This window comes from Methylocystis heyeri (assembly GCF_004802635.2).
GTDB lineage: Bacteria > Pseudomonadota > Alphaproteobacteria > Rhizobiales > Beijerinckiaceae > Methylocystis > Methylocystis heyeri.
This window is the reverse complement of record NZ_CP046052.1, coordinates 172,351-230,021: the sequence shown is the minus strand read 5'-3', so window position 1 is coordinate 230,021 and position 57,671 is coordinate 172,351. Positions and strand designations below refer to the sequence as shown.

General features: G+C 63.4%; 48 protein-coding genes and 1 pseudogene (2 of these 49 only partly in view). 22 read left to right on the top strand and 27 right to left on the bottom strand.

Annotated features, from left to right (window positions below):
* From H2LOC_RS00945 to H2LOC_RS00935, 3 genes are all read left to right on the top strand, one after another.
* Positions 1-1,234: the 3' portion of a sensor domain-containing diguanylate cyclase gene (locus tag H2LOC_RS00945; RefSeq protein ID WP_162009672.1), read on the top strand. The gene continues 23 nt to the left of window position 1, outside the view; the window shows 1,234 of its 1,257 coding nt (coding positions 24-1,257); the start codon falls outside the window, past its left edge; it ends in the stop codon at positions 1,232-1,234.
* Between the two features lie 37 nt (positions 1,235-1,271).
* On the top strand, positions 1,272-1,859 hold the full coding sequence (locus H2LOC_RS00940; RefSeq protein WP_136494682.1) for a transglutaminase-like domain-containing protein: 588 nt from the start codon (positions 1,272-1,274) through the stop codon (positions 1,857-1,859).
* A 259-nt stretch (positions 1,860-2,118) separates the two neighbouring features.
* Complete coding sequence (locus tag H2LOC_RS00935; RefSeq protein ID WP_136494681.1) at positions 2,119-2,562, top strand: hypothetical protein; 444 nt, start codon at positions 2,119-2,121, stop codon at positions 2,560-2,562.
* A gap of 76 nt (positions 2,563-2,638) precedes the next feature.
* On the opposite strand, the gene H2LOC_RS00930 is transcribed toward H2LOC_RS00935, so the two are convergent.
* The 22 genes and pseudogenes from H2LOC_RS00930 to H2LOC_RS00825 all read right to left on the bottom strand — a co-directional run bounded on the left by H2LOC_RS00930 (position 2,639) and on the right by H2LOC_RS00825 (position 26,753).
* Entirely contained in the window at positions 2,639-6,373 is a 3,735-nt protein-coding gene (locus tag H2LOC_RS00930) for a chemotaxis protein CheB (RefSeq protein ID WP_136494680.1), read from the bottom strand.
* A 251-nt stretch (positions 6,374-6,624) separates the two neighbouring features.
* Positions 6,625-7,178: pseudogene (locus H2LOC_RS00925) on the bottom strand (chemotaxis protein CheB).
* A 200-nt stretch (positions 7,179-7,378) separates the two neighbouring features.
* Complete coding sequence (gene hypC, locus H2LOC_RS00920) at positions 7,379-7,675, bottom strand: HypC/HybG/HupF family hydrogenase formation chaperone (protein WP_136494679.1); 297 nt, start codon at positions 7,673-7,675, stop codon at positions 7,379-7,381.
* Between the two features lie 235 nt (positions 7,676-7,910).
* A complete protein-coding gene (locus H2LOC_RS00915) occupies positions 7,911-8,501 on the bottom strand; it encodes a HyaD/HybD family hydrogenase maturation endopeptidase (protein ID WP_136494678.1) in 591 nt (196 codons plus the stop codon).
* Positions 8,502-8,504: 3 nt separating this feature from the next.
* On the bottom strand, positions 8,505-9,227 hold the full coding sequence (cybH, locus tag H2LOC_RS00910; RefSeq protein WP_136494677.1) for a Ni/Fe-hydrogenase, b-type cytochrome subunit: 723 nt from the start codon (positions 9,225-9,227) through the stop codon (positions 8,505-8,507).
* 15 nt (positions 9,228-9,242) lie between these two features.
* Complete coding sequence (locus tag H2LOC_RS00905; protein ID WP_136494676.1) at positions 9,243-11,081, bottom strand: nickel-dependent hydrogenase large subunit; 1,839 nt, start codon at positions 11,079-11,081, stop codon at positions 9,243-9,245.
* A gap of 40 nt (positions 11,082-11,121) precedes the next feature.
* Positions 11,122-12,198 carry a hydrogenase small subunit gene (locus H2LOC_RS00900; protein WP_136494675.1) on the bottom strand — a complete coding sequence of 359 codons (1,077 nt, stop codon included), beginning with the start codon at positions 12,196-12,198 and terminating at the stop codon, positions 11,122-11,124.
* Positions 12,199-12,419: 221 nt separating this feature from the next.
* A complete protein-coding gene (locus H2LOC_RS00895) occupies positions 12,420-13,871 on the bottom strand; it encodes a nickel-dependent hydrogenase large subunit (protein WP_136494674.1) in 1,452 nt (483 codons plus the stop codon).
* Positions 13,868-14,875: an NADH-quinone oxidoreductase subunit B family protein gene (locus H2LOC_RS00890; RefSeq protein ID WP_136494673.1), complete on the bottom strand. Its 1,008-nt coding sequence runs from the start codon at positions 14,873-14,875 to the stop codon at positions 13,868-13,870. Before H2LOC_RS00890 ends, H2LOC_RS00895 begins: the two co-directional genes overlap by 4 nt.
* Positions 14,872-16,251 carry a PAS domain-containing sensor histidine kinase gene (locus H2LOC_RS00885; RefSeq protein ID WP_246206927.1) on the bottom strand — a complete coding sequence of 460 codons (1,380 nt, stop codon included), beginning with the start codon at positions 16,249-16,251 and terminating at the stop codon, positions 14,872-14,874. Before H2LOC_RS00885 ends, H2LOC_RS00890 begins: the two co-directional genes overlap by 4 nt.
* On the bottom strand, positions 16,238-17,683 hold the full coding sequence (locus H2LOC_RS00880) for a sigma-54-dependent transcriptional regulator (RefSeq protein ID WP_136496935.1): 1,446 nt from the start codon (positions 17,681-17,683) through the stop codon (positions 16,238-16,240). Before H2LOC_RS00880 ends, H2LOC_RS00885 begins: the two co-directional genes overlap by 14 nt.
* Before the next feature lie 43 nt (positions 17,684-17,726).
* Positions 17,727-18,776, bottom strand: a complete 1,050-nt coding sequence (gene hypE / locus H2LOC_RS00875) for a hydrogenase expression/formation protein HypE (RefSeq protein WP_154331532.1) — start codon at positions 18,774-18,776, stop codon at positions 17,727-17,729.
* Positions 18,773-19,918, bottom strand: coding sequence for a hydrogenase formation protein HypD (hypD, locus tag H2LOC_RS00870; protein ID WP_136494672.1), 1,146 nt, complete (start codon positions 19,916-19,918; stop codon positions 18,773-18,775). Before hypD ends, hypE begins: the two co-directional genes overlap by 4 nt.
* Positions 19,915-20,145, bottom strand: coding sequence for a HypC/HybG/HupF family hydrogenase formation chaperone (locus tag H2LOC_RS00865; RefSeq protein WP_136494671.1), 231 nt, complete (start codon positions 20,143-20,145; stop codon positions 19,915-19,917). Before H2LOC_RS00865 ends, hypD begins: the two co-directional genes overlap by 4 nt.
* A complete protein-coding gene (gene hypF / locus H2LOC_RS00860; RefSeq protein WP_136494670.1) occupies positions 20,136-22,421 on the bottom strand; it encodes a carbamoyltransferase HypF in 2,286 nt (761 codons plus the stop codon). Before hypF ends, H2LOC_RS00865 begins: the two co-directional genes overlap by 10 nt.
* A gap of 6 nt (positions 22,422-22,427) precedes the next feature.
* Positions 22,428-23,345: a hydrogenase nickel incorporation protein HypB gene (gene hypB, locus H2LOC_RS00855; RefSeq protein ID WP_136494669.1), complete on the bottom strand. Its 918-nt coding sequence runs from the start codon at positions 23,343-23,345 to the stop codon at positions 22,428-22,430.
* Positions 23,345-23,686, bottom strand: a complete 342-nt coding sequence (hypA, locus tag H2LOC_RS00850) for a hydrogenase maturation nickel metallochaperone HypA (protein WP_136494668.1) — start codon at positions 23,684-23,686, stop codon at positions 23,345-23,347. Before hypA ends, hypB begins: the two co-directional genes overlap by 1 nt.
* The gene (locus H2LOC_RS00845; RefSeq protein ID WP_136494667.1) at positions 23,679-24,761 is read right to left on the bottom strand and encodes a nickel-dependent hydrogenase large subunit; all 1,083 of its coding nucleotides are present in this window, start codon (positions 24,759-24,761) and stop codon (positions 23,679-23,681) included. Before H2LOC_RS00845 ends, hypA begins: the two co-directional genes overlap by 8 nt.
* Positions 24,758-25,258, bottom strand: coding sequence for a [NiFe]-hydrogenase assembly chaperone HybE (gene hybE / locus H2LOC_RS00840; RefSeq protein ID WP_136494666.1), 501 nt, complete (start codon positions 25,256-25,258; stop codon positions 24,758-24,760). The genes H2LOC_RS00845 and hybE overlap by 4 nt, the downstream gene beginning before the upstream one ends.
* Positions 25,242-25,460: a rubredoxin gene (locus H2LOC_RS00835; protein WP_136494665.1), complete on the bottom strand. Its 219-nt coding sequence runs from the start codon at positions 25,458-25,460 to the stop codon at positions 25,242-25,244. Before H2LOC_RS00835 ends, hybE begins: the two co-directional genes overlap by 17 nt.
* Positions 25,457-26,311 carry a hydrogenase expression/formation protein gene (locus H2LOC_RS00830; protein ID WP_136494664.1) on the bottom strand — a complete coding sequence of 285 codons (855 nt, stop codon included), beginning with the start codon at positions 26,309-26,311 and terminating at the stop codon, positions 25,457-25,459. Before H2LOC_RS00830 ends, H2LOC_RS00835 begins: the two co-directional genes overlap by 4 nt.
* Before the next feature lie 4 nt (positions 26,312-26,315).
* Positions 26,316-26,753: a thioredoxin domain-containing protein gene (locus H2LOC_RS00825; protein ID WP_136494663.1), complete on the bottom strand. Its 438-nt coding sequence runs from the start codon at positions 26,751-26,753 to the stop codon at positions 26,316-26,318.
* A 455-nt stretch (positions 26,754-27,208) separates the two neighbouring features.
* On the opposite strand from H2LOC_RS00825, the gene H2LOC_RS00820 reads away from it, so the two are divergent.
* The gene (locus tag H2LOC_RS00820; protein ID WP_136494662.1) at positions 27,209-27,649 is read left to right on the top strand and encodes a hypothetical protein; all 441 of its coding nucleotides are present in this window, start codon (positions 27,209-27,211) and stop codon (positions 27,647-27,649) included.
* Positions 27,650-27,960: 311 nt separating this feature from the next.
* Here the strand turns inward: H2LOC_RS00820 and H2LOC_RS00815 are convergent, their stop codons facing one another.
* On the bottom strand, positions 27,961-29,595 hold the full coding sequence (locus H2LOC_RS00815; protein WP_136494661.1) for an alpha-keto acid decarboxylase family protein: 1,635 nt from the start codon (positions 29,593-29,595) through the stop codon (positions 27,961-27,963).
* Positions 29,596-29,885: 290 nt separating this feature from the next.
* Here H2LOC_RS00815 and H2LOC_RS00810 point away from each other — a divergent pair, with 290 nt between their 5' ends.
* Positions 29,886-30,185: a hypothetical protein gene (locus tag H2LOC_RS00810; RefSeq protein ID WP_136494660.1), complete on the top strand. Its 300-nt coding sequence runs from the start codon at positions 29,886-29,888 to the stop codon at positions 30,183-30,185.
* Positions 30,186-30,301: 116 nt separating this feature from the next.
* Here the strand turns inward: H2LOC_RS00810 and soxR are convergent, their stop codons facing one another.
* Positions 30,302-30,793 carry a redox-sensitive transcriptional activator SoxR gene (gene soxR / locus H2LOC_RS00805; protein WP_246206926.1) on the bottom strand — a complete coding sequence of 164 codons (492 nt, stop codon included), beginning with the start codon at positions 30,791-30,793 and terminating at the stop codon, positions 30,302-30,304.
* Between the two features lie 132 nt (positions 30,794-30,925).
* Here soxR and H2LOC_RS00800 point away from each other — a divergent pair, with 132 nt between their 5' ends.
* The 8 genes from H2LOC_RS00800 (at position 30,926) to H2LOC_RS00765 (ending at position 41,025) form a co-directional block, all read left to right on the top strand.
* Positions 30,926-31,654: an SDR family oxidoreductase gene (locus H2LOC_RS00800; protein WP_136494659.1), complete on the top strand. Its 729-nt coding sequence runs from the start codon at positions 30,926-30,928 to the stop codon at positions 31,652-31,654.
* Positions 31,655-31,852: 198 nt separating this feature from the next.
* Positions 31,853-32,260, top strand: a complete 408-nt coding sequence (locus tag H2LOC_RS00795) for a VOC family protein (protein WP_136494658.1) — start codon at positions 31,853-31,855, stop codon at positions 32,258-32,260.
* A 263-nt stretch (positions 32,261-32,523) separates the two neighbouring features.
* Complete coding sequence (locus H2LOC_RS00790) at positions 32,524-33,537, top strand: LLM class flavin-dependent oxidoreductase (RefSeq protein ID WP_136494657.1); 1,014 nt, start codon at positions 32,524-32,526, stop codon at positions 33,535-33,537.
* Positions 33,538-33,539: 2 nt separating this feature from the next.
* On the top strand, positions 33,540-34,562 hold the full coding sequence (locus H2LOC_RS00785; protein ID WP_136496932.1) for an ABC transporter substrate-binding protein: 1,023 nt from the start codon (positions 33,540-33,542) through the stop codon (positions 34,560-34,562).
* 43 nt (positions 34,563-34,605) lie between these two features.
* Positions 34,606-35,571 carry a FecCD family ABC transporter permease gene (locus tag H2LOC_RS00780; RefSeq protein WP_136496931.1) on the top strand — a complete coding sequence of 322 codons (966 nt, stop codon included), beginning with the start codon at positions 34,606-34,608 and terminating at the stop codon, positions 35,569-35,571.
* On the top strand, positions 35,568-36,365 hold the full coding sequence (locus tag H2LOC_RS00775; protein ID WP_136494656.1) for an ABC transporter ATP-binding protein: 798 nt from the start codon (positions 35,568-35,570) through the stop codon (positions 36,363-36,365). The genes H2LOC_RS00780 and H2LOC_RS00775 overlap by 4 nt, the downstream gene beginning before the upstream one ends.
* Before the next feature lie 202 nt (positions 36,366-36,567).
* Complete coding sequence (locus H2LOC_RS00770; protein WP_136494655.1) at positions 36,568-39,579, top strand: TonB-dependent receptor plug domain-containing protein; 3,012 nt, start codon at positions 36,568-36,570, stop codon at positions 39,577-39,579.
* 108 nt (positions 39,580-39,687) lie between these two features.
* Positions 39,688-41,025, top strand: coding sequence for a leucine-rich repeat-containing protein kinase family protein (locus H2LOC_RS00765; RefSeq protein WP_136494654.1), 1,338 nt, complete (start codon positions 39,688-39,690; stop codon positions 41,023-41,025).
* A gap of 330 nt (positions 41,026-41,355) precedes the next feature.
* On the opposite strand, the gene H2LOC_RS00760 is transcribed toward H2LOC_RS00765, so the two are convergent.
* From H2LOC_RS00760 to H2LOC_RS00750, 3 genes are all read right to left on the bottom strand, one after another.
* The gene (locus H2LOC_RS00760) at positions 41,356-41,739 is read right to left on the bottom strand and encodes a DUF2946 family protein (protein WP_136494653.1); all 384 of its coding nucleotides are present in this window, start codon (positions 41,737-41,739) and stop codon (positions 41,356-41,358) included.
* A 48-nt stretch (positions 41,740-41,787) separates the two neighbouring features.
* Entirely contained in the window at positions 41,788-43,026 is a 1,239-nt protein-coding gene (locus H2LOC_RS00755) for a sensor histidine kinase (protein ID WP_246206925.1), read from the bottom strand.
* A 161-nt stretch (positions 43,027-43,187) separates the two neighbouring features.
* Complete coding sequence (locus H2LOC_RS00750; RefSeq protein WP_136494651.1) at positions 43,188-43,865, bottom strand: response regulator transcription factor; 678 nt, start codon at positions 43,863-43,865, stop codon at positions 43,188-43,190.
* A 242-nt stretch (positions 43,866-44,107) separates the two neighbouring features.
* Between H2LOC_RS00750 and H2LOC_RS00745 the strand changes: the two genes are divergently transcribed.
* The 9 genes from H2LOC_RS00745 to H2LOC_RS00705 form a co-directional block, all read left to right on the top strand.
* A complete protein-coding gene (locus tag H2LOC_RS00745) occupies positions 44,108-44,548 on the top strand; it encodes a hypothetical protein (RefSeq protein ID WP_136494650.1) in 441 nt (146 codons plus the stop codon).
* 79 nt (positions 44,549-44,627) lie between these two features.
* Complete coding sequence (locus tag H2LOC_RS00740) at positions 44,628-46,907, top strand: TonB-dependent siderophore receptor (protein WP_136494649.1); 2,280 nt, start codon at positions 44,628-44,630, stop codon at positions 46,905-46,907.
* A gap of 60 nt (positions 46,908-46,967) precedes the next feature.
* Positions 46,968-48,236, top strand: a complete 1,269-nt coding sequence (locus H2LOC_RS00735) for a PepSY-associated TM helix domain-containing protein (protein WP_136494648.1) — start codon at positions 46,968-46,970, stop codon at positions 48,234-48,236.
* 114 nt (positions 48,237-48,350) lie between these two features.
* Complete coding sequence (locus tag H2LOC_RS00730; RefSeq protein WP_136494647.1) at positions 48,351-51,575, top strand: heavy metal translocating P-type ATPase; 3,225 nt, start codon at positions 48,351-48,353, stop codon at positions 51,573-51,575.
* A gap of 87 nt (positions 51,576-51,662) precedes the next feature.
* Positions 51,663-52,106 carry a hypothetical protein gene (locus H2LOC_RS00725; RefSeq protein ID WP_136494646.1) on the top strand — a complete coding sequence of 148 codons (444 nt, stop codon included), beginning with the start codon at positions 51,663-51,665 and terminating at the stop codon, positions 52,104-52,106.
* 139 nt (positions 52,107-52,245) lie between these two features.
* The gene (locus tag H2LOC_RS00720) at positions 52,246-52,740 is read left to right on the top strand and encodes an RNA polymerase sigma factor (RefSeq protein ID WP_202620508.1); all 495 of its coding nucleotides are present in this window, start codon (positions 52,246-52,248) and stop codon (positions 52,738-52,740) included.
* A gap of 172 nt (positions 52,741-52,912) precedes the next feature.
* The gene (locus H2LOC_RS00715; protein ID WP_136494645.1) at positions 52,913-53,869 is read left to right on the top strand and encodes a FecR family protein; all 957 of its coding nucleotides are present in this window, start codon (positions 52,913-52,915) and stop codon (positions 53,867-53,869) included.
* 105 nt (positions 53,870-53,974) lie between these two features.
* Positions 53,975-56,638 carry a TonB-dependent receptor gene (locus H2LOC_RS00710; protein ID WP_246206924.1) on the top strand — a complete coding sequence of 888 codons (2,664 nt, stop codon included), beginning with the start codon at positions 53,975-53,977 and terminating at the stop codon, positions 56,636-56,638.
* 323 nt (positions 56,639-56,961) lie between these two features.
* Positions 56,962-57,671, top strand: the 5' portion of a protein-coding gene (locus H2LOC_RS00705) for an efflux RND transporter periplasmic adaptor subunit (protein ID WP_136494643.1). The gene runs 559 nt beyond the window's last position; the window shows 710 of its 1,269 coding nt (coding positions 1-710); its start codon is at positions 56,962-56,964; its stop codon lies off the right edge, out of view.

Here is a 57,671-nt window from a genome sequence, read left to right as displayed (position 1 = left end):
GGATCAGCCGGAAGACGCGGATCGCGAGGACTCCGTTGAGAAATACGCAAGATGGATCAGGGAATTGCGGAACGGAAGGCCTGTCCCTTCCCTGCCCTTGGACGGAGCCGATCCGCTCGCGAAACTCGGCTGCGAACTCCAGCTCCTCGCCGATATGCTCGGCCGCCGCGAACGTGAGACGCGCCAGCTTTTCAATCTGGTGCAACTCGTCGAACAGGGCGTCCTGATCGAGGACGTGCTCAATCGAATATTCGACGGATTCGCCGGAGTCATCCCCTATGACCGCATTGGATGCGCGTTCCTTTCGGCCGACGGTCAGACGCTCACCTCGCATTGGGCGCGTTCCAACCTGGGCCCGGTCGTCGTCGGGACGGGCTTCGCCTGCCCCATGAAGAACAGCAGCCTGGAAAATATGCTGAAAACCGGCGAGCCGCGCATAATAAACGATCTCGAGGCCTATCTGGGCTCAAAGCCCAAATCCGCCTCCACGCGCCAGATCGTCGCCGAGGGCGGTCGCTCCAACCTGACCTGCCCGCTCCTCGTCGAGGGACGCCCGATCGGGTTTCTTTTCTTCACCAGCGGACAGAAGAACACCTATCAGGACGTCCATCAGGCTGTTTTTCGGCAGATCGCCAGTCAGGTCTCCATCGTCATCGAGAAAAGCCGCATCTACGAACAGGTGCTCGACCGCAATGTCGAGCTGGTGCGGGAAAGCCAAAAGCTCGAGCAGGCGGCGAGCCATGACGCGCTGACGGGAGTGCTCAATCGCGGCGCCATCTGGACGACGCTGGAACACGCGCTCCAGGAGGTCGGCAAAAGCGGCAGAACGACCGGAGTGATCATGGCGGACATCGATCACTTCAAGGCGATCAACGACACGCTGGGGCACACCGCCGGCGACGCCGCGCTGAAGGAGTTCACCCGCCGCCTGACCGGCGTTCTGCGGGAAGAGGACCAGCTCGGACGCTATGGCGGCGAGGAGTTCCTGATCGTGATGAAAAACGTGACGCCGGACGGGCTGAACAAGGCGGCGGAACGCTTCCGTCAGGCCATTTGCGAATCCGCCTTCGATCTCGGCGGGGCGCCGCGCACGGTTTCCGCCAGTTTCGGCGCAGCGACCGCCGGGGGCCAAAGGCGGTTTCCCATCGATCTGATCGAGGCTGCGGACGAGGCCCTCTATCGCGCCAAGGGAAACGGCCGAAACCAGGTCGTCACGGCCGATGCGGACCCTTGAAAACCATCGCTCGAACGGCGCGCGACGGGCTCATCTCATGCAAAACCTGTTTCTTTCCCAAAGCCGATATATCGACTTCGACCATCCCGCGGTGGCGGAGACGGCCGCGCGCCTCGCCGAAGGCGTCGGCGACGAAACCGCGTTGGTTCGCCGGGCTTTCGCCTTCGTGCGAGACGAGATCGCCCATAGCTGGGATGTCAGGCGCGAGGGACGCCCCACCTGCAAGGCCTCGGAAGTTCTTCTCGAGCGCACGGGCTTCTGTTACGCCAAGAGCCATCTTCTCGCCGCGCTGCTGCGTGCCAACCGGATTCCGGCGGGCCTGTGCTACCAATGGCTCTGCATGGGGGATGCCGGCCCGCCCTATTGCCTTCACGGGCTGAACGCCGCCTTTCTCAAAAACCATGGCTGGGTGAGGCTCGACGCCAGGGGAAACAAGCCGGGGATCGACGCGCGTTTCGATCCCCCGCGCGAGCGTCTCGCCTATTCGCTCAACGATCCGGGCGAGCGGGATCTGCCCGGCGTATGGGCGGCGCCCCTCGCCGATGTCCTAAGCGTGCTCGAAAGCGCCGAAAGCGATGAAGCCGTTTACCGCAATCTGCCGGACGTCCGGCTTCGCCCCTTGTAGCTACGCCGACGTCATGATCTAAAGTTGAGAAACCACGGGCGCGCCGGTCGTCGAGCCGAAACATCAGGATCTAGAGCGCATTCCGCAAAATTTGGCAGACTTTTGCGACAAGAATGCACTCCAACATATTGATTTTGCGCGATTTCTTATCGCTCGAACGATTCCATTCGAGCGGAAGGCGCGCCAGGGAGTCCGGAGCCGGCGCTTTTCGAGCGCATGCCGAGCCGGGCTGCAAGGAACCATCTGCAAGGGGGGCGTTATGATCTTCAAGCGTATCGCAATGGCCGTCGCGGCCTGTTTTCTGCTCGCTCAACCGGCGCTGGCCCAGGAGCGTCCCAATAGCGCCCCGTCGGGCCGCGTCTCCATCAAGCAGTTGCAGGTCGCCTTCATCGGTTCGGGAGCGCTCGGCGGCGGGAGCCTGAGCTACCGCGGCAAGACCTATCCGATTACGGTCGGAGGCCTCGGCGTCGGGGGCATCGGAGCCTCGGAGCTCAAGGCTTCGGGCGAAGTCTACGGCCTCCAGCGCCTCGAAGATTTCCCGGGAGCCTATATCCAGATCCGCAGGGGATGGGCGCTCGGAGACAATGGCAAAGGTGCGCTTTGGCTCCAGAACGACAAGGGGGTCGTCATGCGCCTGAAGACGCAGCGTCGCGGCCTGGCCCTGTCTCTGGGCGCGGACGGCGTGGTGATCGGCTTGAAGTGACCAACTGCCTCCGCCGCGGTTCGGGCCGCACAGGCTCGCGCCCGAACACGCTGCGGAGAAGCCCCTCGGCCCTTCGTCAATCGGGAGCAGCCTCTTTCACCAGGGGGAGCCGAACGGTGAATTTGCTTCCCTTGCCGAGGCCGTCGCTGGAGGCCGCGATCGTTCCCTTGTGAAGGGCGACGAGACTGCGGGCGAGCGCCAGTCCCACGCCTATCCCGGACTGCTTCGCGGCTTCTTCCTGCGGGAGATGAACGAAGAGGTCGAATATCCGCGGCAGCGTTTCGGCCGGGATGCCGACGCCGTTGTCGCAGACGCTCGCCACCGCGAAATCGCCGTCCACGCCGGTCGAAACCTCGATTTTCCCGCCTTTCGGCGTGTATTTGGCGGCGTTGTCGAGAAGATTGCCGAAGACCTGGGCCAGGCGGACAGGATCGCCGGTGACCGACAGCTTCATCGGAAAAAACGAAGTCTGGAGCTTGTGGCCATTGGTTTTTACCAGCGGTTCGCAGGTCTCGAGCGCGTGGCGCACGACCTCGTTGAGGTCGACGGTCTGCAGCCGCAGTTCGACCGTCCCGCGCGTGATGCGCGAGATATCCAGCAGGTCGCCGGCGAGGCGCGTGAGATGCTGGATCTGCCTCTCGATGATCTCGCGCGCCCGCTTGGCGTCCCCTTCCATGGAGCCGATCCGTTTCAGCACCGCGAGGGAGCTGCCGATCGACGCCAGCGGATTGCGCAATTCATGCGCGACGATCGCCAGAAATTCGTTCTTGCGCTGGTTGGCGTTCCGCAGCGCCTGCTGCAATTGATACACATGGATGGAATCGGCGGCCTGCCGCGCGCAAATGTCGATCAGGCGCAAGTCGCGTTTCGACAGCTCATGCGGCGCCCGGAAATGCGCGGATATCATGCCGACCAGCTTGCCGCCGGTCGCGACCAGCGGCGTGGACACCACCGCCCGATAGCCCGCAACCCGCGCTTCTTCACGCATGGCCGCGACGGCGGGCTCCTTTTCTATGTCGGAGACGATAACCTGATGCAAGGCGCGCAAGGCGAGGCCGCAGACGGAGCCCGACGCGGCGTCGACCGTCGCGAAATACTGCAGGAACCGTTCTTCGAACCCGCGCTGCACCAGGATCTGCAGCTTTTTGGTCTTCTCGTCGTATAATTGGATGACGCCGAAATCGGAGTCGATGAGCGCGATGAGCGCGTCCAGCACGGCGGCGAGCGGCCCGCTCAGCTCTTCGCTTTCGGCGATCTTGGTGCTCAAGAGCTGGAGGCGCTGCATCGTCTGCAGTTCCTTGCTCAGCCCTTGCTCGGCGGTCTTGCGGTTGGTGATGTCGGTGAGCGACATGACGACGCCCTCGATGCGGCCGTCCATCGTCTTATAAGGGCGCAGCCCCATGGAGAGCCAGCGGCCGCTGTTGGTCGAAAGCTCGCGCTCGATCGGCAGCAAGGTCTTGAGCACCGAGGCGACGTCCGCCTCCAGATCGGCATAGGCCAGCCGGTTGGTGAAATCGGTTATGACGCGGCCAATGTCGGCGGTGGTGATGTTGAAATAATTGGTGACCGCCGGGGTGAATAATTTGATTTTCAGGTCTGCATCCAGAAACAACGTGCCGATTTCGTTCGTCGCCATCAGGTTTTGCAGGTCGTTATGCGCGGAGGAGATCGTCTCCAGCTTGCTCTTGAGCTCGCTGTTGACGGTCTGAAGCTCCTCGTTCATCGACTGAAGCTCTTCCTTGCTGGTCTCGAGCTCCTCGGCGGTGGAGCGATACTCTTCGTTGATCGACTGCAGTTCTTCGTTTACCGCGCGCAACTCCTGCGTCGCCAGCTCATGCTCCTTGCTGCTGGCGCTGACGCGCTCCTGGGCGACGGCAAGCTCCTTGCGCAAGCGCGCCACCTCCTCCTGGTTTATGTCCTCGTCCCTGGGCGGCTCGCCGGCCGCCGGCGTCTTGCCTGCGTCGAGGAAGAGAACGATCGCCTGCGCCAGGCCTTCGCCTTCCTTCGCCGCCACTGGCGAGACATTCAAGGACACCAGCCTGCGGCCTCCGTTGAAGCCCACGGGAATAGGCATGGTCAGGGTGGATTCGCCGGTATCGAAGGCGCGCTGCAAGGCGAGCTTCAGATCCACGCGCAGTTCCGGCCGCACCTGGGAGGTCAGTTCGGGGCTGTATGGTCCTTCCGTCGGCCTGAAGAAGAACCCTGCGTTAGGGGAGAGATGGAGGATACGGTGTGCGCTATCCACAAGGACGCTGGGCGGCGCGTGGTGCTCAAGCGCCAAAGAATGCGCATGGCCGACTGCGACGACCTGTCCGGACGAAACGACGCCCTTGGGAACAAATTGCTGAAACCGGTGGTCCGTCATGAGCTCAGGCAGAAGCGGCGGAACCTTGTCCGCCTGAAAGACAGGCGCGAAAATCCGGGCCTCGCGATCGAGCGGCCGGAAAAAAGAGGTAGCGTCGACCGCTTCAGCCGATCCGAGAAAAAGAAAGCCGCCCGGCTTGAGGGCATAATGGAACAGGCTGCATAATTGTCGCTGAAGCTCGCGCTGCAGATAGATCAGCAGATTGCGGCAGGAAATCAGATCGAGCCTGATGAAAGGCGGGTCCTTCAGCGCGCTGTGCAGCGAAAAGAGCACGAGGTCGCGGAGTTCTTTCCTCACCCGGTAATTCACGCCGTCCTCGATGAAGAAGCGGCGCAGCCGCTCTTCCGTCAGGTCGGATTCGATCGCCTTCGGATAGCGCCCCTCGCGCGCCGTGGCGAGCGCGGCCTCGTCGATGTCGCTGGCGAAAATCTGAATGGAGGGATGCACGCCGCGCCGGCTCGCCTCCTCCAGAAGCAGCATCCCAATGCTATAGGCCTCTTCGCCGCTCGCGCACCCCACCACCCAGACGCGGATCGGCGCGTCTCCGTTGAGCTGATCGAAAAGCGGCGAAATCGCCTTCTCGGCGAGCGCGGCGAATGCGGCCTTGTCCCGAAAAAACGACGTGACCGAGATCAGCAGATCGCTGAAGAGTTCCTTCGCCTCGTCTGCATTGGCCTGGAGAAAACGAGTATAGGCGCCGAGGTTTATCTGCTGTGTCACCTGCATACGCCTCGAAAGGCGGCGCAGGATGGTCGGGCGCTTGTAATTGGAAAAGTCATGCCCCGTGCGCCGCCGAAGATGAGCGATGATCTGGCGTAGCTCTCGTTCCGTTTCCTCTCCTTCCATGCTGCGCATGGCTTCCTTGCTGCGCGCAACGTCGGCGATGTGCTTCACCAGACTCTCGATCGGAGCAACGAAATCGACGGCGCCCGTCTCGATGGCGCTCTGCGGCATCATGGGATATTCGGCTTCTTCAGGGTCTTGAACAAAAATAACCCCTCCGGCCTCCTTTATGGCTCGGACGCCCAGCGCTCCGTCGGAACCGGAGCCGCTGAGCACGACAGCCACGCCTTCGCCCCTCGCGGTAGCGATTGAACGGAAGAATACGTCTATCGGAGAACGCCGGCCGCGCGGTTCGGTGAAAGGCCGCACCGCAAGATCATCGCCTTGGATCACCAGCTCGCGGTTTGGCGAAATGATGTAGATGCGATTGGGCTGAAGACGAATCTGATTTGTGACGGTTTCCACCGGCATCCGGGTGCGCGTCGCCAGAATTTCCCCCAGCGCGCTGGGCTGATCCGGGGCCAGATGCACGATGACGACATAGGCGAGGCCAAGATCGTCCTCGATCCTGGAAAAGAAACTCTGAAGCGCGGCGACGCTTCCCGCCGAGCCCCCGAGCGCGCATACCGGGGTATGGAAAGCGTGATCGGCGGGATCGGTCAAAACGGCGCTCCTGGGGCGATGGCGGGGCGAAATGTCGAACTGGCTTTCACCCCCAATATAAGTACTTCGCCGAAAAAGGGAAAATTCAACTGGGTAGCACAAGGACCTTCCCTTCGGGCCGGTCGTCCGAGACCTGGGGCGACCCCAAGGGGCGCATTTAGCTCCAATCTAAAGTTTGGACTGCAGCACGTTCTCGGGCGTCGGATCGGGGAGATAACACAATGGCTATTCTGGTTTTTCCGCCGTCCCCGTTACGGCCCGCACAATTCCATGATTTTTACGATTTGTTCTAGTGACAGGCAGAAGTCCGGCGTGTCCGTGATCAGCGCCGTCAGAGGCATCGACGGATCGAGGGCTTCCTCCGGCGTCTGGACGATGGTTCGCCCGCCGTGGGCTTTGATGGATTTCAGGCCCTCGGCGCCATCCTTGTCGCCCCCGCTGAGAACCACGCCGATGACCCGCTCCCCATAAGCCTCGGCGGCGGAGATGAACAGCGGATCGGCGGCCGGCCTGGTGTAGTGGACCTTGGGTCCGGGGTGCAGATGAACCCGCCCGGGCTCGATAACCATGTGACGATCCGGCGGAGCTACATAGACGTGATTTGGCGAGATGGCTTCGCCGTCTTCGGCGAAAGACACTTCGAGCCCGCTCGACCGGGAAAGGATGGTCGCCAGATCGCTGGGGTGTTTCCGATGTGAAGGACGATGAATACGGAGGCTCCGCAGTCGCGAGAAATAGCCGCGACGAGGCTTTTCAGCGGATCGAAGCCGCCCGACGAAGCTGCAATGACGATGATGGGGCCCATCAGGGATCAACCAGCATGGCCCCCGGAAGTTCCGGACAGGACACGCCCAAGCCTGCGACAATCCGAGGCTGGTCGATCAGGCCCCATCACGGCCACGAGCGAAGCGGAAGGCGATCCTCAACCCCCAACACCCAGGATCGCCGCGTCGCGGGTCTCCTCGCGAGGACGACGCGATGCCGTTCATTCGCGCGGGAGCGCCTTCAGTTTCGCTTCAGATGGTCCGGCAACTGCGGCTCGCGATCGATGAGATCCGCGAAATGCCTCTCGAAGCCCTGCCCGCCCATGGCGGCGCCGAGGCCCGCAAGCGCCGAGCTTATCAGCGCCGCCTCATGATCGTCGAGCACCCGGACGGCGCTGCCCAGATGCACGAGCACATGCGCACCGGGCGGCTGCGGGCCGACCAGCAGCGTCGAAACCCTCAGCCTCTCTCCCTCGCTCTCGCACAGGGCCGAAAACTCGTCGCTCTCGAGCACCTTCATCGGGACGCCGATGCACATTTATTGGATGACCCCCAAATAGCAAAGGCGTCTAGCTCAGGCAGACGGCGCTCTTAACCCTCCCCTAGAGGGGGAGGGTCGCCGCGAAGCGGCGGGGTGGGGTGGCTTTCTGTTGCAATTGCTGCATTTATCCCCCACCCGTCGCGCTACGCGCTACGCCCTCCCCGCAAGGGGGAGGGATGGGGAGCACCACGTTCCCAGGTTCTTCCCTTCATAGCGCCCTACGCCCGTTTCATCAGCCTCTTCGTTCGATAGCGGCGTCGCTGTCCAGGCTGCGTTCATATCCCAGCCGATCGATGTCGTGGCGGAGCAGCCCCTCCCGCGGCGAGAGAGGCTGGACCCTCGGCGCACAGGCGAAACCCCACTCGTTCAGCAAACCGCTCGCCGCCTCGACCGCGAGGTCGATGGCGCCGCGCACCGGCGCCGTCAACGGACCGCCCCAGTTTTCGAGGTCGAGCGGCTGGCAGCCGATCAGCGCCAGACGCTGCGGATAATCGCCAAGCAGATCGGCGGCGCTCAGCACTTCCTGGAAGCCCGTCTGATGCAGGCTCATTTTCTTCGAGCCGGTAAATTTGGGAACTTCCTCGTCACGCACGATTTTCAGCGTGCCCGGCGTCAGGCCGTAGTCGATGGCGTCGAAAACGATGAGGTCGTCCGCCTCGCGCACGAACTGCACGAGATAGAGCCCCTGCGTGCCTCCGTCGAGCACCGTGACATCGCCCGTTACGTCGTAGCGGCGGTGGAACTCCTCCACCGCACGCACGCCGAAGCCTTCGTCGCCCCAGAGAATATTGCCGATCCCGAGGATGAGCGAGCGACGCGCCACTAGTCAGTTCCCGCCTTTGAAGTGGCGTTCGCCAGAGATCATCGAGGAGATGATGCTCTGGCGCGACATGATGTCCTCGCGCACCGCAGCGTAGATATGGACGATCACGAAAGTGACGATCACCCACATTCCGAGGTGGTGCCAGGTGTGGACGTCCTGCGAATTCGGCCAGATCGAGAACACCCAGCCGAACAATTTGTACTGCCAGCTGTCGCGGCCCTCGCCCTCGGAATACAGGGCGAAGCCCGTCACGATCATGAACAGGCCGGCGACGGTGAACATGGAGAACATCGCAGTCTGGGCCAGCGGATTGTGGCCGACATATTTCAGCGGCTGTTTTTCCAGGAAGGCGTACCACCGGATTTCATGGGCCAGTTCGCTCCAGAACGATGCGCGCCAAACGGGCACGAAGAAGATTTGCTTGGCGTGTTCGTTTCCGACAAAAGCCCAGTAGAGGCGCAGCAAAAAGCCGACCGCCATGATCTGGCCTGCGCTGAAATGAGCGAAGCGGATGTAGCCCATTATGAAATGCTGGGAAGCTTCGCCCGTCACCGTCGGCGGGGGCGAAGCAATCAGATAGCCGGTCACCGCGAGCACGACGATAGCCAGGGCGTTGATCCAATGCCACAGGCGCACGGGCGCTTCATAGACATAGACGGTCGGACGAGCGATGGTCTTCTCGCCATGCGGATCGGCGACCTCGACAATGCGTGAAATGTCGGTCATGACGCCCTCCCTCCCCTAGCGCACCTGCACTCGCGTCATTTCCTGTCCATCCTCGCTCATGACATGGGTCGAGCAGGCGAGACAGGGATCGAACGAATGCAGGGTCCGCAGGATTTCGAGCGGCTGGGCGGGATCGACCATCGGCGTATCCATCAGCGAAGCCTCGAAGGCGCCGATGTTGCCGGCCGGATCGCGCGGCGAGCCGTTCCAGGTCGTCGGCACGACGCACTGGTAATTGTCGATCTTGCCGTCCTTGATCTTGATCCAGTGGGCCAGCGCGCCGCGAGGCGCCTCGGTGAAGCCGACGCCCTTGGTCTCCTTGGGCCAGTGCTGCGGCTCCCATTTGTCGACATTCGCGGTCGACAGGTCGCCGGCCTTGATGTTGGCCATCAGCTTTTCGAAGAAATGGCGCTCCTGATAGGCGGCCCATTGCGCCTCGAGCGCGCGGGCGGCGGTGCGGCCGAGGGTCGAGAACAGCGCCGACACCGGCAAGCCGAGGTCGTGCAGAACCTTTTCGACCGGCTCCTTGAACTCCGGCTTGCCCTGCGCATAGCCGATGACCCAGCGGGCGAGCGGGCCGACTTCCATCGCATGGCCGCGCCAGCGCGGCGCCTTGATCCAGGAATATTTGCCGCTTTCGTCGAGCTCGACGATGTTGGTCTTGGTGCCTTTGGCGTTGGGCCCCAGCTCGAAATGCGGATCGGTGACGCCGTCCCAGGGATGCAGCCCCTTGGTCTCGTCGCCGTATTTGTACCAGGAGTGGGTGACGAATTCCTGGATCTCGTGAGAATCGCGGTGATCGACGGGATGAACCTCGCTGAGGTTTCCGTTGATGATGGCTCCGCGCGGCAGAAGCAGGCTCTTGTCGCTATAGTCGTTGGCGCGCTCGGGCACGTCGCCATAGGACAGCACCGATTTGCCGGAAAGGCCGCCGCCGTAGAGCCAGTCCTTGTAGAAGGACCCTATCGCCATCACGTCGGGAATATAGACCTTGTCTATGAACTCGATGGTCTGGTCGATGATGCTCTTGACCAGATTGAGCCGCTCGATGTTGATCGCGCCGACCGCGCCGGTCCCGTCGATGTTGATCGCGCAGGGCACGCCGCCGACCAGCCAGTTGGGATGGGGATTCTTGCCGCCGAAGATCGTGTGGATCTTCACGATCTCCTTCTGGAAGTCGAGCGCCTCCAGATAATGCGCGACCGCCATCAGATTGGCTTCCGGCGGCAGTCTATAGGCCTTGCTGCCCCAATAGCCGTTCTTGAAGGGACCGAGCTGGCCCGATTCGACGAATTTCTTCAGGCGGGTCTGCAGGTCCTTGAAATAGCCGGGCGACGACAGCGGCCAGCTGGAAATGGACTGCGCCAGCGCCGAGGTCTCCTTGGGATCGGCGGAAAGCGCCGAGACCACATCCACCCAGTCCAGCGCGTGCAGATGATAGAAATGCACGAGATGGTCGTGCGTCTGCAGCGTGAGCTGCATGATGTTGCGGATGGAGTTGGCGTTGTCCGGGATCGTGATGCCCAGCGCGTCTTCCACTGCGCGCACCGAAGTGAGCGCATGCGTGCCGGTGCAGACGCCGCATATCCGTTCCGTGAAGGCCCAGGCGTCGCGCGGGTCGCGATTCTTGAGGATGACTTCGATGCCACGCCACATGGTCCCGGTCGAAACCGCGTTGCGGATGACATTGTCGGAATCGACGTTCACCTCGACGCGCAAGTGACCTTCGATGCGCGTTACGGGGTCCACCACGATGCGCTTGCCGCTGTTGTCGAGCTTGAAGCCGTTGGGCGTCTGGACGCCCGCGCCGGCGGCCGGAGCCGCTTGATCCTGTGAAGTGCTCTGCTGCGTCATTTTCATTGTCCTGAATGGGCGGCGTCAGGCCGAGCGATTGTCAGTGATCCTGGTCTTTCGACATGATGCGCTTGACTGCGGTCGCTGCGGCATGGGCCGCGACCGCGACGCCGACGGCGCCCGCGGCGGCCATGCCGATTTCGTCTGCGGTCTTCTCGACGCCGAACTGATGGATATTGGTCAGCCGCTCATAGAACGGCCCCTTGTCCCAGAAGCCCTCTTCCGAACAACCGATGCAGCCATGACCCGACTGGATCGGGAATGATACGCCGCCGTTCCAGCGAACAGTGGAGCAGGCGTTATAGGTGGTCGGGCCCTTGCAGCCCATTTTGTAGAGGCAATGGCCCTTGCGCGCGCTCTCGTCGTCCCATTGCTCGACGAACTGGCCGGCGTCGAAATGCGGGCGGCGATAGCATTTGTCGTGTATGCGCTGGGAGTAGAACATCTTCGGCCGGCCCTGCCGGTCGAGTTCCGGCAAGCGGCCGAAAGTGGTGATATAGGTGACGACGCCGGTCATGACCTCGGCGATCGGGGGGCAGCCCGGCACCTTGATGATCGGCTTGTCGTAAATCACCTTGTCGATCGGCGTGGCCCGGGTCGGATTGGGCTTGGCCGCCTGCACGCAGCCCCAGGACGCGCAAGCGCCCCAGGCGATGACGGCCATGGCGTCCTCGGCCATCCATTTGAGCTTTTCGACGAAGGGCCTGCCGCCGTCGATGCAGAACATGCCGTCTTCGTTGAGCGGCGGATTGCCCTCGACCGCGAGAATGTATTTGCCCTTATATTTCTGCTTGGTCTCTTCCAGGATGGCTTCGGCCTGATGCCCGGCCGCCGCCATGATGGTGTCGTCGTAATCGAGCGAGATCATCGACAGCACGACGTCTTTGACCAGCGGATGCGCCGAGCGGATGAAGCTTTCCGAGCAGCAGGTGCATTCCAGCCCATGCATCCAGATGACCGGCGTGCGCTCATTGGTCTCCAGCGCATTTGCAATTCGGGCGGCGCCCGTGGAGCCGAGACCCAGACTGGCGGCCGTGAGGCTGCAGAATTTCGTAAAGCTCCGACGCGTCACGCCCTGACGGCGAATGACGTCGTAAAAGGTTTCGACAGCGGCCATTACCCGCTCCTCCTGATGGCTTCCCCAACGGCGGGCCGCGGTCTGCGCCGCGCGCCTCATATCGTTGAGGCTCGAATAGCAAGGCTTGGGCCAGCTCAGCCGATTCTAAGAAAAGCCAAGGAAAATTAACTTGTTTCGCCAGCGCCGCGCGGCTGCGGCCGGCTCCGGCCCGGCTAGGTCGTTTTCAGGCCGTGGAAATAGCGTTGCCACACCGACCGGTTTCAATGAGCCGTACAGACCATGCAGGGATCGAAAGACCTCACGATATGCTGGACAGAGGCGGCGCGGGCGCCGAACCCCTGGAGCGGGGCGCCCTCGAGAGCCTGCTCCAGGGGCCCGGGAACCCCCTGCTCATCCCGGGGCGAGAAATTCCAGCCCGTGGGCGCGATGATCTGATAGCGGCGGATCTTGCTCCGGGAAACGCTCATCCAGTGGCCGAGCGATCCGCGCGCCGCTTCGATGAGCCCCACGCCCTGCCCTTCGTCGCGCAGCGGAGCCGAGGCGCAAAAGGGCTGATCGAGGGACAGGGACCTCGCCCATTCCTCCGCCGCGCGCGTCACGATCGCAATCTCCATCGAACGGGCGACTATGCGCGCGGCGACATTGGAGCCCTGCGACCGCGCCAGCAGGACGCGCGTCAAGGCGTGTCCGTGGACGGCGAGGCGGGCGATCGCCCCGACCTCGGCCGGACGCCCCCCGAGGCGCGGCGCCTTGGCGAAGGAATAGGCCTCCGCCTTCGCGATATCGGGCTCCGTTCTCGCGAGCATGGGATCCTCGGGGCCCTCACGCATGAAAGCGTGCGAAACATCTTCGCGGATCGCGGCGGGATCAAACGGCTCGGGCGACCCCGAGACGGGATCGAACAGGCCTGCGCCAAGCAGAGAACCCTGCGCCCCGCGATAGGCGCCATAGCTCATCAGCACATTGGCGGCGCGCCCCAGATTCTCGAGATCGAGAGCGCGCGCAATGCGCCAGAAAGCGGCGAAATCGCCGCCCGCCCCAGGCCCTTCGGCGTAGCTGTCCAGATCCTCGACCGTTCCCATTTCCAAAACCGATTCGAGGGGCGCCGCGAAGAAGACTTCCTCCAGAAAGCGGCGAAAGTCGCGCAGTATGGCTATGAGCCGGATCTTCTGGCCGAGATCGACGCTGCATGTGGTTCCGCCCGGCTGAAAGGCCAGACTATGGGGCCATTTGCCGGCGAGCAGGCCCATGATTTCGAGGAGACGCCGACGCGCCGGCAGAACTTCGTTTGCGGCCGAACCTTCTACCGCCTTGAAGCGGCGCTCCGCCGCCCCATGCCAACCCGCCGGCGCATATTGTGCGCGAGCGAAGTCCGGCATGAAGAAAATATAGAAATGCGTCAGATGATCGGCGAGGTTCTCGGCGGCATGGGCTAGATTGGCCGCGACCACGCCATTATGCGCGGGCTCCGCCTGATGCAGCGCGCGCAGCGCCGCCGCTGCGGCCATCGATTGCGACACCGAACAGATGCCGCATATGCGAGGCGCGACGGCGAGCGCGTCCATGGCGGGGCGGCCCGGCAGGATCTGTTCGAATCCGCGATAAAGCGTCGTTGCAACCCTGGCCGCGACAACGGCGTCGTCCTGGATGTCGAGCGACAATTCGAGATCGCCCTCGACGCGGTTGAACGGGCCGACGAGAAGACGGCTCATTCTACCGGCTTTCTTTCAGAGCGCGGCATTGCGACGATGTGATCGGCCGTCGCATTTTCGCGCACGCGCGGCGGGGTGGCCGATTTAGACAGCGCCGCCAGAACCATGAACCACGCTTTCGGCATGTCGGCGGGAAGCCCGACCGGAACGCCGCCGATCTTGGGCGTATTGTGGAAATCGCGAATATCCTCGAAATTGGGCGAGGTGCAGGCGATGCAGGCGTAGCCGCCCCTGGTGCAGGAGCCGGAACCGCTCCAGCCGCGCTGGTTGCAGTCGCCCGCCGCCTGCGTCGCCTTGCAGCCCAGATGCTCCATCAGGCAGCCGCGCTGGGAAGGTTCTTCGGCGCTGGCCTTGAATTCATAAAATTCGTTGCGGCTGCAGCCATGATGCGCGAGGTGGCCGAAAATGAATTTCGGCCTCCCCAGCGCATCGAGATCGTCGGCCGCGAGCGCCCCGAGCGCGAGCGCCGAGAGCGTCTCCATTATCCAGCCCGAGTGAGGCGCGCAGCCGGCGATGTTGACGACCGGCAGACCGAGGCGCGAACGATAATCCGCGCCGAGAGCGCCCCCCGCGTCGCTTTCACGAAACTGCAGGCCCGCCGCGTCGGTGGGATCGGGATCGGCGGCGGCCATGCCTCCGAAGGCGGCGCAGGAACCGATCGCGACGCAGTAATCCGCCCTGGCGGCGAGGCTCTGCGTCCAGTCGAGCATCGAGCGGCCGGTCCCCGCGAGGCGGTTGAAAAGCCCCGTCCCGTCCGGCCCGCGCAGCACCGCGCCCTCGATGCACAGCGCGTGAAGCGGCGTCTCTCCGCTTTCGATCCGCTCCAGCGCGAGCCGCGCCTCTTCGCCGGTCTCTTCGCTGACGCTCGGATGCCAAAGCAGCCGGAAACCGGCGGATTCGAGTTCGCGGAACCAGCCCTTTTCGCCATATTCCAGGGTCGACATGGTGCAACCGCCGCAACTGCCGGCCTGGAGCCAGAGGATGTTGAAAGGGTTCGGGCTCATATCCGCTCCTGGGCTCCGCCCGGCGTGCGGGCGCCGTCGATCGGCAGGCGCACCGTGAGCACGGCTCCGCCGCCGGCGCGATTGGCGGCGACGATGGACCCGCCGTGTTCCTTTATGATCGAATAGCTGACCCAGAGCCCGAGTCCCGTTCCCTCGCCTACGCTTTTCGTCGTGAAAAAGGGCTCGAAAATCTTGTCTGCGACGCCTTCGGCGAAGCCGTGCCCGTTGTCTTCCACGACGATCTCCGCCTCGCCGCCCAAATTCCGGATCGCGACGCGTATCCTCGGCTCGGCGACGCTCTCGGCGGCGTCGAACGCATTGACGATCAGATTGACCAGAACCTGATGCATCTGCCCTTCATGCGCTTCGGCGACGACGCCGGGCTCGCAATCGAACAGGATATCGGCGCGCCTGTGCTTGCTGCGCGAGGCCCAGTTCGCCGCCGTGCGGGCCATGCGCTCGAGATCGATCCGCTGGATCTCGGCCGGGCGGCTGAACGAGAGGCGCCGCAGGTTTCTGACGATCTCGCTGATGCGGACCGCCCCCTCCATCATTCCTTCCGTCAGCGATGGCAGATCGGCCAGAATGGCGTCGATCCGGTGCGCCCGCCAAGCCTCGCTTTGGCGGGTTTTCTCTCCGGTCTGCGCAAAATAATCCGAAAGCGAACGCCGGTATTTCTCCAGCGCATGCACATTGCCGTAAATGAAGCTGATCGGGTTGTTCAGCTCATGGGCGACGCCGGCGACGAGACGCCCTATGCTCGCCATCTTCTCCTGTTCGATGAGGGTGCGCTGGGCCTGCTGCAATTCGATGTGCGCATTGTGCAGCGCTTCATATGCGCGCCTCAGTTCGCCTATCGGCCGGCCGGTCAGCACCGCTCCGACCCGGCGGCCGGCATGGTCGAAACGGGCCGAGCAATTCACCGCCATCAGTCTGGCCACGCCGTCGACGCAAAGAAAGCGCAGCTCGCATTCGGTCACGTTTCCTTCGCCGCCGTGGGCGATCCTGCGCAAAACGGAGCGGTCCTCGGCAAGGATGTAATCCGCCAGCGACGCCCCGCGCAGACTGTCTTCGTCGAGGCCGATCAAACGCTGGAACGCGGGGTTGACCTGGACGATCAGGCCTTTTTCATCGGAAACCACCAGAATGTCCGAGACGCAGGCGATCACGCTGGAAATGAACTGCTGCGCTTCTTCGAGCTCGGCGTTCTTGGATTCGAGGTCGGCTTCGTAACGAATGAGATCGGAATAGACTTCGTCGACCTTGCGAACGACCTCCGGCCATATGTTCTCGGTCTGCGCGTCGTCGGGGAGCCCGAGGCTCCCGGAAAGAAGCTCGAGCATATTGCCGGGTCTCGAACTCCTATTCGTCATCATCGCGTAGATCCCGCTCGATCTTGTAGCGCTCGATCTTGTTGCGCAGCCCGACGCGGGACAGCCCCAACTCCTCTGCGGCGCGGCTGATGTTGCCCTCGAACCGTCGCAACGCGTCTTCGATCATCTCGCGCTCCAGCGCCTCCACCCGCGCCTTCAGCGTGTTTCCTGCGGTGACGTTCTGGACCGGGCGCCGGGGCGCCAGGACGCGAGCGGACAGCAGCCTCGCCGGCAAAGGCTCGTCGGTGTCGGAAAGCGCCACCATGCGCTGGATTTCATTGTGCAGTTCCCGCACGTTTCCCGGCCAGTCATATTTGAGCAGCCCGTCGATCGCCTCCCGTGAAAAACCTTTGATATTGCGCCTGAAGTTGCGGTTGACCTCGACAAGAATGCAGTTCGCGATCAATTCTATGTCGCGCGGCCGCTCGCACAGCGGCGGCAGATGAATGGGAAAGGCGGCGACGCGGTAATAGAGATCGCCGCGGAAACGCCCTGCGGCGACTTCCTCCTCCAGGCTGCGGTTGGTTGCGGCGATCAGGCGAACATTGACTTTCCGCGATCTGAGGGCGCCGAGCGGGCGGATCTCGCCCTCCTGCAGCACGCGCAGCAGGCGCACCTGGAAGGCGGCCGAAGTCTCGCCGATCTCGTCGAGAAAGATCGAGCCTCCGTTGGCGAGTTCGAAGAGGCCGATGCGATCCTGATAGGCGCCGGTGTAAGCGCCCTTCTTGCAGCCGAACAGCTCGCTTTCGAGCAGTTCGTCCGGCAGCGCCCCGCAGTTCTGCACCACGAAAGGCCTGCCCGCGCGCTCCGAACCATAATGTATCGCGCGCGCCAGAAGCTCTTTGCCGGTGCCGGAGGCGCCGGTGATAAGCACCGAAATGTCATATTCCGTCGCCCTGCGCGCCAGCGCGACGACAGAGGCGACGGGACTGTCGGGACGGTGGATGATGCGGCCGAATTCGAAGAGCCGCTGCTCCTTGCGCCGGCGCGTCTCGATTTTCTCGGCGAGCACCTCGGAGGCGGGCTTGTTTTCCGCTCCTGCGCCCCCGACCTCTTTTTGATAGCGGTAGAGCTGCGCCGCCGCGCGCACGCTCGAAATCAGCTTTTCCGGCTGCCAGGGCTTGGTGATGTATTGATATATGCCGGCTTCGTTGACGCCGGCGATGATATCCTCCGAATCCGCATAGCCGGAGATGATCATGCGGATGGAATCGGGCCAGGTCATGCGCGCGCGCTTCAGAAAATCGACGCCGCTCTCGCCGGCCATTCTGTGATCGCACAGGATGACCTGGACCAGTTCGCCCTGGAGCACGCCTTCGGCCTCTTTGGCGCTGGCGACGCAGATGACGTCGAATTCGTCGCACAGCACGCGCTGCAAGGTCTCGCGCGAGCGAAGCTCGTCGTCTATGACGAGAACGGTCGCGGAAACGCTCACGACGTCATCGGACCGAAAAGCGTTCGCTTCGCTGCGCATGGCTTCAGCAAATCCTCGGGAGTTGCTCTCCCGAAAGCCAATCGACGATGCGCCCGCCGCCAAAGCCGGTTTTCATCTCGACGAAATTGTTTTCATCCTCGACCACATGCCCGATCATCGACGCGTTTTTTCCCAGAGGATGGGCGCGCATGGCCGCGAGCAGCGTTTCCGCGGCCTGCGCTTCGCAGATTGCGACCAGCTTGCCCTCATTGGCGACATAGAGCGGATCGAGCCCCAGAAATTCGCAGGCCGCAGCGACCTGAGGCTTTACCGGAATGAGAGCCTCCTCGATCGCAAAGCCGACATCCGACTGAAGCGCGATCTCGTTGAGCGCGGCGGCGAGACCGCCCCGCGTCGGATCGCGCATGACCCTCAAGGAGCCTCCCGCCGCGGCGATCATATCGGCGACGAGGCCGTGCAGCGGCGCGGAGTCGGAAAGGATCTCCACGTCGAACTGAAGATTCTCCCGGCGCGACATGATGGCGACGCCGTGATCGCCCATGGAGCCAGAGACCAGCACCGCGTCGCCCGGCCGTGCCTTGTCGCTCGAAAGCGAAATTTCTTCGGGGAGCACGCCTACTCCCGCAGTGGAAATGAAAACCCCGTCGGCCTTGCCGCGCTCGACCACTTTGGTGTCGCCGGTGACGATGGGAACGCCAGCGGCGCGCGAGGCTTCGCCCATGCTTTGCGCGATGCGCTCGAGGTCCGCAAAGGGAAAGCCTTCCTCGATGATGAAGCTCGCGGAAAGATATTTGGGCGTCGCGCCGCCCATCGCAATGTCGTTGATGGTGCCGTGGACGGATAGAGAACCGATGTCCCCTCCCGGGAAAAACAGCGGCGAAACCACATAGCCGTCCGTGGTCATCACGAGCCGGCCCGGCAATGCGTCGAGCGAAGCCTGATCGTTGTTGCTGCGCAGCCAGTCGTTGTCGAAGGCGGCGTGAAAAATATCATTGATGAGCTGGGCCATGGCGCGCCCGCCCGAGCCGTGGGAAAGCTCCACTCTTCCGTTTTTGATATCGAGCTTTCGGCGAATGGGTTTTGCGCGATTCACTGTAATACGCCCTCTTTTTGAGTCCGCGCGCGGTCCCTGAACCGCCCATAGGCGTAATGCGCAGCGCAAGAGCCTTCCGACGACACCATGCAGGACCCCATCGGCGTTTCTGGCGTGCAGAGAGTTCCGAACAGCTTGCAGTCCATGGGACGCTTGGCGCCGCGCAGAATGGCGCCGCACTCACAGGCGGGGTTGTCGGCCGCCGCTTTGGTCTCTATTTCGAAGCGCCGCTCGGCGTCGAAAGCGGCGAAGGCGTCCCTCAGCCGCAAGGCGCTTTTTGCTACCGCGCCGAGGCCGCGCCACTCGAAACTGTCGCGCAGTTCGAAAACCTCGGCGATCGCTTCCAGCGCTCTTGCGTTGCCTTGCGGCACGACCGCGCGGGCGTATTGGTTTTCGATTTCGCAGCGGTTCTGATTGAGCTGGTGCACCAGCATCAGGATCGACTGCATCACATCGAGCGGCTCGAAGCCCGAGATCACCACCGGCTTATGATATTCCGTCGCCACGAACTCATAGGGCCTGGAGCCGATCACCGTGCTCACATGCGCAGGCCCCACAATCCCGTCGAGCGGCGGAACGCCCTCTTCTTCTCCCGCCAGAATGGCGCGCATGGCGACAGGCGTCAGCACGTGATTGCAGAAGACGCTGAAATTGGCGCAGCCCTCGGCTTTCGCCTGCCTGACGGCGAGAGCGGTGGGCGGCGTAGTGGTTTCGAAGCCGATGGCGAAGAACACCACCTCCCGCCGGGGCTCGCTGCGGGCGATGCGCAGCGCGTCCAGCGTCGAATAGACCATGCGAATGTCGGCGCCGGCGGCTCTCGCCTTGAGCAGGCTGGCCCCGTTGGAGGCCGGCACGCGCATCAGGTCGGCGTAGGTGCAGAGCGTCACGTCAGGCCTCGCGGCAAGCCTGATGGCGTCGTCGATGCGGCCCACGGGGAGAACGCAAACGGGGCATCCTGGACCGTGGATCATCCTCACATTGGCCGGGAGCATGTCCTCGACCCCATAACGGGAAATGGCGTGGGTGTGACCGCCGCAAAACTCCATGAAACGGTATGTCCTGCCCGCTTCCGCCTCGGCCGCGATCGCGGCGGCGAGCCCCTTTGCGAGGGCCGGATCGCGGTATTCGTCCACATATTTCATGAGGCGTTCCCTACCAGTGCGGCCTCGCGCAACAGGGACAGCGTCAGCTCCGCTTCTTCCGGGTCGATCCTGGAAAGAGCGTAGCCGACGTGAACCACCACGAAATCGCCCAGGCTCAAATCTTCGACCAGCGCAACATTGATCACTTTCGATACGCCGTCCATATCGATGCGGGCCATATCGTCTCCGAGAAGCTCGGTCACCTTTGCAGGGATCGCTAGACACATAAGGCAAGTTCCTCGGCTGTGCGTGATTGAACGAAGCTGCGCGCGACAACGGCCTGACCGAAGGAAATTCCGCCGTCGTTGGGAGGCAGCCGGCGCGCCAGCAAAACCCGCAAACCCGCAGCCTGCAGCCGCCGGGTCAACCCTTCGGCGAGAATTCGGTTCATCAGGCAACCGCCGCCGAGCGCCACAATATCGAGCCTTTGCGCCTCGGCCGCCCGCAGGATGAAGGCGGCGCAGCCTTCGACGATGGTCCCGTGGAAAAGCTCGCTCCCTTCCTGCGGCGTAAACTTCCGATCGGCGAGCGCGGCGAGAAGCGGTCCGAAATCGAGTTCGACCTCGGTCATTTCAAATCCGCCTTCCATCGCGCAGGGGACGGCGGCCAACGCCTCCATCTCCATTGCGGCCTGGGCCTCGTAACGCTGACCGGATGAAAAGCCGAGCAGCGCCGCAGCGGCGTCGAAAAGCCGCCCCATGCTGCTGGTGACCGGCGGCGCGTAGCCTTTCTCGATAAGGCCCTTCATCTCGATTGCGCGCGGCTCCCCGGCGAAAAGCCGCTCCGCCGCGTCCAGCCGGCCGAGCTTCGCCAGGGCCCCGACGCCCATGCGCCAGGGCTCGCGCGCGGCATGGTCGCCGCCCGGCGCCGGCAGAGGCGAGAGGCCGCCGAGACGCCGCCATGTTGCGCCCTCAAAGCGCATCAGTTCGCCTCCCCACGATTGGCCCGCATCCCCGAAACCATGCCCGTCGAGCGCGAGGCCGAGCGCCGGCCCCTCGATGCGGTGTTCCGCCAGCACGCCGGCGAGATGGGCGCAGTGGTGCTGCACGCGAATGAGCGGCGCGCCCTGCCCTTCCGCCCAGCGGGTCGAATAATAATCGGGATGAAGGTCGCAGGCCACATATTCGGGCGCAACGTCCAGCAGATCGAGCAGTTTTGCCGCTGTTTCGCGGTAAAAGCGGGTCGTCGCGGCGCCCGAGAGATCGCCGATATGCTGCGATACGAAAGCCTCGCGCCCGCGCGTGACGGTCAGGGTCGCCTTGAGATGCGCGCCGGCGGCGATGACGCAAGGTCCGTCCGAGGCGAGCTCGATCGGCTCGGGCGCGAAGCCCCTGGCGCGGCGCAGGAACGCAGGCGCGCCGCCGACCAAGCTCAAAACCGAGTCGTCGACCCGTGTCACGATCTCTCGGTCATGGGTGACGATCAGGTCGGCGATGGAGGCGAGCTGCGCCTGCGCTTCGTCGTTGTCCTTCACCAAGGGATCGCCGCCGAGATTCGCGCTCGTCGCCACCAGGATCAGCTCCTGCGGACTGTCCCTCCAGGCCTGGTCCTTCGGCGCTCCCGCCGCCTCGTGAAAAATCAGATGATGCAGAGGCGTGTAAGGGAGCATGACGCCGATGCGCCCAAGCCCCGGCGCGACCGCACGAGGCAGCGCGCCCGCGCTTTCCATCAGCACGATCGGGCGCGTCACGCTCTGGAGCAGGTCGAGCTCCTGCGGCGCAGCGCGCGCTGCCTTCCCGACAGAAGCCGGATTGGCGACCATGACGGCGAACGGTTTGGCGTCGCGTTGCTTGCGCCGACGCAATTCCTCCACCGCGCCGGCGTTGCGCGCGTCGCACATCAGATGGAAACCGCCGACGCCCTTCACCGCAACGATCAAGCCCGAGATCAAGGCTGCGGCGATTTCTTTCGGCGCATGCGAGAGCCGCGGGCCACAGGTCGGGCAGGCGATTGGCTCGGCGTGAAAGCGCCGATTGCGCGGGTCGCGATAATCGCGCGCGCACTCCGGGCACATCGCGAAGGGGGCCATGGAAGTCTGCGCGCGATCATAAGGCAGGCGCCGGCTCAGGGCGTAGCGCGGCCCGCAATGGGTGCAGGTGACGAAAGGATACAGGTAAAACCGACTGGCGGGATCGAACAGCTCGTCGAGGCAACTTCGGCAGACGGCCGCGTCTGGCGTAATCCGGGTTTGGCTCTTTCCGGCGACAGATTCGAGAATGAGAAAACCGAAATCCTCGCCGAGCGGCAATTCCTCGACCTCGATCGCGTCTATCCGCGCCAGAGGCGGCGCATCGCGAGAAAGCCGTTCGAGAAAGCGCTGAACGTCGCCGCCCTGCGCTTCGAGCAGGACCCCGGACGCGTCGTTCCTGACGAAGCCGCTCAAATCCATCCGCGTAGCCAGGCCGTAGACGAAGGGCCTGAATCCCACGCCCTGCACCGCCCCGCGCACCCGCACGCGAAGCCGCTGCGACGCCTGCGAAGGGACTGCCACGACGCGGCCCATCTTCGCCTATTCCGGAACCGCTATGCGCGCCGCCCGCGTCTCGATCCAGGCGTAGAACGCCTGCAGCCCTTCTCCGGTGCGCGCCGAGACCGTCAATATCTGCAGATTGGGATTGACCCTCAGCGCAGCGGCCATGCAGGCGCCGCAGTCGAAATCGAGATGGGGCAGGAGGTCGGATTTGTTGAGCAGCATGAGGTCCGCCGCCGCGAACATGTCGGGATATTTGAGCGGCTTGTCCTCGCCCTCCGTCACCGACAGCACCACGACCTTATGCGCCTCGCCGAGGTCGAAAGCCGAGGGACACACGAGGTTGCCGACATTCTCGATGAAGACCAGCGCGTTCTTCTCCGGCGCGAGCGCATCGAGCGCATGCCCGACCATATGTGCGTCGAGGTGGCAGCCCTTGCCGGTATTGATTTGCAGGGCGCGCGCGCCGGTCGCGCGGATACGCTCCGCGTCGTTCGAGGTTTGCTGATCGCCCTCGATCACAACGATCCCATGGCCGGCCTTCAGATCCTCGATAGCCCGCACGAGCAGGCTGGTCTTTCCCGCGCCGGGGCTGGAGACGAAATTGAGCGCGAAATTGCCGTTGGTCGACAGGCGGTGACGGTTCTCCCGCGCATAGGCGTCGTTCTTGGAAAGGATGTCGCGCTCTATGCGGACGATGCGCTCCTGGCTGAGGCCGGGCGCGTGGACGCCGGCGAGCCCTGCTCCGTAATCAATCGCTTCGCCATCATGGTCGTGATGCGAATGATCGTGATCGTGCGGATGATGATGATGCGTATGGGCGTGGCCGTGATCATGGCTGTGGCCATGGTCGTGCGGCCCGTGGCCGTGGTGATGGCCATGCTCATGGGCGGCTTTCTTTTCGGCCGCGCCGGCGCTTTCGACCGTGCCGGTTCCGCATCCGCAGACAGTGCACATCAGACGACCTCCAGTTCAAGCAGGCGAAAATCGTCGCCGCGCGTCATTTGGACGTGGAACCCGTTGCAATCCGGACAGGGCCCGAAGCGTTCGCCAATGGCGACTTCCTTGCCGCAATCGAGGCACCAGCCGGCGCCGGGAACGGCGACGAGATCGAACTGCGCGCCTTCGCACATCGAACCGCGCGCGACCGCATCGAAGCAAAAGCGCAAGGACTCCGGATCGACGTGGCTGAGCGCGCCCACGGCGAGACGCACCACGGAAATCCGGCTGGCGTCGGCCTTTCGCGCCTCTTCCTCCGCGAGATCGACCAGGGCTTCCATCAGCGACATCTCATGCATGACGCGCCTCGCGAATTTGGATCGCGCATGGCGCGCAGGGGTCGAACAGGGCCGCGTGGACGCCGATGAGCCAGTGGAGTTCGCTCTGGCCGAATCTCGCGCCCGCGAGCGCGGCGGAAAAAGGGCCCGACGGGTGAAAATTCCATTCCGTGGGCGCAAGGATATCATAATTCTTTATTGCGCCATAAGAATCGAGCTCGACGCGATGGCACAGGAATCCGCGGGGAGAATCCACCATGGCGAAACCCTCGCCCGGCCCCTCGGATCTGATCGCGACGACGCCCACCCCGGAGCCGCGCCCCTCGGGCTCGTTCAAGGCCTCCAGCGCCTGGGCGATGTCGATCAGCCGAGCCTGAAGCCTTGCGGCGAGCAGATCGCCGTCACGGCGAAGCAGATCGAAACGCCGCGCAAACACGCCGGTTTCGGGAGCACGTCCGGGCAAATGAGGACGGCTGACGAATTCCGAGCCTCCCTTGCGCAAGGCGAGATGCACCCTTTCGGCGTCGCCGCCAGCCAGAAAATCCACCTCTGCGGGAAAAGGCGCCGGCTCCGCGAGGCTCGCAACGTCGCGCCAAAGGAGAGCGAACCACCCCTCGGGCGGCCTATCGGCGCACAGCGGCGCCCCGAGCGCGAGCGCCGATTGCCGGAGCGCGGCATGGATCGCGGCCTCGTCACAACTCTCTGCGCAAGCGCTTCGAGCCGCCTTCAGCGCCTCGCGCAACGGTAAGCCGCAGGCGCGGCGGTCCGCCGCGCCGGGCCAGTCCATGACGCTGGCGCGCAACAGTTCAGCGACGCGCTCGGCGTCGATCGCGCGCGCCCACCGCCGCCGTACGGCGTCGTTTATCGTCAGCGATTGCGCGGCGGCCAGGGCGGCCTCGCAGGCGATGCGCTGGGAGGCCGCGCATAATGTGAACAGCGTTTCGATCAGGCGCGGCGCGGCGCTTGCCGCAACGCCCTCGAGCAGGCGCGAAGCGCCCAATGTTTTGCGCGGCGTAATATTCGCTCGAATGCGGCCGCCGTCCAGCAGCTCCGCCTCGATGCCGATAGCGGTTCCGACCGACAGCGGCGCCGTCACGGCGACGGCCTCGCATCCCGCCGCGTCCCAAACAGCATGGCCCGACGATCGAGCCCCGAGGCTTCGGGCGTCGGGACCCGCGCTTCCTCGAACAAGGCGTCGAGAACCGCCGTCGCGGTCGCGCGGGCGGCGGCCTGATCGGCGAATTCATCCATCGGAGAGAACAGCGAACAATTATGAACCAGGCCGAATCCTTCGATATCCGCCGCAACAAAGCTCGCCGAGCCGGCGGGAAAACGCCATTGCGCCGCCTCGCCGGAGGAGACCGGGGGAAGCGCGCCCCGTCCGGCGCCGCAGATCGTCAGATTCATGAACCAGGGCGCAACCAGAACACCGCACGCATATTCGCCGAACGGCCGAAAGCCCACCGCCTCGACATCCAGCCGCGAGTTGAAAACCGGCAACTCCCTCATGCGGTCGCTTGCAGTCCGATAGTAATTCGCGAGACGTTCCCCGGCGCCGCAAACCGCACTTTCGAAATCAGACGCTTTTGTCATCGCCCAGCCTCAGGAATTTCGAGCGCGGCGCGTCGCAGCATGGGCAACGCCAATCCTCGGGCAAGGCCGAAAAGGGCGTGCCGGGCGGGATCTGCCAGACATCGTCGCCGGCAGCGGGATCATAGACCTGCCAGCATACGCCGCATTCCATTTTGGCGTCATCGGGGAGATCGGCGGGAGCGTCGAAGTTTTCGAAGCTCATTTGAAATAGGCCTCGTGGATTTCGCTCAGCCTTTCGCTGGAATCGAGGAAATCCTCGTCAGCAGCAAGGGCGACCACGGGAACGCCGCCGATTTCGAGCGTGTCGAGAATGATCTCGTCCATCGCGTTGAAATATTGGACGGACCAGACATGCCGCGTCGCCGTCGCATGAACGCGACACTTGCCGTAACCGCGAGAGACGAGATTGACCGGCCCCCCGCCGAGAGAGTCCTGGAGAAAGGACATGTCTTCGGGCGTCATGGGAAAAAGCGAGAAGTTGACGGCATGGGAAGGGTCGCCTTCGCTGAAATTTGCGACCCGTTCCCGTATCTCCGCGAGAAGCGGCATTACGTTCATCGCGCCGGCCGGCGCCTCGCCGAAGGCGACGTCATAGGCGTTGACGACCGCGGCGCGCCTCACCACCTCCGGAATAGCTGCAATTTCGAGATAATCGCCGACAAGCTTGTCGTCGCCGCCGGTGAAGCGCACCCTCCAGAGGCCCGCCATCGTCGCTTCCACGATCTGAGCCGTCACGCCGTCGGGCAGGGAGACGACGCCGCTCACCTCGCCCGCTCCGAGCGCTTGCGTCAGCAGCTCGCGTTCCTCCTCGTTGTAGTCGGTCACATCGAACAATTGGCCCGGCTGATCGGCTTTCTGGCCCGCAAGCGCGGCCGACAGCTGTGGCAGCAAGGCGCCGACCCTCGCGCAGCGCCGGATCAACTGCTCCGACTCGGCATGGGCCAGGGCGCTCGCTCCGGCCTTGCGGGCTGAAAAATCGTCCCCGACGCCGATCGGCATGAGCGTCACGGCGGCGTCTTCGCCCTCGGGCGCCACCCAAAATCCCGCTTTCATGGTTTCAGGCTCCGCGGCTGAAGGTGATTTCGGTTTGCGGTCGCCTCGCGCCGGTCAGCGCAGGCGTCGACGGGTCGAGCAGGCGTTCGATTTTTCCGATGTAATCCGCCCAGTCGTAAACCTTGGGAAACACCCCGAGAGGCTCGCGCCCCCGCATCGCCACGAGGCTGGGCGAGGCAAAGGCGAACAGCCGCGAGCGAAGCTTTTCCTCCGCCTCCGGCGCGACCAGGGCGCCGCGCAGGCTGGAGGAAAAATGCGCCAGCAGCTCGGGAAAAATCACCAGCACGTCGGCTGTCTCGGCGCGCTGGGCGCCGTCGCCGGAAAGCAACAGAAGAGCGTGCAGCCCTTCTCCCGCCGCAGCGTCGAGAAAATCGTCCAGCGAAGACTCGTCGACGACCGGCAGCGCCAGCCTTTCGGTCAACCGGCGCAAAAGCGGCGACATCCTTGGCTCCCCCAATGTCTCTTTTGTCGTTGGGCGCCCGGCAGCAAGCGGGGCGCCAAGCCATAAGACGCAGCATAATGTGCTTCGGCGCCTAGAACAGGAGAAAATTCAGACGGCCGACCGAGCCGAAGCGGGCGGCCAACTGGAAATACACTAACCACAACAGGAAACAATCTTACTACATGGCGTCGCCTCGCCTCCTGAACATAACCCCACCCGCAAATCTTATAAGCACACATATAGATTAGCAGCTATGATTTCGCTGGCACTGTCAGAGAAAATAAATAACTCCTACTGCAAAGCGAAACACTAAATAATCTCCGACACTTACTATGCATTGTAATCGTGTTGTTTTTTAACACCTTGGAGATAACAAGATAACATGATAGCAGCTTATTTGCCTGCATTTCTAATAGACCCAGCGTTATCGTTGGGAATAACAGAGGGAGTTAGAAATGAATCAGAGGCATATCACGAAAGCCATGCTGGCAATTCTCCCGCTCGCGTTTTCCTCCACCCTGGCAAGCGCCGAGGTAGCGCCAAACACTTTGCCGGGGTCGAAGGAACTCGCTGCGCTACTGCAAAACGTTCCAGCAGGAGGCCATTCCTACAAATATACCGGCGGGATCAGCGGCGCCCCATTCAACGTAACCCCCTCCGCCCTGTCTCCCGGCTGGTATGGGGTGCATTGCTGGAACCTTCAGAACTACTGGAATGGCACGACTTCCTACACCATCGCCTACACGGTGGAAGGACTCGTCTGGCTCTGGGCCGTGAACAGCATCCTGGCGAGTTCAATGGAGCCCGTGATGATCGACGTATGCCAGAGGGGATCGTATGCCTTCTTCCACGTGTTCGACAACTCCGGCAACTGGGACGAAATCCAGATCAAGTAAATCGTGGCGACGCTTTGAAGCCTAGAGCGTTTTCCGACCGGGCGGCATCATCCGGTCGATAAGAAATCGCTCCAGATCATAAGTTGGAGCGCATGCCTTTAGCAAAACCATGTCTACTTTCGCGACGGCGCGCTCCAGTGCGACCTTTAAAGACATGCGGCCATCCCCAGCTCGTTGTGGGACCGAGAACCTTTCTTCTGTGGTCGCATGCCATTGACACAGGCGCATATAAGCGTCCAACGGCATAGCCGTGGGCCGACATGCGGGCCTCGGCCCGCATGTTGGTGCAAGATGAACCGAATCTCCTCGGCCTACCCGCCCCGGGCCCGCTCGCCGAGCTTGGCGGTAAAGCGCTTCAGAGCCGAAGAACGGTCGTCGCGGTCGAGCGCAACATGGATCAGCGACCAGCCCGAAACATTCGAGCGCGCCTCGATCAGCGCCGCCTCCATCTCCCGCTCGGTCTCGACCTCGAAGCCCCGGCCGCCCGGGATTGCTTTCGCAAGCTCCGCGTAGCGCCAGGACGAAATGTCGTTGAAGGCCCCGTCCAGCATCGGACGCTCGGTGCCATAGCCGCCATTGTCCAGAACCACCACTATCGGATTCATGCCGAAACGCGCCGCCGTCGATATTTCTATGCCCGTCATCTGGAAGGCGCCGTCCCCGACCAGCACCAGCGGCCTGAGCTTCGGCGCCGCCGCCTTTACGCCGATCGCGGCGGGAACGGCGAAGCCGAGCGAAGCGTAATAGGCCGGAGCCAGGAAGTGGGCGCCGTCGCTGATGAAGAGATCGGAGGCTCCGAACAGGGCGTCGCCCGGATCGGCGATGACGATCATATTCTTATCGAGGAAGGCGTTGATGTGATGAAACAAGGCGGCGACCGTCATTTTCCGGTCCGCGGGAACGAAAGGGCCAGGATGCCTTGGATGATCGAAAGGCTCGAAACGGCGCTTCTCCCAGTCGTGTTTCGAAAGGGCGGCGATGAAGTCCTCCATGCGGACGTCGTCATAGGTGTGCAGGCCCACCGACACCCGATCCTTCGCCGAATAGATCGACGTCCGCCTGTTGATGCTGGCCGTGTAGACGCCCAGGTTCACGTCCGTCATCATGGCGCCGAGCAGCAGCAGGCAGTCGCTGCTCTCGACATAGCGCTGCACGCTCTCCAGGCTGAGAGCCCCGCCATAGACTCCGAGATAGGAGGGATGGCACTCCGGGAAAACCGACTTTCCCAGGATGGTGGCCGCGACCGGAATTCCGCTGCGCTCGACCAGCGCCGCAAGCGGCTGCTGCAAATGAAAGCGATGAAGCTCCTCGCCGGCGAGAATAACCGGCCGGCGGGCTTCCGACACCCGCGCGACAGCCTCTTCGACCGCAGCGTCGAGCGCTTCGCCGTCGCTCGAATCCGGCGGAAGCGGGCCCGAGGTCGCAGGCGCGATGCCGGCGAGCGCCATGTCGCGTGGCAATTCTATATACACCGGGCGGCTGTGGCGCTTCGCCAGGGCGAACATGCGGTCGATTTCATCCGCCGCGCTCAGCGGATCGTCGAGCGACGCCGTGCCGACCGTGAGCTCCCGAAAAATCCGAATCTGGGTGTCGAAATCCTTGACCTTGTGGTGCAGCAGTGGGTTGCGCAGCCGCTCGCGACGACCGGGCGCGCCGCTGATGATGATCAGAGGCGAGCGCTCGGCGTAAGCCTGCGCCGCCGCATTGGCCGCCTTCAGCCCTCCGACGCAATAAGTGACGACGCACGCCCCTATTCCGTTGATGCGCGCATAGGCGTCGGCGGCGAATCCAGCGCCCTGCTCGTCGCAGGTGTTGATGATCTGAATGGGGCTCCTTTCGAACTCGGAAAACAGGGTAAGACAATAATCGCCGGGGACGCCGAAGACATGGTTGACCCCTTCTTCCTGGAGCCGTCTTACGAGATATGCGCTGATGCTTTCCGTCATAGCAGACCTCTCCAAATTCTGACCCGCCTGAAAAACCGGCGCCGCAAGCCATTCTGCCGCGGCGGGCCGTCGATATTAAGCCGAAAACCATGCGACCGAACGCCGCCTGCAGACCAAGTAGCGGCGGCCCCTTGCGAAAGGAGATGAATTTCAGGGCGGGGGCGGACCGCCGCTCGCTCGACTCGGCGCCGCGACGCCATACTTACCTTGCTGTGGCCCCCGCCTCGCTCGCATCTCAGGCGCCCGCGAAGGCCCCGGGCGCGGCTCTCCGCAGCCAGGATCGTAAGCGCATGAACACCGCAAATCTACAGCTCGAGGGCTTCTATGTCGTCCTCGCCGCCCTGCTCGAGGCGATGTGCGAGAAGGGACTGTTCCAGCAGAGGGAGCTCGAGGCGCTTCTGGCCAGGGTCGAGTCGAAGCTGACCGAAGACTCCAACAGACCGGCCGAAATGCGGGACTCCAACATCGAAGCCATTCGTTTTCCTGTCCGGTTCCTGAGGCAGGCGCTTCGCGAGTCCTCGCAAGGGTCCGGCGTCTCTTTCGCCCATGTCGCCTTGCGCGTAGGACAGGAAAAGAAAGAACATCGCTGACGCGGCCAGCCCGGCTAAAACTCAAGAACCCCGGCGTACGATTTTGCTTCGCAGGAGAGCCCGTGCAGCGCGCTATGTTCTCTCTCTCCCGCTGCAATTGCCGCCAGTCTTGCAACTCATGCCTGATCGCGCTGCAGCAGCACTGGCCCTGAGCCGTTGGCGGCGCCTAGCTCGTCTGAAGGATTACGTAGTGGACAATCCTCAAGCGACAGGCATCCACATCCGATGCAGCTATCCAGATGGTCGCGCAATCGGGTCAGTCCGTCGATGCGAGCCTGCAAAGACTGCCGCCAATTGGCGACCATCTCGCGGACATCCGCCGCCGTCGGCTGCTTTCCAGCCGGTATCGGCTTCAGGAGGGTAGTGATTTCCGCCAAAGGAATTCCAAGGTGCTGCGCCACCCGGATAATGGCGATGCGCCGCAGAATGTCTCTCGAAAAGCGCCGCTGATTGCCGCGGCTGCGAGTCGCTGCGATGAGTCCCTTGGCCTCGTAGAAGTGCAAAGTCGAAACCGCGACGCCGCTCCGCTGCGCCACTTCTCCCACCGTCATGTGCTGGGGCGGTTTCCCATTTCTGTCCACAGCGAAATATCCCTTGACCTCAACCATGCTTGAGGTTTTATACGAGGTGTCCGCTTGCCTTTGCAAGCCCTTCGGCCAAGCACGGCCGAAGCATCTCCCGCGTCGGCAGCCGTGTTCGCATGACGGACCGGCGAGACGCTTGCTATAGGAACGGACGTAATGGAAACGAGTGAGATTATCGCCTTGGTCAGCGGCGCCAATCGCGGCATCGGGCTGGCCATTGCCGCTGGGCTCGCGCGCCACAAGGGCGTGCATGTGTTGCTCGGGTGCCGCCAACTCGACCGAGGCAAGGCAGCGAGCGCCCCCTTGCAGGCCGAGGGCTTGCGGGTCACGCCAGTGCAACTGGACACGACCGACGAAGCCAGCGTCTCCGCCCTTGCCGCCTTGATCGAGCAGGAATACGGCCGCTTGGACAGCTTGGTCAACAACGCAGGCATCGGGCTTGATTATCACCCGACGCTTTCTGTCATCGAACGGATGCAGCAGACGCTCGATGTCAACGTCGTCGGCACTCTGCGCCTCACCGAGGCGATGGCGCCGCTCCTGGCGAAATCCACCCGTCCGCGTATCGTCAATGTCTCATCTGAACTGAGTTCGTTCGGGATGCGCGCGGATCCGAACTGGGCCTATAGTGAAATAAAGTTACCCACCTATGCAGCATCCAAGGCGGCGGTAAACTCGCTGACCGTAAGCTACGCCGACCAACTGAAGGACAAAGGGTTTAAGGTCAACGCCGTTTGCCCGGGTTATACCGCAACCGAGGCGACGAATTTTTCAGGTACGCGCACGCCCGAACAGGCCGCCGTCATTGCAATCCACTTTGCGTTGCTCGATGACGAGGGCCCCAGCGGTATTTTCGTAAGCGAGGCGCAACAACTGCCCTGGTGAGGTAAGCTGAGCGCTGCGATTGGACGGGACCGCTTTGCTTCGGCAGCGAAGCAATCGGTCCGTCTGGACGAACCCGCCATGCAGCCGCCGCAACTTCCTCCTGCCCCAGACCGGCGCGCCGCTACGTATTTCAGAAGAGCTATCTCATCTCTCGAAAAGCTCAATCGCGTAGCTTGATCGCCCCCGAGGAGCAGTCGCATGATCCAGATCCGGGAACTCGACCATCTCGTGCTTCGCGTCGTGAACCTCGACGCCATGCTGAAGTTCTACTGCGATGTTCTGGGATGCGTGATTGAGCGCCGACAGGAAGCGCTCGGCCTCACCCAGCTGAGAGCGGGCCGATCGCTTCTCGACCTCGTGCCCGTCGACGGGCCGCTCGGAAGCGCCGGAGGAGCCGCGCCGGGAAAGGAAGGACGTAATCTCGATCATTTCTGCTTTCGGATCGATCCCTTCGACGAAGGCGCAATCCGCCGTCATCTCGAAGCCCATGGCGTCGACGCGGGCGACACCGCCGTTCGTTACGGCGCCGAAGGCTCGGGGCCTTCAATCTATGTCACGGATCCGGAAGGAAATGTCGTCGAACTCAAGGGCCCGCCCGTAGGCTAGCGCGCCGAGGCCTGCGTCGGGCTCGAAAAACGTCGAGGCGTCCCTGGACAAGCCCAACTTGTTGAAAAGATGGGCGCCGGCGGCCGTTTTTTGCGCTTGCGCAAGGAGGCTGTTCCCTCTAGCTACCGCTATATACTGCGGATATATGCAGAGTCGCACAGTCGTTTGTCCAGACGCGGGAAGTCCGCGTCGAGCGCCGCGATCGACTGGATCGGCGCCGGGGCGTTCGACTCCGCAGGAAACCGGCGGCTGGCGGAGGTCTCATGCGCTTCGGGATATTCTGCACTTACGAGAATCCCACGCGGAACTACAAACAGTGTTTCGACGACCAGACCCGGCTGATTCTACACGCCGAGGCTTTGGGTTTCGAAGAAGCCTGGGTTGCGGAACACCATTTCAACCCGGACGCGGCGAGCCCCTCGATCCTGGCTCTACTGGCCTATCTCGCCGGCGTCACAAGCCGCATCCGCCTCGGTTCGGCCGCCGTGCTGCTGCCTTTCCGCAATCCGATCCAGGTCGCGGAAGACGTGGCCACGATCGACGTGCTCTCGAACGGGCGCTTTGATTTCGGAGTCGCCAAGGGCGGTCCTTTCGATCTGCAGAACCGGCACTTCAACGCGAGCAAGGACGTCTCGCGGGAGCTGACGATCGAAGCGCTGGAACTCGTCAACCGCCTGCTTTACGAGGACACCGTCAGCTTCGCCGGCGCCCATTATCAGGCCGACGGGGTGACGCTGACCCCAAAGCCGTTGCAAAAGCCCATCCCGACCTGGATCGCCACCGCAACGCCAGACGCGATCGAATATGCAGCGCGGAACGGTTTCGGCATCATGGCCGCATCCCCCTTTCCGCTCGCGCGCGTGGCCCAGTCGGTCGACGCCTATCGGCAGGCCGCCCCCGGCTCCGATCCGCGGCTTGCACTGGCGCGCTTCTACTACGCGGCCCCGACGCGCCAGCAGGCGCTCGACGAGGCGGTTCCGTTCATTCAGCGTTTCGCCGAGCGCATGCGCGGCATATTCCTCGCCAACGGGCCGGGTCCGGCGGCGGCCTTCGATCCTGCCGAGATGCTCGAGCGTTCGCTGATCGGCAGTTACGACGATGTGGCCGAAAAGATCCTCGCCATTCACGAGCGCGTGAATATCGGCTCGCTGCTGCTGAAGCCGACAACCGCGAACGAGGCCAACGCGCTGCGCAGCCTCGACGACTTTGCGACCATCATCCGTCCGCGCATCGCCGAAGCCCTGTCCGCTTCCAAGCCCCTGGAGATCGCGTCTTGATTATGCGACTGCTCGCCTTTTTCATCTTCTGCCTCGCCGCGATCGCGCCCGCCCTTGCGGGCGACACCCGCGAAATCGTCGACATGATCGGGCGCCGCGTCACCATTCCGGCGAAGATCGAACGCGTCTATGGCTCGGGTCCGCCTCCGACCCTGATGCTCTACGCCCTGGCTCCTGAACTGCTGATCGGCTTGAACACGCCGATGAAGGGAGACGACAAGCGCCTCATCCGCAAGGAAGCGCGCGACCTGCCCGCGCTCGGCAGCCAGTCCGGCGGCGGACGCCAGCTCAATCCGGAGGAAATCCTGGCGCAGCATCCGGACATCGTGATCGCCTGGGCGGACAGGCTCGGCGATAATTCCAAAACTGAAGAAAGCTTTGCGCGAATCAAGCTGCCGGTCGTCTTCATAAAGCTCGACACGCTCGCTCAATATGCGCAATCCTTCCGGTTTCTCGGGGAGCTGTTCGACCGCAAGGCGAAAGGCGACGAGCTCGCGGCCTATATAGATGGCGCTCTGGCGCGCGTGCAAAAAGCCGTGGCCGACATTCCGGCGCAGCAACGGCTGCGGGTCTATTACGCGGAAAGCGCGGACGGGCTCGCAACCGATTGCGACAAGAGCTTTCACGCCGAGCCCATCATTCTCGCCGGAGCCGACAATGTCTATCATTGCGAGCAGGCGACCCATATGGGCATGGAAAAAATAGGCCTGGAGCAGATCATCGCGCTGCGCCCGGATCTGATCCTGTCGCAGGATCACGGCTTTGCGTCTTCGGTAACTGGAACCGAAGGCTGGCGCAATGTGAAGGCGGTCCAGGAGCGACGCATTCTCGCCATTCCTCGCGCGCCGTTCAACTGGCTCGATCGCCCGCCGAGCTTCATGCGCGCTCTTGGAATCCAATGGCTCGCCAACGCCTTCTATCCCACTCGCTATCCCCTCGACCTCAAGGACGAGACCAAGAAATTCTACCGGCTGTTCCTCGGCGTCGAGATCGACGACGCGGATTTCGCCAGGCTCTTCAATTAAAGTGCGGGGCGTTTCGCTGCTCACGCTGCCGCCGGCGCTCATCATGACGGCCTGCTTCGCGCTTACGCTCGGGCGTTACCCCCTGCATTTTTCAGATCTCGCGGACTTCGGCTGGGCCGCGCTCGGCTGGACGGCAATGGAGCCCGCACGATACGATCTGCTGCACAATGTCATCGTCGAGATCCGCCTTCCGCGCGTGCTCGCGGCGGGCCTCGTAGGAGCGGCGCTCGCGACCTCGGGCGCCGCGTTTCAGGCTGTGTTTCGCAATCCTCTCGTCTCGCCGGGAATTCTGGGCGTGCTCGGCGGGGCGAGCTTCGGCGCCGCTTTGGGCATTCTTTGGTTCGGCAACGGCGCGCTCGTGCAGATCCTGGCTTTCGTCATGGGCCTCGCCGCGGTCGGCGCCGGAGCGGTCATCGCCAATCTGTTCGGCTCGGCTTCGACCGTAATGCTCGTGCTCGGCGGCATGATCTCGGGAGCCTTGTTCACTTCGATGCTCTCGATCGTCAAATATACGGCGGACCCCAACGATCAGTTGCCGGCCATCGTCTACTGGCTCATGGGCAGCTTTTCCAGCGTCAACCTTCCCCACGCCGCGCTTGCGGCAGGGCCAATACTAATGGGCGTCGCATGTCTGGTCCTGCTCGGCCGGGCGCTCGACGCCATGTCCATGGGCGACGACGAGGCGCGCTCTCTCGGGGTTCCGGTGGAAGGCGTGCGCTACGGCGTGATCGCCGCCGCGACCCTGATCTCCTCGCTGTCCGTGGCGCTGGCCGGCATGATCGGCTGGGTTGGGCTCATCGTGCCGCATTTCGCGCGGCTGGCGCTCGGGCCGCTCAACAGCCGCCTGCTTCCCGCAAGCGCGATGCTCGGCGCCATCTTCATGATCCTCGCCGATTGCATTGCGCGGGTCGTTGCGCACGCGGAGATTCCCATCGGCGTCGTCACCGAACTCTTCGGCATTCCGGCCTTTGTCGCAGTGCTTCGTCATGCGCGGCGGGAGTGGCTATGACGCGCGACTCGCGCCGTCGCCTGGAGGGCCGCGACCTCTTTTTCAGCCGCGGCGAACGTCCCATTCTCTCGGGCGCGAGCCTCACGCTGCGGGAAGGCGAAATCATCGCGCTGCTGGGCGCCAACGGCGCCGGCAAAAGCACTCTCTTCCGCCTACTGCTCGGTTTTCTGAAGCCGGAGCGCGGCGCCGTCGAGCTCGACGGAAGGAAACTCGCGAGCTATTCGCGCCGGGAGACGGCGCGTTCGATCGCCTATGTGCCGCAGAGCCACGCCGCTCCTTTCCCTTATCGGGTGCGGGACGTGGCGGCTTTGGGGCGCATCGCGCAATCCGGCTTGCTCCGGCCCCCAGGCCGGGAAGACCGGCAAGCTGTCGGCGCCGCTCTGGAAAAGCTCGGCATCACCCATCTCGCCGACCGCTGCTATACGGAAATCTCGGGCGGCGAGAGGCAATTGACGCTCATCGCCCGCGCGCTGGCGCAGGGCGCGCGCATGCTGATCATGGACGAACCCATGACAGGGCTGGACTACGGCTATCAGCATAAGATGCTGGCGCAGCTTTCGGCGCTCGCTCGCGACGGTTGCGGCATTCTGGTGAGCACCCATAATCCCGAACACGCCCTTCTCGTCGCCGACCGCGTAGCAATACTTGAAAGCGGGCGCATAACGGCGGACGGGCCGGCGCCGGAGGTCGTAACCAGCGCGATGATCGAACGGATCTACGGCGTACGCGTCGAGACCGTGAATGATGAACGCGGCGTCAGGCGACTCTTTCCAGCTTCGCATGCATCGGCCTGATTCCCTCGCCCCGGATGCGGATGTTTGGCGTCCGAAATATCTATGTGTCTATTTTATATAACGAATGCACAAGCTTTGTACTGTTCCTCCGTGTATCGACGCCATATACATATTTTATATTTTCATTACCCGCGCAGCGTTTGATTCAGGCCGACGGAACTCGCCTGAACGACTTCGTGCGCAGGGCCGGTTGGAGGAATAGATGGGTATGGACGATCAGCCGTCGATGCGGCGCAGACCGAGAACGCGCCTTCTGGGGGCCTGTTCGCTCGCCGCCATTGCGCTTTTGCAAGGAAGCGCGCGAGGGCAAGAGTCTCTGCCCGCAATAGACGTCGGCGGATCGTCGGAAAACGGCGCCTCGAATTCTTCCGACGGAGCGCCGCGCCTCCTCACGCCGCAGCAGGCGCGGCCCGATCTTCAGCCCGACAACGTCGCCAATATGGCGCGCGTCGCGCCGAGCAGCCGCCCTCATACCGAGACCTTCACGCGCCAGGATATCGAGGACCTCAATCCTCAAAACATTTTCGGCCTTCTGCAGAACGCGACCAGCGTCCTCGTCACCTATCAGGGGCGAAAATTCCCCAACAATCTCAAGTTCCGCGGCGATTCGAATTTCGGCTTCGTCGTCGACGGCGCCTATATGAGCGCGCAGACCGCCGGTCTGATGATGCAGACCTTGCCATTGTCACAGGTCGATCAGGTCGACATCGTCCGCGACCCCTCGGCGCTGACGCTCGGGCCGCTCGTCGACTTCGGCTCGGCCTCCGGCGCGCTCAACAGCGGCTTCGTCGTCATCCGCACCCATATTCCGCAAAATACCGAGGCGGAATTCAGGACTGCGGTCGAAACCTACGGCGGCGTGCTGGGCAGCGCCTATGGCGGCTATGTCTTCGATAAGCAGCCGGGCTCGCTCCCGACTTTCATTTCGGGCTTCATTCAAAAAAGCAGCAATGAAGGCCCCCCGAACTTCTATGCCTGGAACGACACGACCGCTGGCCTGCTCAAAGGCGGCTTTTCCGCCGGCATCCTCGAGACCAACTGGACGCTGTTCCAGGAGAGCACGCGTTACGGCTTTCAACAGGCGACCTTCGGCCAGAACACGCCGAGCTTGATCGGACAGAAGTGGTCCTATTCGCCGATGGAGGCCACCTTTCTGACCTCCAACTCGAATTTGAACTGGGACGCGCACAATGTCAGCCTGATCACCCTGTCCTACACCAAGACGCAGGACAACAACGTCCTCGCCGCCTTCAACAATGGGATCGTCACGGTCAACAACGAGAAGAGCTACACCGGCCAGATCAACGCGCGGCACAGCTTCACCTGGGACGGAACCCTCGCGCAGCTCGGCATACAATATATCAATTGGTCGAACCCGACGGGTCAAACATCCTATGCCGGCTACGCCCGCAAGGAGGATACGCTCAGCGGCTACGGCAATTTCGAGCAGAAGCTGTTTTCCGATCGCCTGACTCTGGACGGCAGCTTCCGGGTCGACGATCACTATGATTACATCGGCGTCGATCAGGCGGCCTCTGGCTCATCCACGAGATACTTCTATAACCGCGGCTTTCCGCTCGCGATCAACTACGCGGCGGGCGCGACCCTAAAACCCTTGAAGGAATTCGATCTCGGCGCATTCGACCCGTTGAGGGAAGTCGCTTTCAGCGGCCGATATTCACATACCGAGCAGAGCGACGTCTCGGGCATCATCCCGGACAACGGCGTGACCCTGCTGCCCGAGTTGCAGGATAAATATGAAGCGGCCGTCATCCTGCCGCTCTATAGCTGGTTCAAGCCCCAGGTGACCTATTTCGACACCGAGATCGCCAACGACAAAACGCCGTCTCGCTACATCACCTACAACGGCCAGCTGACACCGGTGTGGACACAGGCGAACACGGTGCGCAAGGGCGTCGAGGCGGTGGCGACCGGCGTGTTCCTCGACAACCCCCTCGGTAAGACTTCCTATCGCGCCAGCTATACCCGGCTGACCGAAGCCTGGAGCGGCTCGACAAGCACGCCCTACGGGATGACCATTCCCCGATCGATGGCGAACTTCGCCCTCACCCAGGCCTGGAACAAATTCACCGCCACCGTCGCGGTGAATTATGTTTCCGCCTTCTGGTCCAATTTCAACTCGGCCGACGGCGCCTATCATCAGGTGGGCAATTACGCCACCGTCGACGCCAATCTCGCTTACGACTTCCCCATCTCGGGCGGCGACGCCAAGCTCACCTTCTATGGGCGCAACATCACCAACAAGCGCTACGAGACGATCTATGGCTACCCGGCATGGGGCGCGGTCTGGGGCTCGGAGCTCAAACTCGCTTTCTCGGACAAGTCGGTCGCCGATCTGCCTTTCAAGGCGGCGGCTCCCGCGGAACCGTCCCCTGCCCCCTTCTGGACGGGCTTTTATGCAGGCGTGAACGCCGGCGGACTCTTCGGCGACAACAACGGCCTCAATAATGTTCCGGGAGACGCGTTCGATGATCCGGGAGCGAAGAATCCAAAGAGCGGCCAAATCCTACGAAGCGCGACCTATTTCGGGCGGGCGAGCGCCTCCAGCGCCGCCAGCGTGGTCCCTCTGAGCGAGGGGGGATTCCTCGGCGGCGGCCAGATCGGCTACAATTGGCAGTTCCGGCCCAAGCTCGTCGCCGGCCTGGAAGCCGATTTCCAGGGAACCACGGCGCACGCCTCCGGCTCAGCCCTCGGAGCCGCAAACGAAGCCGTCACCCGCGCAAGCGTCACGACGACGACGACCGCCTCGAAAAGCCTCGCTTATCTCGGCACGGCTCGCGGGCGCTTCGGCTATCTGGTCACGCCGGCCCTGCTCGCCTACGCCACCGGCGGACTGGCCTATGGCGAGCCGCATCTCGCCGCCTCCATCTGGCAATTTTCGAATTCGGCGTCCTTCGGCGTGAATGGCGGTTATGAGAACGCCAACTCCTTGCGGATCGGCTGGACCGTCGGCGCCGGCGGAGAGTGGCTGATAAACCCGCATTGGAGCGCCAAGCTCGAATATCTCTATTGCGATCTCGGCAATCAGGGCTTTTACGGCCTTCTCGGCGGTGTCAATCAGGCCGTCGCGGGCCGCCCCCTCCTCTATGTGTCCAACGTCACCAGTGCAGGATGGTCGGGCGGCCATGTCGTTCGCGCCGGCTTGAACTATCATTTCGATTGGGGCGCGGCGCCGCAACTCGCGAAATATTGATGCTTCCCGCTCTGGCGGCGATCGGACGGGAGGTCCCTAACCTCCCGCCCGGTAGACACCGTTCCATTTTCCGTTGCGCCTCGGCCCAGGGCTGCATACAGCAGCGCCATGGACAGCAGCATCGAACTCGACTCTCTTCGCCGTGGCGATCTCGCCGGCGCGCGACGCCTGCGCCTTGGCGGGCTCTGCGAATTCCCGCGCGAGATTTTCGCGCTCGCCGATACGCTGGAGGTCCTGGACCTCAGCGGAGGCGGGCTGACGTCTCTTCCCGACGACATGGGGCGTCTCCACAGGCTGCGGGCGCTGTTCTGCTCGGGAAATCCTTTCGAGCGTCTCCCCTCGTCGCTGGGAGACTGCGCGGCATTGAGCCAGATCGGTTTTCGCGCCACCGGATTGCGGGAGGTTCCAGCAGAAGCCTTGCCGCCCCGGTTGCGCTGGCTGACGCTCACCGACAACCGCATCGAGCGCCTTCCGGAATCTCTCGGCGAGCGGCCGCTTCTGCAAAAGCTGATGCTGGCCGGCAATCGGCTCCAGAACCTTCCCGAGAGCATGGCGGGGGCTGCAAGCCTCGAACTCATAAGGCTGAGCTCCAACGCTTTCGAGACCCTGCCGCCATGGCTCGCGACGCTGCCCGGTCTCGCGTGGATATCCTGGGCGGGAAATCCCTGCGAGCGCCCGGTTGCGCCGGTCGGCGCGCAGTTCGTTTCCTGGGCGCAGCTCGAAGTCGACGCGCTGCTCGGAGAAGGCGCTTCGGGCCGGGTGCACTCGGCGCGCTGGAGCAGGCCAGGCGGCTGCGAGGCCGAAGCCGTCGCCCTGAAGCTATACAAAGGCTCCATGACGAGCGACGGCCTACCCTCCTGCGAGATGGCGGCGTGCCTCGCCGCTGGCGATCATCCCAATCTGATCGGGACGCTCGGGCGGCTCACGGATCACCCCGATGGCGCAGAGGCGCTGGTCATGCCGCTGCTTCCCGCACATTGGCGCGTGCTGGCGGGTCCGCCCAGCCTCGAGAGCTGCAGCCGCGACGTCTATGATCCGGCGCTCGGCCTATCCGTCGATTCCGCGCTCGAAATCGCGCGCTGTACGGCCGCCGCCGCCGCCCATCTTCATGAGCGGGGCATAATGCACGGCGACCTTTACGCCCATAATACGCTGTGGGACGGCGAGACCGGAAAGGCCAAGCTCAGCGACTTCGGCGCCGCCTGTGCGCTTCCACATGGCCCGGAGGGCGAGGCATGGCGGCGAGTCGAGGTCCGGGCCTGGGGGCTGCTGCTCGGCGAACTGCTGGAACAATGCGCGCCACATGCGGGCGGCCTGGAAAAACTGCGGGAGTTGGAGGCCCTCTGCGTGCAGCCGGATTCACGCGCCAGGCCCCTGATGGACGACGTGACGGCGACGCTCGAAGAGATCGGCGCGCGAGCTGCGCGCTCCGCCCGCGCCGGATAAAAGCCCCGCTCGAAAAAGATCGAGCGGGGAAGTCTGACGACTTTGCGCGCTGGGAGAGTGCGCACGCAGCCGTTTCTCACCAGGGAGGCGAAATCGACGGCGCAGCAGTCGCAGAGAAACGGCTGCGCCGGGTTTTACACGGGGGTCACGCGAGCGCCGGCGCCGACATAGGCTCCGAAAGCGCATCAATCGCAAAAGGTCGACAAGCTCTTGCGACGGAATGGGAATCGAAGTTTCCGGCTCGGTGCGCGATCCTCCGACGCTCGACGAATTATTCGCATGGAAAGGCGCGAACGACGAACGCGACGGATATGAACGTCAGTAATGAAATCAGGAAAAGAAACGGGGCGGCGCGCGCGCCGACAAAGGGCCGAGTTCCGGCGCACCGCCGCTGAGGCGAGCGGAGCGGTCCGTCGCCAAAGGCAGCAGTTCCCCTATGCGCTCCGCCTTGACGGCGGACGCAGGACGAGGCGCGGGAAGAAGCAGAACGCCGGGATGCAAAAGGCAGCAAGCAGCGTGATGATGGGCTCCGGGAGCAGGAGGAGTGTCTTTGGAGCCGATATCGCTTTGCTGTGCGCAGATGGCGTCGCCTGCGTAGCTCATCCCTCCCGGCATCGCGCCTGCAAGCAACGCCTGCCAAACAAAAAAGCACGCCGTCACGACGGTGACGACGATCCACTTTCCTGATGCGTTGGTTGCGCGATGAGAGATCAAGCCGGAACTCCTGCTCGCCGATGAACGTATGCGGCGCTGTTACAGGCGTCAAGGCGCATTCGTGGATGAGACAAGCTTTTGTGCGTCATCGAACGCGGGCGGCAGGACTATTTTGAAAGTGGCGCCGCCCCCGAGCGTGTCTTCGACGAAAATCCTGCCGCCGTGGAGGCTCACCAGTTCTCTTGCAATGGCGAGGCCGAGGCCTGTGCCCGGCTTGGCTTCGGTCTTGCGCCAGAAAGGCTCGAAGATCATGTCCCGGTCGGCCGGCGCGACGCCTTCGCCGTGATCGACCACTGCGACGGCGGCCTCGGCTTCGACGCGAACGGCGACCGTTCCGCCCTCGGGCTCCGCCCGCAAAGCATTGTCGATCAGATTCGCCACCACGGATTCGAGCGCGATCCGGTTTCCGCACACGGATACGGAAGGCCTTTCCGTTTCGAAAGCGATCTGGCGCTTGTTCTTGATCGCGAGCAGCGCAGAATCGGCGACGGCCGCGCGAACGAGCGCGACCAGATCGATTTGCCGGTCGAGTTCGTTGGGACGTTCGCCGAGGCGCGAGCTCGCGAGCAGTTGCTCGACGATGTTGCGGATCCGTCGCGCATCGCGCTTGAGATCGCTCTTGAAGCTCGGCTCCTGCGGGGCGTCGAGACGCGCATTGAGGATTGCGACGGGCGTGCGCAGCTCATGCGCCGCATTGGCTATGAAGCGACGCTGCCGCGCGGCCCCGGCGGAGAGCCGATCGAGCGCGTCGTTCATGGCCTCGACAAGAGGGTTGATCTCCTCTGGAACGCCGGCTGTCGAAAGGCGCCTGTCGAGCGAATTCATATCGATGCCGGAGGCTTCCTGCACCACGGCGCGCAAGGGCGTAAGGCCGTTGCGCATCGCGAACCAGGCCGTTCCCGCGGACATGAACATCGCGGCCAGGGGATAGATTGCGAGCCATTGCAGATCGGCGCCGATGGCGTGAAAAATATCGTCCCAGCGGAATTTTTGCCTGTAGACCGCGATATGGAACCGGCCGTAGGGCGTCCATCGCGGCTCCATGAACCCGAGAGGGCTCGTCCCCGGATCGCCCGGAAGGATGAGATGCGTATGCGTCGGGCTCACCCCCAGGACACGCTGCGCAGCCGCCACCAGTTCGGGAGACGAGCCGGGCAGCGAAGTCTTGCCTTCCCGGTCGAAGGCGGCGAATTTCATTCCCGGCGCCCGTTCGAGTTCGGCGCGCAACTCGGGAACGGGATCGATGCGAACGGCGCCGTCCGCATCGCGCACGAGCGAATCGATCACGAGGCGGCTCGCGCGCGGCGCGGCCAGTTCGTCCCAGGTGGTCTTGAATATCTCGACGCCCGCGAGGCCGAGGGCGGTCGACGCCGCCCAGGCCAGCGCAAAGGCGACGATCTGCGCGAGAATGAGATATCCGACGATGCGCCAGGAAAGCGAAGGGCGTTTCAGGAGGCCTGCTCCGTCAAAATGTAGCCGATCCCGCGGACAGTGTGGATAGCGACGCCCGAATCGAGCTCGGCCAGCCGCCGGCGCAGCCGCGAGACGAGCGTGTCCAGAGTATTCGCCTGCACCTCGTCGAGCAGGCTGTAAACTTCCTCGAGCAAGGCCTCGCGCGTCGTCACCCGGCTCGCACGCCGCATCATGGCCTGCAGCAGCATGAGTTCGCGCCGGTTGAGCGCCACCGGCCGGCCGGCCACGGAGACCTCGCGAGTCGCGATATCCAGCGACAACAGGCCGACCACCAGGGGCGGCAGCGGCGCGCCGCCCGGACGCCTCAGACAGGCGCGGATGCGGGCGATCAGTTCCTCGCCCTGGAAAGGCTTGGTCAGGTAATCGTCGGCGCCGGCGTCGAGCCCCATGACTCTGTCGTTCAACTCGTCGAGCGCGGTCAGCATCATGACGCGAACGCCGGGCGACATGGCGCGAACGATGGGCAGAAGAGAAAGACCGTCGCCGTCGGGAAGCCGGCGGTCGAGCAGGAGAAGATCGTAATTATATTGTCTCGCGGCTTCGTGGGCCTCTCCCAGCCCGCCCGCATGATCGACGACGAAGCCCGCGCCTGAGACCAGCGCCCTGACCAGCCGCGCCATGTCGGGCTCGTCTTCAACCAGCAATATCCTCATCCGGCGCGCTCAAATCTGCTTAGTTGCCGTCATCAACCATAGTGAAGCGGAGCCTGCCGTAAATCCCACTGCCGATCAAGCGCCGGCGGCGGCATCGTCTTCTGTGACGGAAAAGACACAGTATCCCATATTTTGCCACAGATAAGCTCGTGACAGGCCCATGTAAGGTAGGGGCGCTACTACTGTCGACGGAGGTTGATGAATAACCTCGATATTTTGCGCGACATGGGAATGGCGTGAGCATGTCGGAAGGAACTGCGAGCGATGAAGTTGCGGCCGGGCGCGAAGCGCGCTCCCGGCGCGGCGTCGTTGCGATCGCCGTCTCCCTGGTCATTCTCCTCCAGAGCCTCGTCGCTGTCGCTCCCGCTTTCGCGCATATCTACAAGGCCGGCGAAACCGGCCTGATCGCCTCCCTGTTAGACGGCATCTGCGCGAAGAATATACAAAGCGACCATCAATCGCCGCAGCATCACGCCGATCACGCGCAATGCTGCATCCTCTGCTCATCCGCTGGCGGCTTCGGCCCGCCTGCCCATGGGCTGAGCGAAATCAGCGGCGGAATTCGCTTTGCTTCGCAAGGCCCGGCTTTGCTTCTGCGGCGCCAATCCGGCGGCGGACGCCCTGTCGGTTGGGCCAGCACCTGGTCCTCGCGCGCGCCTCCTCACCCTTCCCTGACCCTTTGAGCACATGGCCCTCATGGGCCGCAGACATATCGCTTTGGGCTGGCGCCGGCGCAGCACGCCGCGCGTAGGGGAATCTTCTATGTTCCGGATCTCGATGTTGCGCGGCGTTTCCGCCGGCGCACTGACTCTCGTATTGTTTTCTTCCATAGCGCATGCTCAGGAGGCCTTGCCGACGATCGACGTGGGCAATTCCGCAGCGCCGCAAAACTCTGGAGCGGACCCGGCCGCCCAAACTGCGCCGGGCGGCAAAGAGGCTCCGTCGGCGGAAACAGGCTATCGGAGGACCGAGAGCTACGCCGCCACCAGAACCAACACGCCGCTGATCGATACGCCCGCTGCAGTGCAGATCGTGCCGCGCCAATTGATCGAGGACAAGCAGATCCTGAACACGATGGAGGCGGCCATGAACGTCTCCGGCGTTCAGGCGGCGAACGGAACATATTACGACACCTATCTGATCCGTGGCTTTGCATCCCAGTCCACCTGGAGAAACGGACTGCGGCTCGAAGGCCTCATAGACGACGAGGAAACCGCCTTCACCGAGCGCGTGGAAGTCGTAAAAGGCCCCTCCTCCGTCCTTTACGGAAGGATCGACCCCGGTGGATTTGTGAATGTCGTGACCAAGCGTCCACAGGAGCAGTTCAAGGCGGAGCTATCGGAACAGGCGGGAAGCTGGGGCCTGTCGCGCACCGTCGCCGATGTCACGGGGCCGATCGACGCCGAAAAGACAGTGCTCTACCGCGCCATCGGCGTGTATGACCATCGCGATTCCTTCGTCAATTTCGAGCATCGCAACAATGGCGCGGCGGCGCTGTTCCTGACCTTCAGGCCGACGCAGCAGTTCGAATTCAACACCCAGTTCGAACATTATGAAAAAGAGCAAACCGTGCCGGATGGAGAAGGCGCCATCCCTGTCAATCTGCTTTATTGGCCGAACGGCAAACCGCTGGTCCTGCCGGGGTTCAACGACAGGCCGCTGAACCTGCCGCGGTCCTTTTCGGTCAGCGATCCTGCGATGTGGACGAATTTCCCCTATGTCGTGCACCGAACGCTCTATTACTACGACTGGAGCTACCGGCTGAACGAGAATTGGAAGGTCACGCAGCGCCTTCACTACTTGATGAATATCGAAAACCAGACCGGCATCGGCGATTGGAACGGGTTCGACGGCATGACCATCAATCGCGCCTTCATCAATTACGGCATGAATCGAAAAACCATCAACACCAATCTCGATCTGGTCGGCGAGGTTGAAACCGGTCCCCTCACCCACAAGCTGCTCGCGGGCCTCGACTGGTATCAGTATGAGGAAAATTCCCCCGGTTTCATCGGCGGCGGCGCTCTGACGCCGCCGCTCAATATCTATGCTCCGGCCTATGGCTATTTCACCGGCCTGCTGCATTACATGGCGGATTCGGCGAGAAACAACATCCTGTTCCGTTACCGCTGGAGCGACTTCGGTGTTTATGGCCAGGACCAGATTTCCGCCCTCGATGGCCGGCTGCAGATCCTGCTCGGCGGCCGCTGGGACAAGACCTACTCGGTGCAATCGGATACCTACGGAAGCAGCGGATCGAACTGTTTTCCGAACTGCACCGGCTATCCAATGACGCAATATCCCGAGAACGCGGCCCTTTCGCCCCGCGCGGCGGCGCTCTACAAGCTGTATGACAATATCTCGGTTTACGGCAGCTATGTACATTCGACGGGCGCCAGCAACGGCGCCTCGGTCACCGACGGCAGCCATCCCGCGCCCGAAGTCGCAAGACAATGGGAGGCTGGGATAAAATCCCAGTGGCTCGACGACAGGCTGACGGCGAGCGTCGCGCTGTTCGATCTGCGCAAGAACAATGTGCTGCAGCCCGATCCGGCAAATCCCGGAATGAGCATCGCGGTCGGGCAGGTGACCAGCCGCGGCGTCGAGTTCGATCTTGCGGGCCAGGTCACGGACAATCTCAACGTGATCGCCAGCTATACTTTCGATGTCGTGAAGATCACAAACGACAACAACAACGGCAATGTCGGCAAATGGTACTATGGCGCAGCGCCCAATGTCGGAAATATCTGGGCCAAATGGGACACGGCTCCCCATCTTCCACAAGGCTGGGAATTCGGGGCAGGCGCCTATGCCATGGACTCGCGCTATGGCAGCAACGACAACAGCTGGAAGATGCCCGGCTATGTAAAATTCGACACTATGCTCGCCTATCGTCTGCCGGTGGACGGTCATCAGGTCACATTCCGCTTCAACGTCAAGAACATCACCGACAGAAGATATTTCACCTATAGCGACACTTCCGCTTTCGCCTATTACGGCCAGCCTCGCACCTTCCTCGCTCAGGTGAACATGGCGTGGTGAAGCTTTGACGCCAACTCCGGCGCCGCTGCGGCGGCGCCGGTCATGAGAGAAGGCGGCACAATGTCAGACAATCCTCTTTCTGCAAGACTTGGGGCTCAGGACATCTCGATAAAGGCGGCCCAGGAGCGACGCGCGCGGTCGCAGGCGCAACGCCGGCTATGGCTGGATGTTCATCTCTATTTGGGACTCGTGGTCGGCGCGATGCTGGCGGTCATCGGCCTGACCGGAAGCCTGCTGGTGTTCTGGCAGGAGATCGACGAATGGCTCGATCCCGCCATGTTCACCGTGGCCGCGCCGCCGGAAGGGGAGCGCGCCTTTGCGCCGCTTTCGGACATACGCGCGGCGCTCGAGGGCGCTTTGCCCGAGGGCGCCAAGGCCGGCGGCTTCAGCGCCCCGCGCACCGAAAACGGCTGCTACAAGGTCTATTATCAGGAGAAATCGAGCGGCGACACGCGCCGCCTCTGCATCGACCCCTACCGCGCAAAAGTGCTGGACGACAAGGTTTACTGGTCGAAGAGCGGGGTTCTCGGGCACAGCTTCATGAGCTTTCTCTTTCAGCTGCATTGGTCGCTGCTGCTCTATGATTTCTTTGGCGACAATGGCGTCGTCGTCGGCGTCGCGGCGATCCTGCTGATCGTCTCGGTCGCGAGCGGCGTATATCTGTGGTGGCCGCCGCCCGGCAAATGGCGCGCGGCCCTGACCCTGAAATCAGGCGCAAGAGGCGAACGTCTGAACTACGACATCCACAAGCTCGCCGGCATTTATACCGCGCTCGTCATGCTCGCCGTGCTGGTGTCGGGCATTTCCATGAATTTGCACGATCAGTTCGTGTGGGCGGTGGAGCGCGCCGCGCCCCTCAGCCCCGCTCAGCGCGGAGAAAACAAATCCGGGCCGGCCGAGGGCCGCAGCGCCATTCCCTTCGAGGCCGCGGTCGCCGACGCCGCCGCCAGCTATCCCGAGGGCCGGCTGGCGAATGTCGGTTTTCCGGAAAAAGAAGACGGCGTCTACAAAATCTGCCGAGACGAGATCGCTGCGCTCAGCCGCTTCATCGGGACGCGTTGCGTGGACGTGGACCAATATTCTGGCGCCATCCTCGGCGTTGCGGACCCGGTCGAGGGCACGGCGGGCGATGTCTTCATGCAATGGCAATGGCCGCTGCATTCCGGCCGTGCGTTTGGGATGCCGGGTCGGCTTCTGGTGTTCGCCACCGGCCTCGCCTGCCCGGCGCTCTTTGTCACGGGCGTCATCCGCTGGCTGCAAAAGAGGCGCGCCCGCAAGGAGACGGCGGGCCGCCGGGCGGCGGGCGCCCGCGGCCCTTCGGTTGGCTAGGCCCCGGAACGCCCGGCCGACGTTCGTCCCAGGCCCATGGCTTCACGATAAATTGGAGTGCCGCTGGCCCGGGGACGCGTTAGGTTAGACTGATTGCCGCCTGACGGAGGCCTGATGCGGTTTGACGAGCAAAGCTCGAGGCGCGTGCTGCTGACCATTGCGCTCGGCGGCCTCATCTCAGGCGTCGCAGCCGAGGCCGCCGGTCTGCCGGATGTTGGCCGTCTGGCCGCCGCGCTGGGCGCCGCGCCGGTTCTTGCGCATATCGCAGTTTCGATCCTGGCTGAGCTGCGGCGCGGGCGCGCCGGCGTCGACGTCATCGCTCTCATTTCCATTGCGGGCGCCCTGGCCCTGGGGGAGACCCTCGCGGGCGTCATCGTCGCCGTCATGTATGAAGGCGGCAATATGCTCGAGGGCTTTGCGGTCGGGCGGGCCCAGCGCGATCTGAAGGCGCTGGTCGACCGGGCGCCGCGCGTCGCTCACCGCAAACGCGGCGACGAGATCGAAGATGTCCCGGTCGAGAAAGTCGCAGCGGGAGACCTCGTCATGGTGCGGGCGGGAGAGGTCGTTCCCACCGACGGCCTGATCCTGAGCCCTGGCGCCCTCATCGACGAAGCCGCCCTGACGGGCGAGCCGATTCCGGTCCCCCGGAGAGCGGGCGAACTGGTCCGGAGCGGAACGGTCAACGCCGGCGCGGCCTTCGAGATGCAGGCGAGCGCCACCGCCGGCGAGAGCGCCTATTCCGGCATCGTCCGGATGGCTACGGCGGCCCAGGCGGCCAAGGCTCCTTTCATGCGCGCAGCCGATCGTTATGCGCTGCTGCTCCTGCCCGTCACGCTCATCGTCGCGGGCGCGGCGTGGGTGCTCTCCGGCGATCCGATCCGGGCTCTCGCCGTGTTCGTGGCGGCGACCCCCTGCCCTTTGATCCTCGCCGCCCCTGCGGCCTTCATCGGCGGAACCTCCCAGGCGGCGCGGCGCGGAATTCTAGTCAAAGGCGGCGGACCGATCGAGGCCCTCGCCCGCGTTAAAACCGTGATGTTCGACAAAACGGGAACCCTCACGGTCGGCGGCGCGCGGCTCATCGCCGTCGAAACCGCTCCGGGAACCGACCCCGACGAGGCGCTGCGGCTCGCCGCCTCGATAGAACAGGCCTCGCATCATGTGGTCGGGGCGGCCATCGTCGACGCGGCGCGCAGCAAGGGACTTCCGCTCTCCGCGCCGCAGGACGTCCGCGAAACTCTGGGCTCGGGGCTCGAGGGCCTCGTGGATGGGAAGCGGGTCGCCGTCGGCTCGCCGCAAATGGTCGCCGGCGAGGCGCCGCTCGAGGACTGGGCGCAGCGCGCGGTCCGGCGCGCGTCCTGGCGGTCGGCGCTGACGGTTCTAGTCGCTTCGGACTCCCGCATCGTCGCGGCTCTGCTCTTCGCCGACGAGCTTCGCCGCGAAACGCCGCGCACCATCCAGGCGTTGCGCAACGTCGGCGCCCGGCGGATCGTCATGGTGACGGGAGACCGCGCCGAGCCGGCCGAAACCATCGCCGACGCCCTCGACATCGACGCCGTGCTGGCGCAGCGCGCGCCTAACGAAAAGGTGGATGCGGTCGTCGCCGAAAGACTGGCGGCCCCGACCCTCATGGTCGGCGACGGCGTCAACGACGCCCCCGCCCTCGCCGCGGCCGATGTCGGAATGGCCATGGGAGCGCGCGGCGCGAGCGCTTCATCGGAAGCGGCCGACGTCGTGATATTGGTCGATCGGCTCGACCGCGTTCCCGAAGCAATGGCGATCGCCCGGCGAACCGAAGCGATTGCGCTTCAAAGCATTTTTACCGGCATGTCGCTGTCCGGCGCGACCATGATCGCGGCGGCCTTCGGCTACGTCACCCCGGTGTCCGGAGCCCTCATCCAGGAATTGATCGACGTCGCCGTGATCCTGAACGCACTGCGCGCGCTGGGTCCGCAAAGCGTTTTCGACCGGCCTCCGATGCCGGAAGCGGCGACGGAGCTTCTGCGCCAGGAACACGAAAAGATCGAGGAAGCCCTCGAACGCCTGCGCAATATCGCCGACGCGCTGGACGGAGCCGACGCCGCGAGCGCCGACAGCCTCATTTCGGAGGCGGAGCGGATCGTCTCGTCGGTCGTCGTCGACCACGAGAAGCGGGACGAAGCCGTCGTCTATCCAGGGGTCGGGGGATTTCTCCAGGACAGCCACGGCCTCAGCGCGATGAGCGGCGCTCATCGCGAAATCCAGCATCAGGCCAGATTGCTGGGCCGGCTTTCAAAAGGCCTGGGGAAGGAAAATCCCGAGCCGCATGTCGTCCGCGACGCTCAACACATCATTGAAACGATAGTGGCGCTGGTCCGTATTCACAACGCTCAGGAAGAAGACATCTACCAACACGCGGCTACGCCTTCGGCTGGCCGGGCGCCGCCGGGGGCCCCGGCAAAGGCCGGCGACGGCCCTGCTTCTCAGACGAGCGAAATCGAACGGGCCATGTTCCCGCCGAAGTCCCGGAGGCCGGTTTGGCTCGCAACAGCGGTTTCGGCGGTCCTCATGATCGCCGGAGGCGCCCTTTATTGGAGCCTGAGCCGTTTTGGCGGCTCGACCGGGGATTTCATGCGCTCTGTCGATTGGGAAGCGACCATCGAGGCGCCGCCGACGGAGCAAGCCGTCGCAACTGTGCCGGGCGTCGTCGCGGCGGTCGATTGCGACGTCGGCAGGCATGTGGACGCGGGGCAGGCTTGCGCGGCGCTCGATCGGCGCCCCTACGAACTCCTGGCGAAGCGCGCGGAAGCCGCGCTCGCCGAGGCTCGGCTGCGTCTCGGCGAGGCCCGGCGACAACTCGAGCATAGCCGCGCAGGAGCGTCGACGAAGAAGTCCGGGGGGATCGCCGAGAAAAGACTCGACGCCGCGCAGCAAAGAACAGCCGACCGCGAAGCGGACGTCGAATTGGCGCTGGCCGCGCTCCGTTCGGCGCGGGACAACCTCGCCGCGACGACGATCCGGGCGCCGATCGCGGGCGCAGTTATCGCGCGCGACGCCGAAATGGGCGACCATGTAAATCCGGGGCGGCTACTTTTCACCTTCGGCGCCGATGTTCAGGACGTAAAAATCGTCGCGCAGGTCTCGAATCGCGCGATCGAACAGTTCAGGGTCGGCGACCGGGTTTCCTTCGTGCTCGATACGGACGGGAAAAATCGGCTTCATGGTACGGTGACGCAGATTTCCCTGCGCCCCGAAAGCCCCGCAAAATATGACCTGACGATTACAACAAAGGAGCTGGCGCCGACTAAATCCAGCGCCGGTCGAGTAAAAATACGCATCGCCCGCGACGGCGCCGATCGTTGAAGGCTCCGAAGACCTTGTCCGGTAATATAATGCCGATGGAAAACCCGGCTCCGATCGGTTGACGGCCGGCCGTCCGCGGAATTAATTGTGACCCTCATGGCTCTGTTCCCGCCACGACGAAGTCGCTCACTCGACGCAATCTATGCGGTCGTCGTCGCTTGCCTGCTCGCGGTTCAGGGCCTCAATTACGCCGCTATCGCTCATGCGTCGGGCTCCTCGTGGTCCGGCGCGACGGCCGCCGTAGACGCCGATATGTGCTCGAAGACGGCGGACGACGGCGACGATCACGCGCCTTCTCACCAGCGCCATCACGATCACGACCATTGCTGGACCAACTGCTGTCACGGCGGAAGGCAGGAAAGCTACTTCGCCTTCATAGAGCGCTGGAGTCTCGCCGCTTTTCTCCTCCTCCCCGCGGCTGAAGGCGCCGACCTGGAGGTTCCGCCCCCGTTCGCCGACGACCCGCCGAGAACCCAGACCGGTTGGGCCAGCACCTGGTCGTCGCGGGCGCCTCCTTTTTTCAATGTTTGAATAGCGCCGGACGGCGCAACGCCATCCTCCGGCTCGACGCCGGTCGTCCCCATGTCCGCTCGATGTTTCCCGAAAAGCGTCACTCCACAGGCCTGAACCAGCCGGGAGGGACATCGAGTATCGAATTTGGACATCTCCAATGTCCCAGCAAAACTCTCTTCGTAATCTGATCGCGAGCCAGTCGCGAGACGTCGTGCGGTTCCTGACCCGGAAGGTCGGCGCGGACGACGCGCCCGATCTGGCTCAGGAAGCCGTGCTCCGCGTTCTGCGCCACGCCGAACGCGGAGTAGTTGAAAATCCTGCTTCTCTGCTGCGCGTCACGGCCATGAACCTCGCGAGAGACTTCGCGCGGCGACGACGAACCGAAGGCAAATATGTCGTCGGCGGTCTGACCGTGGACGAATTGGCCGGGTCGGCGCCTTCTCCGGCCGCCCGCCTCGAAGCGACACAATCGGCGTCTCGGGTTTTCGACGCCCTCGACTCCCTGTCTCCGCGATGCCGGGAGGTGTTCGTGATGCGCAGGTTCGAAAACCTGCATCAGGAGGAAATCGCCCGCCGGCTCGGCATATCGCGCAATATGGTCGAAAAGCACTTGCGTACTGCGTTCAGGGAATTAAAGCAGGCGCTCGATTGAGCCCGGAAGTCCGGGCTCCTGTTTTCCGCGCGCTCGGCGTCTTATACTCCGCCAAGGAAGCGCATTTCGCGCAAGCGCAGCGCTTTCACGAAAATGCGCGCCGGTTTGGCGCGAGTTGTGAAGGGCGGCGACCGGTTTTCAGCCTAGCCGCCGCCTGATCCAGAAAGAAACGATGTCAGAGCTCAAGCCCGACGATACCGACGCCTCCGACCGGGTCGACGCGGCCATCCAATGGTGGGTCCGCATCGACCGGGGCGATTTGTCGGCGTCGGAACTCGCGGCATTCCGCGCCTGGCTGGCCAACGATCCTAGAAACGAGGCCGCCTTCGAAGAGTCCTGCGATTTCTGGGGCTCCTTGCAAACCCTGCCCCGGACGGAGGTGCAGGCTTACCTCTGGTCGCTGCGGCCCGGACGCCGGCGTGAGCGCATGTGGGCGGCCGCCGCGCTGGCGACGGCGGCCCTGGCGCTGTACCTGACCTTCGACGACCTGTGGGTATGGTGTCGCGCCGACTTCCGCACCGGCGTGGCCGAGCTCCGCACCGTCACGCTGCCGGACGGGTCGCGCGCGCATATGAATGCGGCGACGGCGCTGGCGCTGGATTACTCCGGCGACAAGCGACGGCTGGCGCTACTCCAAGGCGAAGCCTGGTTCGAGGTCGAGAAGGACCCGAGCCGCCCCTTCACGGTGCTGGCGGCGGGGGGAACAATCACGGCTCGCGGCACGGCTTTCGACGTCGCGCTCGACAAAGCGCGCACCGAGGTGACGGTTACCGAAAACAGCGTGGAAGTCGCGGCCGAAGGATCGACGGTCGTCGTCGGCGCGGGACGCCAGACCGCTTATGGTCCAAGCCTTCCTGCGCTCGCGCCCTATGAGGTGGACCCCGAGAGCGTCACGTCCTGGCGGCGCGGCAAGCTCATCTTCATGGACAAACCCTTAAGCGAAGTCGCCGCCGCTATTGGACGCTTCTACCACGGCGTAATCCTGATCGCCGGCTCGGAACTGCGCGACCGGAGAGTGACCGGCGTATTTCGCGTCGATCAGCCTCGCGACGCGCTCAAGGCCATAGAGTCGCTTCTGGGTGTGAAGTCCACTTATGTTTCGGACTATCTGATCGTTTTGCATATGTGACAAAAATACCACATTAATCTTTTCTTAAAATCAAGGACTCCTGTTTTTCGATCCTCCACGTCTTAGGGGCGGGCAAGCGCCCAAGCCGCTAAGATGGAGGCCGGAATGGCGGAAACAGGAAAATATTCGAAACGACGCGGAAAACGCGCAGCGACGGCGACGGCGATCGGTTTCTTCATCGCCGGCCCATCGGCCCTCGCGATCGACAGTTCGCCCGCCAAGGCCCATATCGCGACCCAGGCCTATCAAATCCCGGCGGGTCCGGTGCCCGACGCGCTCAACAGGCTGGCGGACGAAAGCGGCTCGCAACTGCTTTACGACGCCGCTCTCACCCGCCACATGAAAACCGCCGGCGTATCGGGCAAACATACGCTCGACACCGCGCTGCATGAACTGCTGGCGGGCACCGGCCTCACCTACAAGGTCGACGCCGGGCGCCAATCGGTCTCGATCATGCTGGCTCAAGCCGCGACGCAAACGCAAAGCGACGCCAGCGGCGCGCATGCGCTGCCGCCCATCGAAATCCAGGCGGCGCAGCGCAGGGCGGCGACCTCCGCTCCCGCGCAGGGCGACCACTCGCGCGATATCTCGCAACCCGCGGGAGCCGCGGCGGTGGTCGACAATGTCGCCGTGCAACGCGCGACCACCAATGACACGGCGAGCCTTCTGCGGGACATTCCGGGAGCGTCGGTCTTCACGGCGGGCGGCGTGTCGGGGATGCCCGTGCTCGACGGCCTCGCGGACGATCGCCTGCATGTCACGGTCAGCGGCATTCCGATAATCGCGGCCTGCGCCAACCATATGAACCCGCCGCTGTCCTATATCGACCCCTCGCATGTCGGCAAAATCACCGTTTATACGGGCGTGGTTCCGGTGAGCGCGGGCGGCGACAGCATCGGAGGCGCCATACAGGTCGATCCCCCGGCCCCTGTCTTCGCGGCTCCCGGACAGATGCTGCTGACCAAGGGCGAAGCGGGAACTTACTACCGCAGCAACGGCAGCGCCCTCGGCGGCAATCTTTCCGCCACAGCGGCTACGGAAAACTTCAGCATCACCTATAACGGCTCGTTCGCGCAGTCGCAGAACTACCGCGCCGGCGCCAATTTCCATCTGTTCGGACCGGCCTTTCTGACGCCTCCGTCCACCTTCCCGATCACGCGGCTCGGCAACCTCACGCCCTGGCTGGCCGGAAACGAGGTCGGCTCGACCGACTACCAGTCCCAGAACCACGATATTTCGCTGGCGTTCCGCCATGAGAATCATCTGGTTACGGCCGATGTGGCGTTCCAGCACATTCCCTACCAGGACTATCCCAATCAGCGCATGGATATGACGGAAAACCGGAGCATCCAGGGCAATGTGCGCTACAATGGCGAGTTCGACTGGGGCAAGCTCGACGGTCAGGTCTACCATCAGACCGTCCGCCACATCATGGATTTCGGCGAGGATAAACAGTACTTTTACGGATCGCTGAGAACCGTTGTCGCGCCCGGCATGCCGATGGACACCAAGGCCGAAAACACCGGGGCCAAGCTGACTTCCAGCATCAACATATCAGACAAGCATGTTCTGAGGCTCGGAGGAGAATTCCAGCTCTATCGCTATTGGGAATGGTGGCCGCCGTCGCCCGTCGTTCTTCCCAAGGGTTGGGCCATGGGCGGCATGGCTCCCGACACCTTCATCAACATCAACAACGGCCAAAGAGACCGCTTCGATCTCTTCGGCGAAGTCGAGTCGCGCTGGAATTCGGAATGGACGACGCTGGTCGGCGTCCGCAGCGACGTCGTCGTCATGAACGCGGGGCCCGTGCACGGCTACAATAAGGCCTACGACACTCCGTTGTATCCGGTCACCAACTTCAACAATGCAGACAGGGGCTACACCGACCCCAACTGGAATGCGACCGCGCTGGCCACTTATACGCCGAGCCCCACCCAGAGCTATACGTTCGGCTATTCGATGAAGACCCGCTCGCCCAATCTCTATGAACGCTACACCTGGTCCAACTCCCTGATGGCGATGGAGATGATCGGGTGGTTCGGCGACGGCAACTTCTATATCGGCAACCTCGGCCTGCAGCCGGAAACCGCGCATACCGCCAGCTTCACCGCCGACTGGCACAGCGTCGACAACAGCCTGGGGCTGAAATTCACGCCCTATTTCACCTATGTCTCCAACTACATCGACGTTCAGCGCTGTCCGCCCTGGGTTTGCGGAACGTCCGCGATGAACAATCTGACCGGCACGACCGGCTTCGTGTCCCTGCAGTTCATAAACCAGAACGCGCGGCTCTTCGGCGGCGACCTTTCCGGGCACGCCCTGCTCGCCAAGGACACGCCGTTCGGCGATTTTCTGGCGAAAGGAACTCTGAGCTACGTCAACGGCCAGAACACGGTGACGGGCGGCAACCTCTATCAGATGATGCCGGTCAATTCGAAACTGTCGCTCGAACAGAAATGGGGCGGATGGACCAACGCCATCGAAGGACAATTCGTCGGCGCCAAGAAGAATGTCGATCAGGTCAGAAACGAAGTGAAGACCGGCGGCTACGCCCTGTTCAATCTCCGCACCAGCTACGAATGGAACAACGTCCGCATCGACCTCGGCATCGAGAACCTCTTCAACACCTTCTACTATCTGCCTTTGGGCGGCGCCTATGTCGGCTATGGCGCCACCATGTCCGGGCCCCTGCCTATCGCTCCGCCCTGGGGCATCGCCGTGCCGGGCATGGGCCGCTCTTTCTATGTCGCGACCAATGTGAAGTTCTAACCCGATAGGACAAGCCAGCGAGACGCGGCGGGGACCGGCATCCGGTTCCCGCCGCTTTCTTTTTCACCCCCGGCGACGAGCGCTCGCCCGGAACGGAGGAGCGGCGAATCCGAGCGCGGGCTACGCTGAATGACCGGCGCGTGCTAGGGAGGCTCCAGGGCATGACGCGCTACCGGGGAGGATCGGCCTGGAAAGCAGCGTCGGAAAATTGACGGACTCCTGCGGTCAGGATGCGCTACAACCCTTTCATCCGGCTCGATTCCCGCTAGCCCGAAAGATTATTCGAGGGTAACGCGCGCCCGAGCGCGACGAGAGCGAAACACATGGATTCTCTTCACGGCGGATATACCCGAAGCGACGAGCGCAGAACGGGCCCTCTTGCGTCCTGGTCGCGCAAGCTGCTCATCCCCGCGGCGATTGCCGCAAGCCTCCTCGCCGGTTCATGGTTTCCGCAAATATCCGCGCCTTTGAGGTCGTTGTTTTCCTCGCGAGCCGTGGCGCCGTCTGCGCAGGACGCCGAAAAACAGGTCGAGGGGCACATCAAGCTGTCGCCCGAGCAGATCAGCGCCGCCGGCGTTGAAACGGCCCGCGTCGCGGGCGGCGCGCTGACCAAGCGAATGACCGTCCCGGCGCTGGTCTCGTCCGACCCCGACCGTGTCGGCCGGGTCGCGGCGAAGGTTGCGGGAACCGTGGCCGAACTGCGCAAGAAGCTCGGCGACATGGTGCAGAAAGACGAAGTCGTCGCCATTCTCGACAGCCGCGAAGTCGCCGACGCCAAGAGCGAATATCTCGCCGCACTCGTGAACTACAATCTGCAAAACGAGCTGTTCCAGCGCGAAAAAGGCCTTTTCGAGAAGAAAATCACCGCGGAACAGCTGTTCTTGCGGGCCAGGACGACCTTTTCGGAGGCCAAGCTGCGGCTCGACGTCGCCCGCCAGAAGCTCGCGGCGCTGGACCTCAGCGAGAATGAGATCGCCACATTGCCCAGGCAACCGGTCGCCGAGCTGCGCCGCAAGGAAATTCGCGCGCCCGT

What these genes read in the sequence shown, in the direction of transcription:
- H2LOC_RS00940 (WP_136494682.1), top strand. Translation starts at nt 1,272, where the DNA reads ATGCAAAACCTGTTTCTTTCCCAAAGCCGATATATCGACTTCGACCAT.
- H2LOC_RS00935 (WP_136494681.1), top strand. Translation starts at nt 2,119, where the DNA reads ATGATCTTCAAGCGTATCGCAATGGCCGTCGCGGCCTGTTTTCTGCTC.
- hypC (WP_136494679.1), bottom strand. Translation starts at nt 7,675, where the DNA reads ATGTGCATCGGCGTCCCGATGAAGGTGCTCGAGAGCGACGAGTTTTCG.
- cybH (WP_136494677.1), bottom strand. Translation starts at nt 9,227, where the DNA reads ATGACCGACATTTCACGCATTGTCGAGGTCGCCGATCCGCATGGCGAG.
- H2LOC_RS00905 (WP_136494676.1), bottom strand. Translation starts at nt 11,081, where the DNA reads ATGACGCAGCAGAGCACTTCACAGGATCAAGCGGCTCCGGCCGCCGGC.
- H2LOC_RS00900 (WP_136494675.1), bottom strand. Translation starts at nt 12,198, where the DNA reads ATGGCCGCTGTCGAAACCTTTTACGACGTCATTCGCCGTCAGGGCGTG.
- H2LOC_RS00895 (WP_136494674.1), bottom strand. Translation starts at nt 13,871, where the DNA reads ATGAGCCGTCTTCTCGTCGGCCCGTTCAACCGCGTCGAGGGCGATCTC.
- H2LOC_RS00890 (WP_136494673.1), bottom strand. Translation starts at nt 14,875, where the DNA reads ATGAGCCCGAACCCTTTCAACATCCTCTGGCTCCAGGCCGGCAGTTGC.
- H2LOC_RS00885 (WP_246206927.1), bottom strand. Translation starts at nt 16,251, where the DNA reads ATGATGACGAATAGGAGTTCGAGACCCGGCAATATGCTCGAGCTTCTT.
- hypD (WP_136494672.1), bottom strand. Translation starts at nt 19,918, where the DNA reads ATGAAATATGTGGACGAATACCGCGATCCGGCCCTCGCAAAGGGGCTC.
- H2LOC_RS00865 (WP_136494671.1), bottom strand. Translation starts at nt 20,145, where the DNA reads ATGTGTCTAGCGATCCCTGCAAAGGTGACCGAGCTTCTCGGAGACGAT.
- hypF (WP_136494670.1), bottom strand. Translation starts at nt 22,421, where the DNA reads ATGGGCCGCGTCGTGGCAGTCCCTTCGCAGGCGTCGCAGCGGCTTCGC.
- hypB (WP_136494669.1), bottom strand. Translation starts at nt 23,345, where the DNA reads ATGTGCACTGTCTGCGGATGCGGAACCGGCACGGTCGAAAGCGCCGGC.
- hypA (WP_136494668.1), bottom strand. Translation starts at nt 23,686, where the DNA reads ATGCATGAGATGTCGCTGATGGAAGCCCTGGTCGATCTCGCGGAGGAA.
- hybE (WP_136494666.1), bottom strand. Translation starts at nt 25,258, where the DNA reads ATGACAAAAGCGTCTGATTTCGAAAGTGCGGTTTGCGGCGCCGGGGAA.
- H2LOC_RS00835 (WP_136494665.1), bottom strand. Translation starts at nt 25,460, where the DNA reads ATGAGCTTCGAAAACTTCGACGCTCCCGCCGATCTCCCCGATGACGCC.
- H2LOC_RS00830 (WP_136494664.1), bottom strand. Translation starts at nt 26,311, where the DNA reads ATGAAAGCGGGATTTTGGGTGGCGCCCGAGGGCGAAGACGCCGCCGTG.
- H2LOC_RS00825 (WP_136494663.1), bottom strand. Translation starts at nt 26,753, where the DNA reads ATGTCGCCGCTTTTGCGCCGGTTGACCGAAAGGCTGGCGCTGCCGGTC.
- H2LOC_RS00820 (WP_136494662.1), top strand. Translation starts at nt 27,209, where the DNA reads ATGAATCAGAGGCATATCACGAAAGCCATGCTGGCAATTCTCCCGCTC.
- H2LOC_RS00815 (WP_136494661.1), bottom strand. Translation starts at nt 29,595, where the DNA reads ATGACGGAAAGCATCAGCGCATATCTCGTAAGACGGCTCCAGGAAGAA.
- H2LOC_RS00810 (WP_136494660.1), top strand. Translation starts at nt 29,886, where the DNA reads ATGAACACCGCAAATCTACAGCTCGAGGGCTTCTATGTCGTCCTCGCC.
- soxR (WP_246206926.1), bottom strand. Translation starts at nt 30,793, where the DNA reads ATGGTTGAGGTCAAGGGATATTTCGCTGTGGACAGAAATGGGAAACCG.
- H2LOC_RS00800 (WP_136494659.1), top strand. Translation starts at nt 30,926, where the DNA reads ATGGAAACGAGTGAGATTATCGCCTTGGTCAGCGGCGCCAATCGCGGC.
- H2LOC_RS00795 (WP_136494658.1), top strand. Translation starts at nt 31,853, where the DNA reads ATGATCCAGATCCGGGAACTCGACCATCTCGTGCTTCGCGTCGTGAAC.
- H2LOC_RS00790 (WP_136494657.1), top strand. Translation starts at nt 32,524, where the DNA reads ATGCGCTTCGGGATATTCTGCACTTACGAGAATCCCACGCGGAACTAC.
- H2LOC_RS00785 (WP_136496932.1), top strand. Translation starts at nt 33,540, where the DNA reads ATGCGACTGCTCGCCTTTTTCATCTTCTGCCTCGCCGCGATCGCGCCC.
- H2LOC_RS00780 (WP_136496931.1), top strand. Translation starts at nt 34,606, where the DNA reads ATGACGGCCTGCTTCGCGCTTACGCTCGGGCGTTACCCCCTGCATTTT.
- H2LOC_RS00775 (WP_136494656.1), top strand. Translation starts at nt 35,568, where the DNA reads ATGACGCGCGACTCGCGCCGTCGCCTGGAGGGCCGCGACCTCTTTTTC.
- H2LOC_RS00770 (WP_136494655.1), top strand. Translation starts at nt 36,568, where the DNA reads ATGGGTATGGACGATCAGCCGTCGATGCGGCGCAGACCGAGAACGCGC.
- H2LOC_RS00765 (WP_136494654.1), top strand. Translation starts at nt 39,688, where the DNA reads ATGGACAGCAGCATCGAACTCGACTCTCTTCGCCGTGGCGATCTCGCC.
- H2LOC_RS00750 (WP_136494651.1), bottom strand. Translation starts at nt 43,865, where the DNA reads ATGAGGATATTGCTGGTTGAAGACGAGCCCGACATGGCGCGGCTGGTC.
- H2LOC_RS00745 (WP_136494650.1), top strand. Translation starts at nt 44,108, where the DNA reads ATGTCGGAAGGAACTGCGAGCGATGAAGTTGCGGCCGGGCGCGAAGCG.
- H2LOC_RS00740 (WP_136494649.1), top strand. Translation starts at nt 44,628, where the DNA reads ATGTTCCGGATCTCGATGTTGCGCGGCGTTTCCGCCGGCGCACTGACT.
- H2LOC_RS00735 (WP_136494648.1), top strand. Translation starts at nt 46,968, where the DNA reads ATGTCAGACAATCCTCTTTCTGCAAGACTTGGGGCTCAGGACATCTCG.
- H2LOC_RS00730 (WP_136494647.1), top strand. Translation starts at nt 48,351, where the DNA reads ATGCGGTTTGACGAGCAAAGCTCGAGGCGCGTGCTGCTGACCATTGCG.
- H2LOC_RS00720 (WP_202620508.1), top strand. Translation starts at nt 52,246, where the DNA reads ATGTCCCAGCAAAACTCTCTTCGTAATCTGATCGCGAGCCAGTCGCGA.
- H2LOC_RS00715 (WP_136494645.1), top strand. Translation starts at nt 52,913, where the DNA reads ATGTCAGAGCTCAAGCCCGACGATACCGACGCCTCCGACCGGGTCGAC.
- H2LOC_RS00710 (WP_246206924.1), top strand. Translation starts at nt 53,975, where the DNA reads ATGGCGGAAACAGGAAAATATTCGAAACGACGCGGAAAACGCGCAGCG.